A 57,671-nucleotide genomic window follows, 5' to 3' on the forward strand; every position below is an offset into this window, starting at 1 on the left:
GGTGTACTCGATCTCGAAGCCGTTGGGCAGCGCCCGCATCGTCCGCATGTCGAAGTGGTTGCTGCCGTTCGGGGCGATCTTCTGCAGGCCGTAGCTGAGCTTGCCGTCCTGCCCCCAGTTGCCGCCGCCGTGCAGGCCACCGGTGTAAATGGCGCCGTCGGGGCCGACGCTCACCTCGGACACCCCCGCCTCCAGGCCCTGGGTCATCCTGAACAGCGCCCCCTGGTATTCGCCGTCGACCTTCTCCAGGTAGGCGCGCTGGAGCCCGCCGTAGGTCACGTCGCCGATGAGCATCTGCCCGGCGAAGGGGCCCTGCGTCACCATGACCGGGGTGCTCGGCGAATTGCCGATCTCGTTCTGCGGCATCCACAGGACCGGCTGGACCACCGGGTTGTCGTCGAACGGCCCGGGCGGGTTCATGTAGTGGTTGAAGAAGCGTCCCTGCTTGACGTGCACGAGCTTCGACGACGGCAGCCAGCCACCCTGGTTGTCGGTGACGAAGAGGTCGCCCTCGGGCCCCCAGCCGATGCCGTGCGGGGTGCGCAGGCCGCCGGCCACGTAGTCGACCGCGCCGGTGCTGCGGTTCACCCTGATGGTCGTTCCCCGGTTCGGTGCCGGTTGCGGGTCGGTCGTGGCCCCGCCGTAGTTGATGGACACCGAGAGGTTCAGGTAGAAGTACCCGTCCCGGTACAGCAGGCCGAACCCGAACTCGTGGAAGTTGTTGCCGAACGGCCAGGTGGCCACGGTGCGGTACTGGTCGGTCACGCCGTCGCCGTTGGTGTCGTTCAGTTCGGTGAGCTTCGCCTTCTCCGCGACGTAGACCTTCCCGTCGACGATCTTGATCCCCATCGGCTCCTGGAGCCCCGTCGCCACCCGTTGCCGGGTCACCTGGCCGGCGCTGGTGCTGCCGGTGACGTTGCCCAGGATCCACACCTCGCCCACGCTGGTCAGGGAGCCACCCCAGGTGGACACGGCCAGCCGGCCGTCGGGGAACCAGTCGAACCCGGTGACCTGTGGCTGGAAACCACTCGGGCGCAGGTCGGTCAGGGTGTAGTTCGGGTGCACCGACGTGAGCGGCAGCCCGTCGCCGGGGGAGTCGCCACTGGCCTCGCATTCCTTGCGGCCGGGTGCGGTCACCCGGACGACGCCGGCGTCGGTGCTCAGCGCCGAGTTCGGGACGTTCACGAACGTGCTGGAGCCCGGCGTCTGCCACTGCAACGTGAGCTGCTGGCCGCCCGTACGCTCGAAGTGCTCGATGCGCAGGGAGTGGTATCCGGCGGTCAGGTCGACCGCGCCGTCCTTGGCCTCCGGGCCGTGCGCGCCGTCGTGGTCGACGATCAGGGTGTCGTCGATCAGCAGACGCGACCCGTCGTCGCTGATGAGTCGGAAGGTGTAGCGTCCGGCCTGGGTGATGGTGACGTTGCCGAGGGCGTGGACCAGGAAGTGGTCCTCGATGCCGAAGTCCGCCGCGCTCGTCCAGTTGATCGTCGGCATGAGCTTGTCGACGTTCGGGGTCTGGCCGGCCTTCAGGGTGCAGAGCTTGTCCAGCGGCACCTGGAGGTCGAAGACGCGCAGGGTGACGCCGGGTTCCTGCGGGGGCGGAGCGGCAGCCGCGCCCGGCGGGGACAGCCACAGGCCGGCGACCGCCATGACGGCGGTGAGGGCGCTCGCGATGGGCACGCGTGCTCGTCGGGACGGTCCGAGCATTCTCTCCTCCAGGGGAGCGGGACAACGACGTACGTCGTCGCGCGGCGCTCGGGCTCAGCGGCGGGGCCCGGACATCGAACGGACATCGTTGTCATGTCCTGATGGTTGGCCTGGCACGCCGCTGCCTGGTGAGGCAACACTAGGATCCTTAAATCTAAATGTCTAGATGTTTGTGCGAGATCGTCTGAACTTTCGTCCGCACGGGCAAAAGTCGGCGCGACTCGGATCTGTACGCGGTCCTCGCCGACGACTGAGCCCCGGCCCGGTCGCACCTCACCGTCCCCGCCGGGCCTGGGAGCGGTAGGCTGTCGGAGCGGGTATGCGACGGCCGACGATGTGCCCCGACCACCCGCCTTCCTTCCGGCTCGCAGCTGCCAGTGAACATGTTGCGCGCCGCCCTGTGAAATCTTGGAGTACGTCTTGGCAGACATGACGCCGCCCGCCCTGAATCCCTTCGAATCAGAGGGGGACGGGGACACCGACCGCGAACGCGGACGAGCGGTGGACGTGAGCGCGGACGCGATGACCCGCATGCGCACCCCGTTCGTCCCGGCGGACAGCGACTGCGGCACCGCTGACGAGAGGCGGGCGTCGCGTTCCTGACGCGCCGCGCCGGAGCCGTCGAGGGTGACGACTTCGGGTGTATCCGCAACAGGATCGGCGTCCGGCCCTTAGCTGATCGTTAACTAACGGTCCAACTGGTTCACCAGGTGGGGCCGGACTGGGCAGACTGGGACGATGTCCGCCGCTGAGTCGCCCGCCCGCCGCCGTCGTACCCAGGCATTCGTCGCGGTGCTCGCCGCGCTCGCCGCGGCGGTCGCCCTCGGCGCCTGGTCCCTGCGGGACCGGGTTGCCGGTGGACACGGCCTGTCGGAGCAGGGCGCCGTGACCGCCTTCGGTGCCGCCCCGGCGGATCGCGCCCCCGCCTGCGCCGGTCGACCGGCCCGGGCGCCCCGCGAGCTGCGGGGCATGTGGATCACGACGGTGAACAACATCGACTGGCCGAGCCGGCGGGGACTGCCGGCCGAGACGGCGCGGGCCGAGTTCCGGGGCTGGCTGGACCTGGCGGTGCGGCGCAACCACAACGCGGTCTTCGTGCACGTGCGCCCGAGCGGGGACGCGTTCTGGCCGTCGGCGTACGCGCCGTGGTCGGAGTGGCTGACCGGGCGACGCGACGGCCGCGACCCGGGCTGGGACCCGATGGAGTTCATGGTCGCCGAGGCGCACGCCCGCAACCTGGAGTTCCACGCCTGGTTCAACCCGTACCGGGGCGGGCAGCCGGCCACGGTCGGCGGGCCGGGCCCGAGGCTGGACCGGCTCGCTCCGACGCACCCGCTGCGGCGGCACCGCGACTGGGTGGTGACCTACCCCAGCGCCGACCGGCCCGGCAGCCGCCTCTACTTCAACCCCGGCATCCCCGAGGCACGCACGTTCGTCGAGGACGCGATGCTGGAGGCGGTCCAGCGCTACGACGTCGACGGCGTGCACTTCGACGACTTCTTCTACCCGTACCCGGAGGCCGGGCAGGACTTCCCGGACGAGGCGACGTTCGCCCGGTACGGCCGGGGGTTCGCGGACAAGCAGGCCTGGCGCCGGGACAACGTGAACACGCTGGTGCGCGAGATGAGCGAGCGGATCAAGGCGATCAAGCCGTGGGTCAAGTTCGGCATCAGCCCGTTCGGCATCTGGCGCAACGACCGCACCGACCCGGCCGGCTCGGCGACCGCCGGCTTGCAGAGCTACGACGACATCCACGCCGACACCCGACTCTGGGTACGGCGGCAGTGGCTGGACTACGTCGTGCCGCAGCTCTACTGGCACATCGGGTTCGGCAAGGCCGACTACGCCAAGCTGCTGCCGTGGTGGGCGGCCACGGTACGCGGCACGAGGGTGCAGCTCTACATCGGCCAGGCCGACTACCGGGTGGGTGAACGCGGCGCCTGGCGCGACCCGACCGAGCTGACCCGCCAGCTCGCCCTCAACCGCCGGTACGGCGTCGACGGCAGCGTGCACTTCAGCGCCAAGCAGGTACGCGCCGACCGGCTCGGGGCCGTCAGCCGCTACAGCGCGGCCCACCACGCCGGCCCGGCGCTGGTGCCCACGATGGCGCACCTTCCGTCGACGCCGCCCGCCGCCCCCACGGTCACCGGCGCGCACCGCGCGAACGCCGACGGCGTGACGCTGACCTGGCGCGGGGACGGCGCCACGAGCTTCGCCGTCTACCGCGTCGACGGCGACGCGGCCCGGCTCGTGGGCACGGCCCGGGGCGCCGGCTGGGTGGACCGCACCGCCCCGGTCGACCGCCCGCTGTCCTACTGCGTGTCCGGCCTGGACCGCAGCGGCAACGAGGGCCCGCTGAGCGCGCCGATGTCCGTCGTGGCGCGGTAGGAGGGGCCCAGGCCATCCGGCTGCCCCCGGTGGCGGGAATGCCCGGTTGCGCGGGTTACCCTGCCGCGGTGGCGGTCGGCGAGGACGGGGAGCGGCTGGCGGCGTCGCTGGCCGACCGGCTCGACACGGTCATCTTCACCGACCTGACCACGGACCAGGTCACCGCCCGGCTGATCGACGCGGTGGTCGACTGGGCGGGGGCGCGGGGCTGGCGGGTCTACCGGCGGGCGTCCAGCGTGTTACCGCTGCCGCCGCCGATGTCCGCGCAGCAGTCGGTGCTCGACGTGGCCTGTGCCCGCCCGGACGGTCCGCCGGTCGTCGTCGAGGTCGACCACGGTACGCGCCGCCGTACCTGGGAGAAGCTGCTCGCCGAGGCCGACGCGGGGCGGGTACCGCTCTGGGTGCGCTGGGGCGCCGGCCGGTTCACCGCGCCGCCCGCGCCGATCCTGATGGTGACCTGCGAGGTGAGCAGCCGTACGGACCCGACCGGCCGGGGCCGGGTGCACAGCCGTTCGCCGCGGGCCGACATACCGCCGCCGACGCACTCGGCCGCGCGGGTCGCGACGGCGGACGCCGTCGAGTTGCCGCTGCCGCCACCCGGGGCCTGAGCCGGGGCCTGTGCCGCGGGCCGGCCGCCCGCGTCGCGGCGGGCCTGCGCAGCCGGGGGCGCTCGACGGCGCGACGCGCGATCGGGGCGGAGTCGTCGTGCCGCGCCAGAACCTGATCATGAACGAGACGCCGAGCTGCTGAGCGCGGTAGGTGCGGATACTCAGCGCGGGACCGGTGTGACAGCTCAGGCGTCCGCGACCGGGCCGGTCGAGGATTCACCCATGACCGAGACGCTGCGTCGATATTGCGAACCGTCACCCCTCGCGTCACCACGCCTGACGGCCGGCGAACGCTGGCGCCGGGCCCGTCTGACCATCTTCGTCCGGGTGCTCGGGGCGGCGGTACGGCTGGCCGGACGCCACCCCGCCTCGTGGCGCTGGTCGGCCCGGCACCACCACCCGATGCTGGACCGGCTCGCGGCGGCGAACGCGCGCGCGGGTTGTGCGCTCGCCGCGCTGGACGTGCCGGCGTACCGCGCCTTCCTGCGCGCCCGGCCGGTCGGAGCCGGCCGTCGGCGGCGGGACTTCCCGGAGACCGACAAGGTGAGCTACGTCGTGCCCTTCCCCGCCGGGCGGCGCTGCCGGGACGGGCGACTGCCGGACCGGGGCGTGGTGGTCGACGAGTCGGCCGGCTCGTCGGGCCGGCCCTTCAACTGGCCCCGGGGCGAGCGGGAGTTGCGCGCCGTGCACCGCGACATCGTCGGCTACACGAGCCTGGTCTTCCCGATGCGCCGCCCGTTCGTCATCAACGCCTACTCGATGGGCGCCTGGGCGACCGGGACGACGACCGGCGCCGCCATGGCGCGGATCGCGGTGGTCAAGAACACCGGCCCGGACCTCGGCAAGATCGTCGACACGCTCCGCGAGTTCGGTCCGGACTTCGACTACCTGGTGACCGCGTACCCGCCGTTCCTGAAGCACCTGCGCGACCGGCTCGACGCCGAGGGCTTCGACTGGTCGCGCCACCGCATCTACGCCAGCTGCGGGGGAGAGGGGATGACGGAGGCGCTGCGCGGCTACCTGGAGGAGCGGTTCCGCAAGGTCCGGTCCGCGTACGGCGCCTCGGACCTGACCATCGGCCTCGGCGCGGAGACCCGGTTCACGGTGTGGCTGCGTCGCCGCCTGCGCGACGACGCCGAGCTGCGGGCGGCGCTGCTCGGCGCCGACGAGCAGCGGCTGCCCATGGTGTTCCAGTACAACCCGTTGGCCACCTACCTGGAGACCAACGAGCGCCGGGAGCTGCTCTGCACGATGACCGGCCCCGACGTCCTCCAGCCACGGCTGCGCTACAACGTCGGCGACGAGGCGCTGCTCGTGCCCTACCGGCGGATCCTCGACCTGGTCCGCGCCGACCCGGACCGCTGGGCCGCGTGCCGCGCGGCGCTGGCGAGCGAGCGGATGACCCTGCCGGTGCTGCTGCTGTTCGGCCGGCGCGACTCGACGGTGTCCTACCTGGGCGCCAACCTCTACCCGCAGGACGTGGAGTACGGCCTCTACACCGGCAACCCGTACGCCGCCGAGATCAGCCGGTTCTGCCTCGCGCTGGTCGAGGACGCCGCGCTGGAGACCCGGCCGGTGATCCACCTCGAACTGCGACGCCCGCTGCCGGAGGCCGAGCGCGAGGCGCTGGCCGCCGCCTGCCGCGACGGCGTACGCGGACACCTGGCGGCCGTCTCCCGCGACTTCGCGCAGTCGCTGACCGAGGACCCGGCCGCCGGCGACCTCCGCGTCGAGCTGCACGAACCGGGAGTCGGCCCGTTCGCCGGACAACAGAAGATCAAAAACGTCTACCTGGTGGGCTGAGTGATGCGTACCCGTGACTTCTCCCGCGCCCCGGCGCGCGCCCAGGCCGGCGCCATGTTCTTCGGCGCCACCCGCTACCGGAGCCCGCTGGCGATCCTGCGGCTCCTGCCGGCGTGGCTGCGGATGGTCCGCGACATGCGCCGCATGTCCGGCTACCGCTGGCACCGGGTGTACTGGGAGTTCCCGTTCACCCTCGGCACCGTCGCCTTCTTCAGCGACCGCGAGGCCCTGATGCGCTTCGCCCGGTCCCGGCACCACCGCAAGCTGATGGTCTGGCTCACCGACGGCGACCGCCACGCGACCGCGGGCTTCATCCGGCTGTTCACCGCCGAGGCCGACGGCTACTCCAACGGGCTGTGGCGGGCCGAGTCCAACGAGATGGGGCACATCCCGACGTTCACGCCGCTGGGCTCGGAGACGGTGGGTCCGGCGGTGCGGCGATGAGCGTCCGGCACGGTCTGCGACGGGTCGTCGACCGGCGCGGCCTGCGCGAGTTCCTGTCGCTCACCGACCGGGTGTACGCCGGCGAGCCGCGCTTCGTGCCGCCGTCACGCCAGCAGGTGCGGCGGTGGTGGCGCGACGGCGTGCCGATGTACGTGCTGCGCGAGGGCGCCACCGGCGCGGTCGTCGGCCGCACCACACTGCACACCGACGCCGCCCTCGACGCCAAGCTGGGTCGCCGGTGCCAACTCTTCGGGCTCACCGAGTTCACCGACGCGGCGGCGCAGCCGCTGTTCGAGGCGATCGCCAGCGCCGCCCGCGCCGCCGGCGACCGCGACGCGCTCTTCGGGCCGGTCGCGTTGCTGCCCAACCAGGCGGGCGGGGTCATCACCTCCGGGTACGCCGACCGGGGCTTCATCGACAGCGCCTGGAACCCGCCCCGGTACGTGAGCGCCTACGAGTCGTACGGGTTCCGGCGGCGGTTCGAGTCGGACACCTGGATCTGCCCGGTCCCCGCCGGGGACGACGTCCCGGCCGGCACCGACCCGGACGGCGCGGAGTTGACGGTGCACCGCGGCGACGTCCGCCGGCTCGCCGATCAGCTCGAACTGCTGCGCGGGATGCTGAACGCGTCCTTCGCCCAGCTCGGCTACTACACCGAGATCTCCGCCGCGCAGCTGCGCCGGCAGACCGACGGGCTGGCGTACCTGCTGGACGAGTCACTGCTGCTCTACCTCACCAGGGCCGGGCGGCCGGTCGCGTTCGTGCTGTGCGTGCCCGACATCAGCGAGTTCGTGGTGCGGGTACGCGGCGACCTCAACCTGGTCAACCAGGTCCGGCTGCTGGCGACCCGACGCCGCTACCGGCGGGAGGCCGTGCTGATCGTCAAGGGCGTGCTGCCCGAGCACCAGGGGCGCGGATACCAGCGCCTGCTCTCCGCCGAGCTGCGGCGCAACCTGCACGCCGGGGGATACACGACGCTGCGCAGCACCTACGTCGGCCGGGACAATCCGGCCTCCGCCGCGCAGTACCTCGCACTCGGCGGCCGGCCGCTGCACGGCTACACCTTCTACGAGAAGGCGCTGTAGATGGACCTCGCGGCGTTCCGCGCGCTGGAGCCGCTCTGCTGGCGGGCGCCGAGCGCGCACAACACCCAGCCGTGGCGGCTCGACCACCGCGGCGGCGAGGTCCGGGTGGGCTGGGACCCGGCGTACGCGCTGCCGGCGTCCGACCCCTCCGGGCGGGACCTGCGGCTGTCCCTGGGCGCCTTCGTCGAGACGTGCCTGATCGTCGCGGCCGACGCCGGGCTGCGGATGCGGTTCGTCGCCGACCACTGCGCCGACGACCGCCGGGTGGGCTGGCTGCGGCCCGGCCCGCACCGCTACGACACCCCGTTCGACGCGGCGCAGGTGCTCACCCGCCGTACCCACCGGGGCCGGTTCTCCGCCGGTCCGGACGCCACGGCGGTGGCGGCCGTCGACGCCGTCGCCCGGGCCTCGGGCGGCGCGGTGCGCGTGGTGCCCGACGCCGACCTGCTGGCCCGCCTGCTGCGGGTCGCCGACCGGTGGACGTACGCGGACCCGGCGGTGGTCCGCGAGTTGCGGTCGTGGCTGCGGCTCACGCCGGCGCACCCGGCCTACCACGCCGACGGACTCACCGACCGCTGCCTCGGGCTGTCCGGGCGCGAGGCGACCGCCCTGCGGGGGGCGCTGGCGGCGTACCCGGTGCTACGCCGGCTGGGCCTGCCCCGGCTCCTCGCGGCGGCGTCCGGCAACCCGCTGGCGCTCGGCGGCGCCGTGCTCGTCCTGGTCGGACCGCCCGGAACGGACGACGCGGGGCAGGTCGAGTTCGGCCGGGTCCTCACGCGTACCTGGCTGACCCTGCACGCGGCCGGCCTGGCGGCGCACCCGCTGAGCCAACTCGTCGACGCGCCCGCCGCCCGCGACGCCCTGGGGACGCTGCTGGGCGTGGCGCCGCAGCGCCTGCTCCACGTGACCCGCGTCGGCCGGCCGGTGGGCCCGGCGCCACCCTCGGCGCGCCGGACCGGCGGCGTCGGGCAGGGCGTCCGCTGACCCCTGGCGCCGGCGGCACCGCACGGTGGCACGTGTTCCCGGACGGAGGAGGGCCGGCGCGCGGCGGCGCGTCCGGGGTCACGACGTCGGGCTGGTCGCGGGCGACCGGAGCTCCGACGGGTGGGCCGCCGGCTCCGCACCGGCGCGGCGGATCGGGGTGAACAGCCCGCCGACCGCGACCAGCAGACATCCCGCGCCGGCGACGAGGGCGACGGCGCTGACGCCGTACCGGCTCGCGGCCCACGTCAGCACCGCCGCGCCGGCCGGGCCGAGCGAGTAGTGCGTGCTCCAGAACGCCGAGGTGACCCGACCGAGCAGGTGATCGGGCGTGATCTCCTGACGCAGCGACATCGAGCAGATCCCGCCCACGCTGACGCCGCACAGGTACACCGCCATCAGCACGGTCACGCCCCGCACGTCCCCGACGAGGCCGATGCCGACGATGGCGAGACCGCACATGGCGTGCGCGCCGATCCAGGTCATGCCGAAGCCACGGCGGCGGCGCAGGGGCGCCACCAGCAGCGCTCCGACGATCGTGCCCAGCGCCGCCAGGCCCAGCACCGTGCCGACGGTGCGGTCGGAGCCGCCGAGGTCGTGCTTGACGTGGTAGACGAGGACGTCGGTGAGCCCGTACGTCAGGAAGATGAAGACCGACAGCAGCACGGTCAGCGAGCGGAGCACGGGCTGCCGCCAGAGGAACCGCGCGCCGGCGAGGAACTCGGCCAGCCGGCTCTGCCGCCCCGCCGTGCCGTCGACCGCCGGTCCCTCGTCGGGCCGCCGCAGCCGCACCAGCCAGAGGCCGGCGGCCGACAGGGCGAAGCTGGCCGCGTTGACGGCGATGGCCGCCGTGGCGCCGAACCGGGCCGACACCACGCCGGCGAGCAGCGGCCCCAGCACGGCAGCCGCCGCGTACGTGGCCTGGAGACGCCCGTTGGCCTCGGTGATCCTGGGCCGGTCGACGAGGTTGCGCACGGCGGTCACCGCGGCGACCTGGAACACCATGCCGGCCGCCTCGCAGATCGGCAGCACGACGAAGAGCAGCCACACCTGCGGGCCACCGAGCCAGGCCAGGGGAACGAGGCCGTAGAGCACCAGCCGGAGCAGGTCGGCGGTGATCATCAGTTTCCGCCTGTCGTACCGGTCGACCAGGACGCCGCCGAAGATCCCCGCGCCGACGGACGCGGCGCCGGCCACGGCCGTGAGCAGGCCCATCCGGGCGACCGACCCGGTCGCGTGGAGCACGAGCAGCGGCACCGCGAGGTAGGCGAACGAGTCACCGGCGGCGGAGAGCGACTGCGCGGCCCAGTAGGCGCCGAAGTCGCGGTCACGCCACAGCGGACGCCGGACCGGGTCGGTGCGTCGGCTCATGCGGCGAGGGTAATCCGATGCCCCCTGCGAGCGGTGTCCCTGGCACGCGAACGGGCGTCTTCCAGCCGGGAATCAGGGTGAGGCCGGCCGCGGACCCTGACGCCCTCGACCGGCTGATCCGCGTGCCCAACCCGGTCGCGCCGGGCTCCACGGTGGTGACGGTGACCGGCATGCCCAGCCCACCCGTCGACGGTGCTGCGCGCCGGCGACGTGCTGGCCGGGCTGAGCGCGGGCTGAGGCGACCGATCCGCGCGGTGCGTGGGGCGGTTATGTAGGCTCGCATCGATCTTCGCGGGAGGCCAGTCAGTGATCGAACTACACGTCGAGCCGGAGCTGCTGGAGAAGGCGTCGCGGGTGTGCGACGACCTGCGGGACGATCTGCGGCGCGACGTGTCCGACGTCGGAGACGAGACGCGGGCCGCGGTATCCGGCCTGCCCGGCTGGCAGACCCGGGCGGCGCTGGAGCAGCTGCGCTGGTCGTGGTCGGACGACCTGACCAGGTTGGACCGCTATCTGTCCCAGGTGGGCGACGCCCTGCAGGGTTGCGCGATGGACTACCGCTACAGCGACGAGGCCAACGCCGCCCGTTTCGACATCCACGGGCGGTGACCGCACGGTGGTGACGTACGCGGACCTGCGCGAGGCGCGCGTCGCCCCGCTCCGGGACGCCGCGCAGGCCTGGACGGACCTGTCCCGGGCCTGCGCGAAGCTGGAGCAGCGGTGTGGCGCCGAGCTGACCGGGCCGCTGCGCGTCTCCGGCTGGCAGGGTCCGGCCGCCAGTGCCGCGTTGGGCCGGCTGGGCGAACTCGATGACGAGTTCGAGGTCGCGAGCCTGCAGACGCGGACCGCCGCGAGCGTGTTGCGGGAAGCGGCGGAGGAGTTCGGCGACCTGCAGCGGCGGTTGGAGTCGGCCGTCGGCGCCGCCCGGTCCCTCGGACTGGCCGTGGACGAGGTCGGGCGGGTGTCCGCGCCGGCGATGGCGGCAGGGGACAGGCACGATCCGGACGCGGAGACGATCCACCGTCGGCATGTCCAGAACGCCGCGATCTACACCGATCTCATCACGCGGATCGTCACCGAGGCCACCGAGGCCGACAGCCGGATCGCCCGCGCCCTGACCCAGCTGAAGGCCAGCGCGCCGGGACAGTTCGCCTGGGAGTACAACCGGGTCAACGACGGCGCTCTCGCCGCCGCGGCGGCGCTCGAGCTGAGCGAGGGCAGCATCCCGGCGCCGGGCAGCAGTCCCGCCGACGTGCACGCCTGGTGGAGCGGCCTGTCCGACGACGAGCGGCAGGTCTACCTCACCGCCTACCCGGAGCGGATCGGCGCCCTCGACGGACTGCCCGCCACCGACCGCGACGCGGCGAACCAACTGGCGCTGCGCACGTTCGTCGGTGACGACGCCGGCCGGCACCGCGACCGGGACGACCCGCAGCACGCCACCGCGCTCATGCTGCTGGACAAGCTGGAACGCACGGAGAACGCGGCGCCGAACGAGCGGCTCTACCTGCTCTCGGTCGATCCGACGGGTGACGGCAAGGCGGCGGTCGCGATCGGCAACCCGGACACCGCCGCCCACACCGCGGTCCTCGTACCCGGCGTCGGCACCGAACTCGACGACATCCGCGGCCTGATCGGCCGGGCCAGCGACCTGCGGGAGGCCTCGGTCGAGCTCGCCCCCGCCGGCGCCGACGTCTCCGTCGTGGCCTGGCTCGGCTACGACACCCCGTCGGTGAACCTCGACATCGTCAGCGCCGTGTTCGGAGCCAAGTCCGAGGCCGGCGCCCGCGCGCTCGACGGCTTCGTCGACGGGCTCCGCGCCTCCCACGACGACAGTCCCTCCCACGTCACCGCCATCGGTCACAGCTACGGGTCGACCGTCCTCGGCGAGGCTGCCAGCACCGGCGACGGCCTCGCCGCGGACGACCTGATCGCCGTCGGCAGTCCCGGCATGCGCGTCGAGAACGCCGGCGAGTTCACCATCGACCCGAGACACGTGTGGGCCGGCGCCGCGGCCGACGACACCGTCGTCGCCCGACCGGAAGAGACGATCGGCTGGCTCGACGGCGTACCCGTCGTCGGGGAGTGGTTGGTCGACGGCCTCGTCGGCATCCACGGCCCCGCCCCGCACGACCCGGAGTTCGGCGGCAATGTCCTGCACGTCGACACCTCCGGCCACAGCGGATACTGGGCGCAGAACAGCCAGATGCTGCGCTCCCAGGCGGCCGTCATCGTCGGCGACTACGAGGCAGCCGCCCTCGACCACGGAAGAGCCCCGTGACCCGTCGTCACCGCACGCCCTGGTGGCACGCCGTGGCGGTGGCGGCCGTACTGGTGCCGGCTGCCGCCTGCGCGGGCGGTGACCCCGGCACATCGTCAGGAAAGGACGACCCGTTGCAGACCAAGGCAGCCGCCGAGGTGAGCACCCTGGCCGAGGCTCGTGCCCAGGCCGTCGCCACCACCGCCGGCGTCGCTCTGGACGCCTGGCGGACCAACACCTCGCCCTGTCAGGGCCAGCGGGGCGAGATCGCCGACGACGGACGGTGGACGTTGAGCGGCTTCGCCGGGCTTCCGGTCCCGCCCGCCGACCAGATCACCACGCTGCGGCGCATCCGGGACATGTGGCGGCAGCAGGGCTACGAGATCACCGAGGACCGCACCTTCGCCGACGGCACCCGGGGCGCCGTCTCGATGCGTGACCCCAACACCGGGATCACGATCAGCCTCACCACCACCGCGAGCCGGGACCGCGTCGCCCTGATCCTGGCGAGCGACTGCTACCGGCCCGCGGCCGGCGAGGACCCCGCCAACGCCTAGGCCAGCTCCCGGCGCGTCCGAAGGCGGCCCGGGCACGCCCAGCCACCGGAGTTCAGTGCACGGCGGCCTTCCAGTAGCCGCCGAAGTAGACGCGCTCCTTGGCGATGCCGCGTCCGGCGTACAGGTGCCGGCGGACGGTGGTGACCATGGTGGACTCGCCCGCGACGAAGGCGTACGGCGTGCCGGCCGGCAACGCCAGGTCCCGCAGCGTACGGATCACCACGTCGCTGCCGCCCGCCGGCGCACCGCCCCGGTGCAGCCAGGTCAGCGTGACGCCGGGCGGCGTGCGTACCTCGATCTCGTGTTCCGCCGAACCCACCTCGATCAGCGCGATCGCCCGCGCCTGCGGTGGCAGCGCCTCGACGGCGGCGGTGATCGCCGGCATGGCCGTCTCGTCGCCGACGAACAGCTGCCAGTCGGTGTCGGCGGGCGGCGCGTACGCGGCGCCGTCGCTGAGCACACCGAGGCGGTCCCCGGGGGCTGCCCTGAGCGCCCAGGCGGAGGCCGGTCCGCCGTCGCCGTGCAGCACGAAGTCGATGTCCAGCTCGCGCCGTCCGGCGTCCAGGCGCCGGACCGTGTAGTTGCGGACGACCGGCCGCCGCTCGGCCGGCATGGCCTGGAGGGCGGGCCACCACTGCGCGGAGTCCGGTAGGTGCAGTTCGGCGTCGGGCGTGGGGGCGAGGAAGATCCGTACCAGCTGGTCCGGCCCGTCGTAGCCGAAGCGGTCGATCTCGGCGCCGGTCAGGGTGACGCGCCGCAGGTGAGGGGTGAGCGGCCGGTTGGCGACGACCTCGGCGAGCATCGGGCGCTTGATCACTCCGGTCTCGGCCGTAGCGGTGCCGACACTCATGCTGCGCTCCTTCGGGGATTGTGAGCCCCCTCCCGGGTTCACGCCGAGTTAGGTTAGCCTTCCCTGAATTCTACTGCGCCTGCGCCCTCTGTAAATCGACAAGCGTGCATGCGTTGGCCGAGGTCGTGCGGGGCCATCGTTGCCGGTCGTCGCAGGTGGGGCGGCGTGCGATGGGCCCTCGTCGATCGAGTCGCTGGAGATCAAGAGCTCTCCGAGCGTGTGTTAGGTTAGCCTCCCCTTACCTGACATCGAGGTGTAGTTCCATGCGCGCAAACCGCTTCCGCACCGGGGTCGTCGCCCTGGCCGCCACCATGGCGCTCGCCGCCTGCGGCGGATCGTCGAACGCCGGGGAGGTCGCCGACAGCGGCAGCTCCGCGGCGTTCCCGGTCACGATCACGCACGCGCTCGGCACGACGACGATCAAGGAGAAGCCGCAGCGGGTGGCGACGGTCGCCTGGGCGAACCACGAGGTTCCGCTGGCGCTCGGCGTCGTTCCCATCGGGATGGCGAAGGCCAACTTCGGCGACGACGACAATGACGGCGTCCTGCCGTGGGTCTCCGAGAAGCTCAAGGAACTCGGCGGAACGACACCCGTGCTGTTCGACGAGAACGACGGCATCAACTTCGAGGCGGTCGCGGACACCAGGCCCGACGTCATCCTCGCCGCGTACTCGGGCCTGACCCAGCAGGACTACGACACCCTGAGCAAGATCGCCCCGGTGGTCGCCTACCCGAAGGCGCCCTGGGCCACGGCCTGGCGCGACACCATCAAGCTGGAGAGCCAGGCCCTCGGCCTGGCGAAGGAGGGCGACGCGCTGATCGCCGACTTCGAGAAGCGCATGGGCGAGGCCGCCGCGAAGCACCCGCAGTTGGCGGGCAAGTCGGCGATGTTCATGACGCACGTGGACCCGACCGACCTGAGCAAGATCGGCTTCTACACGACGCACGACACCCGGGCCCAGTTCTTCAACGACCTCGGGATGAAGGTCCCGGCCGGCATCGCGAAGCTCTCCGCCGGCACCGACAAGTTCACGCTCAACCAGAGTGCCGAGCAGATCCAGGTCTTCGACGACGTCGACGTCATCGTCGCCTACGGCGACGACAAGCTACTCGCCGCCGCGCAGGCCGACCCGCTGCTGTCGAAGATCCCCGCGATCAAGCGCGGCTCGGTGGTCATGCTCTCCGGCGCCACGCCGCTGGGCACCGCGGCGAACCCCACCCCGCTGGCCATCCCGTTCGTGCTGGACGACTACGTGGCGATGCTCGCCAAGGCCGCCGACCGGGTGTCATGACCGCACTCGAATCGCGTGCCCTGCCGGACGTCGCGGTGCTGCGGCGTCCGACACGGGTACGCCTGCTGTGGTTCCTCGTCGCGACGGCGGTGCTGCTGGCGCTCATGGTCGCGTCGGTCGCGCTCGGCTCCCGCGACGTCGGCTGGTCCGACATCGTCGCCGCCTTGCAGGGCGCGGACGCGACCATGGAGCAGGCCGCCGTCACCAAGCGGATCCCACGGACCCTGCTCGCGGTGCTCGTCGGCGCGGCGCTCGGCCTGGCCGGTGCGGTGATGCAGGGCGTCACCCGCAACCCGCTGGCCGACCCCGGCATCCTGGGCGTGAACATGGGCGCGTCGCTCGCCGTGGTCACCGCGATGGTCACGTTCGGCCTCTCCTCGGCGACCGGCTACCTCTGGGCGGCCATCCTCGGCGCGGGCCTCGCGGCGGTCTTCGTCTACGCCGTCGGCTCCCTGGGCCGCGGCGGCGCGACGCCGCTCAAGCTCGCCCTCGCCGGCGCGGCGACCTCCGCCGCGCTCGCGTCGCTGATCAGCGCCTTCGTGCTGCCCCGCAACGACGTCGCCGGCGGCTTCCGCTCGTGGCAGATCGGCGGGGTCGGCGGCGCCACGTACGACACCATCCGGCAGGCCCTGCCGTTCCTCGCCGTGGGTGTCGCGGTCTGCGTCCTGTCGGCCCGGGCGCTGAACTCGCTCGCGCTCGGCGACGAACTCGCGGCGGGGCTCGGCGAGCGGGTCGCGGTCGTACGGGCCGTCGCGGCGCTCGGCGCCGTCCTGCTGTGCGGCGCCGCCACGGCCGTCGCCGGACCCATCGGCTTCGTCGGCCTGGTCGTGCCGCACGTGTGCCGCCTGCTCGTCGGGCTCGACCACCGGTGGCTGCTGCCGTTCTCGGCGCTCCTCGGCGCGTCGTTGCTCACCGCCGCCGACGTCGTCGGCCGGGTGGTGGCGCGCCCGGCGGAGATCGACGTGGGCATCGTGACGGCGCTGATCGGCGCCCCGTTCTTCATCCACATCGTCCGCCGGCAGAAGGTACGCGAGCTGTGAGCACCACGACCCTCGACGCCGTCACCCACGGCCGGGTCCGCCGTACGCTGCGCAGGCGGGCCGTGCTCGTCGTGCTCGCCGTCCTCGTCGTCGCCGCGTTCGCCGTCTCGCTGATGGCGGGGCGCACCTTCTACCCGCCGGCGGACGTGCTGGCGGTGATCGCCGGCGACGACGTCCCGGGGGCCTCCTTCACGGTGGGCACCCTGCGCCTGCCCCGGGCGGTCCTCGCGATCCTCGCCGGGGCCTGCTTTGGGCTCGGCGGACTCACCTTCCAGACGATGCTGCGCAACCCGCTCGCCAGCCCCGACATCATCGGCATCAGCTCCGGGGCGAGCGCCGCGGCGGCCTTCGCGATCGTCACGCTGCACCTCGGGGAGGCGGGGGTGTCCGCCTTCGCGATCGTCGTCGGGCTGGCGGTCGCGCTGGTCGTCTACACCCTGTCGTTCAAGGACGGCGTCGCCGGGACCCGCCTCGTGCTGATCGGCATCGGCATCGCCGCGATGCTCGACAGCGTCACCGCGTACGTCCTCACCCAGGCCGCCGAGTGGGACCTCCAGGAGGCGATGCGCTGGCTGACCGGCAGCCTCAACGGCGCCACCTGGGCGGAGGCCGTGCCGGTCGCCGTCGCCGTGGCCGTGCTGGCGCCGGTGCTGCTGGGCCAGGCGCGCAACCTCGCCATGATGCAACTGGGCGACGACGCCGCCGCGGCGCTCGGGGTACGCCTCGAACGCACCCGGATCCTGGTCATCGTCGCGGCCGTCGGCCTCATCGCCTTCGCCACCGCCGCGACCGGGCCGATCGCCTTCGTCGCCTTCCTCTCCGGGCCGATCGCCGCCCGGATCGTCGGCCCGGCCGGTTCCCTGTTGCTGCCCTCCGCCCTCGTCGGCGCCCTGCTGGTGCTCGTCGCGGACTTCGCCGGCCAGTACGCCTTCGACACGCGCTACCCCGTCGGTGTCGTGACCGGCGTGCTCGGCGCCCCGTACCTCATCTACCTGCTCATCCGCACCAACCGCGCGGGAGGCTCGTTGTGACCACCACCCACACGCTCGCGGTCGAGGGCCTGACGCTCGGCTACGCCGACCGCGTCGTCATCTCCTCGCTCGACCTCGTCGTGCCGCCCGGCAGGATCACGGCGATCGTCGGGGCCAACGCGTGCGGCAAGTCGACCCTGCTGCGGTCGATGTCGCGGCTGCTGGCGCCCCGGGCCGGCCACGTCCTGCTCGACGGCAGGCAGGTGCACCGGCTGCCGGCCAAGCAACTGGCCCGTACCCTCGGCCTGCTTCCCCAGTCGCCGACGGCGCCCGACGGGATCACCGTGGCCGACCTCGTCGGTCGTGGCCGCAACCCGCACCAGCGGATGCTGTCGCGCTGGAGCCGGGAGGACGACGCCGCCGTCGCGGCGGCCCTGGACGCGACGCGGACGGCCGACCTCGCCGACCGTTCCGTCGACGAGCTCTCCGGCGGCCAGCGGCAGCGGGTGTGGATCGCGATGGCCCTGGCCCAGCAGACGGACCTGCTGCTGCTCGACGAACCCACGACGTTCCTCGACGTCAACCACCAGGTCGAGGTGCTCGACCTGCTCACCGACCTCAACCTGACGCGCGGCACGACGATCGTCATGGTGCTGCACGACCTCAACCTCGCCGCCCGGTACGCCGACCACCTCGTCGTGCTGGCCGCCGGGAGACTGCACGCCGCCGGCGAACCGGCGCGGGTGCTGACGCGGGAGTGCGTCCGCGCCGTGTTCGGCCTCGACAGCCAGGTGATCATCGATCCGACGTCGGGAAAGCCGCTGATGCTGCCGATCGGCCGCCACCACGTGACGACGCGCCCGGACCTCGGCGCGGAAGTGGGCGGCTGACGGGTCGCCGAGCCCCCGTTCGCCGGAGCTATTAGGTGAGGCTAACCTGGCCCTCGATCGCAGGGAGGGCGCAGCTCGTGCACACATCCGAGAAGGTCAGTGGAGGGGCGGTCCTGCGCCGCGCCCTGCGCCGCCAGCGCGGTCGCGTGGTGGCCGGCACCGCACTGCTCTGCACCCACCAGGCCACCGAGGCCCTCGTCCCGGTCGCGATCGGCGTGATCATCGACCGCGCGGTCGCCACCGGGGACGTACGGGCGCTGCTGCTCTCCCTCGCCGGTCTCGCCGTCCTCTTCACCGTCCTCGCCTTCGCCTACCGCACCGGCGCCCGCCTGGGGTACGCGGCCCTGGAGCAGGAGGCCCACCTCCTGCGCGTCGAGATCGCCCGCAGCGCCCTCGACCCGCGCGGGAACCGCTCGGGCATGCGCGACGGCGAGCTGCTCTCCGTCGCCGCCTCCGACGCCGAGTTGTCCGCGCTCGTCGTACGGGTCGCGGGGCTCTGCGCCGCCGCGCTCACCGCCATCGCGGTCGCGGCCGTCGCGCTGCTCGTCGTCGACGTCCCCCTCGGGCTGGGCGTGCTCGTCGGCGTGCCGCTGGTGGTCGTCGCCCTGCAACGGATGGCGCCGCTGCTCAGCCGGCGCAGCGCCGCGCAGCAGGAGGCCCTCGCCGCCACCACCTCGCTCGCCGTCGACCTCGTCACGGGCCTGCGCGTGCTGCGCGGCATCGGCGCCCAGGACCACGCCGCACGCCGGTACGCGGCCGCGAGCCGCCACGCCCTCGACGTCACCCTGCGCGCCGCCACCACCAAGGGCCTGCACCTCGGGCTCACCACCACCGTCAACGGCCTCTTCCTCGCGGCGGTCGCCGGCGTCGCCGGCTGGCTCGCGCTCCAGGGCCGGCTCACCATCGGTGAACTCGTCGCCGTCGTCGGGTTGGCCCAGTTCATCGCCGAGCCCGTGCAGACGCTGGGCTGGTCCGTGCAGCTGTTCGCCATGGCCCGCGCCTCCGCCGGGCGGGTCGCCCGGGTGCTGGGTGCCGAGCCGCTCACCCGCCCCGGCTCCGCCGCTCCGCCCGCCCCGGCCCCGGCGCGGCTCGCCCTCGACACGATCGGGCACGCGGGGCTCGACGGGCTGTGCCTGCGGGTCGACGCCGGTGAGGTCCTCGGCGTGCTCGCCTACGACCCGGGTGACGCCGAGGCGCTGGTGGCGCTGCTCTCCGGCCGCGTGCCCCGCGAGGAGTACCGGGGCACGCTGTACGTCGACGGCACGCCCGCCGAGGAGCTGCACATCGACGCCGTACGCGGCATCCTCCTGGTCGAGCCGCACGACGTGGCGTTGTTCGAGGGGACGCTGCGTGCCAACCTCGCCGCCGGCGCCGACGCCGACGAGGCGGTCCTGCGCGCCGCCGTACGCGCCGCGGCGGCCGAGGACGTGCTCGCCGCGCACCCGCACGGCATCGACCGCCTGCTCACCGAGCGGGGCGCCAACCTGTCCGGCGGCCAGCGGCAGCGGGTCGGGCTGGCCCGGGCGCTCGTCGCCGACCCGCCGGTGCTGGTGCTGCACAACCCCACCACGGCGGTCGACGCGGTGACCGAGGCGCACCTCGCCGAGGGGCTGGCCGCGGCCCGCGCGGCGGCGGCCCGCGGCACGGTGCTGATCACCAACAGTCCGGCCCTGCTGCGCAGCACGCACCGGGTGGCCGTCATCGACCGTGGACGGGTCGTCGCCGAGGGCCCGCACGAGCAGCTGCTGGCCGGTGACGCCCGCTACCGGGAGGAGGTCCTGCGATGACCGACGAGTCCGCAGTCGGCGCCGCGTCGAGGCAGCTGCTGCCCACGGCCACCGCCCGGCAGACCTGGGCGGCGCTTCGGGCCGAGTTCGCCCGGCTGCCCGGCCTCAGCGCCGCCGCCACCACCCTGTTGGTCGCCGCCGCCGCGACCGGGCTGGTCGCCCCATGGGTGCTCGGCCGCCTCGTCGACGACGTCATCGCCGGCTCCGACACGCCCCGGATCGTGGCCTGGGCGGGCGTGATCGCGGGCGCCGCCGTGCTCGCCGGCGTCCTCACCGCGATCGGCGCCGCGCTCACCGCACGCCTCGGCGAGACCGTGCTGGCGCGGCTGCGGGAGCGGGTCCTCGACCGCGCCCTGCACCTGCCGTCGGCCACGCTGGAGCGGGCCGGCACCGGGGACCTGGTGGCCCGCGCCGGCGACGACGTGGCCGTGGTGACGAACGTGATCGCCACCAGCGGCCCCGCCTTCCTCGGCGCGCTGCTGTCCATCGTGCTGACCGCGTTGGGGCTCTTCGCCCTGGACTGGCGCCTCGGTCTTGCCGGGCTGGCAGCGGCCCCCGCCTACGCGTTGGCGCTGCGCTGGTACCTGAGGCGCTCGGTGCCGTACTACGCGCGCGAACGGGTCGCGACGGGCGAGCGGACCCAGGCCATGGCCGGGGCGCTGCGCGGCTCGGCGACCGTGCGCGCCTACCGGCTGGAGGACGCGCACGTCGGCGGGATCGCCGATCGCTCCGTCGCCGCCCGCAACCTGTCGTTGGAGATCTTCAACCTGCACACCCGGTTCGGGCTGCGGATCAACCGGTCGGAGTTCGTCGGCCTCGCCGCCGTCCTGCTCGCCGGTTTCCTGCTGGTGCGCGACGACCTGGCCACCGTGGGCGCGGCGACGACCGCGGCCCTCTACTTCCACCGCCTGTTCAACCCGATCGGCCTGCTGCTGCTCCAGTCCGACTCCGTGCTCCAGGCCGGGGCGAGCCTCGCCCGGCTCGTCGGCGTCACCGCGCTGCCCGCCGCCGCCTCGCCCGTCGGCTCCTCGCCTGACGACGGCTCCGTGCCCGCCGCCGCGCCCGGCTCCGCGTCCGCCGGCTCCGCGTCGCCAGGCGGCTCCGCGCCCGACAGTTCAGCGTCCGTCGGCCCCGCGCCCGACATCGCGCCGCCCGACGGGTCCGGGGCAGGCCGGCCCCGACGGTCCGCAGGGCGGGCCGGCTCGGCACCTGCGGCGCTGGAGGTGGTCGTCGAGCGGCACCGCTACGACGACGGGCCCGTCGTGCTGCGCGACGTCGCCCTCAGCCTGGCGCCCGGCGAGCGCGTCGCGCTCGTCGGGGCGAGCGGGGCGGGCAAGAGCACGCTCGCCGGCATCGCCGCCGGGATCATCGCGCCGACCCGGGGCGCGGTCAGCCTGCGCGGCGTGCCGCTGAGGGACCTGGACGAGCACCGCGTCCGTCGCGAGATCGCCCTGATCAGCCAGGAGGTGCACGTCTTCGCCGGAACGCTCGGCGACGACCTGCGCCTGGCCGACCCCGAGGCCACCGACGCCGAGGTGACCGCCGCCCTCGACCTCGTCGGCGTCACCGACTGGCTGCGTACGCTGCCGGACGGGCTGGACACGTGCGTGGGGGAGGGCGGACGGCAGCTCACCGCCGCCCAGGCCCAGCAGCTCGCCCTGGCCCGTCTCGTCCTCGCCGACCCCGCCGTCGCGGTCCTCGACGAGGCCACCGCGGAGGCCGGCAGCGCCGGCGCGCGCGACCTCGAGCGCGCCGCCACGGCGGCCACCGAGGGCCGCACCACGCTGATCGTCGCGCACCGCCTCAGCCAGGCGGCCACCGCGGACCGCATCGTCGTCCTGGAACACGGGCGCGTCGTCGAGCACGGTACGCACGAGCAGTTGCTGGCGGCCGGGGGCGGGTACAGCCGGTTGTGGCAGTCGTGGCGCACGCCCGTTCCCGTACTCCCGAAGGAGCGCGACGGCGAGGAGGGCGCCGCCCGTCGGGCGCGGCTGGACGCGGCGCCGGACCGGGGTGTCGGCGCTACCCACGCCCCGGCGTGAGTCGGGCGAGGTGACCGTCGATCTCCCTACGGGCGTCGGCGAGATCCAGACCCCGCGTAGCCGGCGACGGCTCAAAGGCGACGGGCCGGGCGCCGCCCGCGTGACGTCGCCCGCCGACGCGGGGCAGGATGGGGTACGTGGACATCGAGCCGGTCGACTCGGCGCCCGGGCAGGCGTTCCCGCGGGCGCTCCTGCGGCAGCGCTGGGACGATCTGACGTTCCTGCACTGGGCGGTCGCGCCGGAACTCGTCGCGCCGCTGCTGCCCGCGGGCACGCGCCCCGACACCCTCGACGGGGTCAGTCACGTCGGGCTGATCGGCTTCCGGATGGTGGGGCTGGGCCTCGGGCGCGGGCCGGGTGTGCCGTACCTCGGCAGCTTCTGGGAGACCAACGTCCGGCTCTACTCGGTCGACGACACCGGCCGGCGGGCGGTGGTGTTCCGCTCGCTGGACGCGTCGCGGCTGGTTCCCGTGCTGGTGGCCCGGGCGACGCTGCGGCTGCCGTACATGTGGTCGGCGATGCGGCTGGAGCGCGACGGCGACCGCTTCACCTACCGGTGCCGGCGCCGGTGGCCCGGCCCGGCCGGTGCGACCAGCCGGATGGTGGTGCGGGTGGGGGAGCCGATCGCCGACCCGACCCCGCTGGAGCACTTCGTGACCGCCCGTTGGGGGCTGCACACCCGGGCGTACGGGCGGACGCTGCACCTGCCGAACTGGCATCCGCGCTGGCCGCTGCACCGCGCGGAACTGCTGCACCTCGACGACGAGCTGGTCGCGGCCGCCGGGTTGCCGGCACCCGTCGGGGCGCCGGTCAGCGTGCTGTATTCCCCCGGCGTCCCGGTGCGCTTCGGTCCACCGGTCAGCCTGCGCCGGGCGCGGTCTGCCTAAGTCAGGCAGTCAGCCGGAACCGCTGACCCTCGGCTGCTGATGGTCGGTCAGCCGGAACCCGACGCCGCGCACCGCGTCGATGGCCACCCCGGTGCCGAGGTCGTGGAGCTTGCGCCGCAGCCGCTTGACCAGGGACTGCACGTCCGCCCTGCGCTCGCGCCCCTCGTCGCGCCAGACCGAGCGGTGCAGCTCGGCGTAGCTCCAGACCCGGATCGGCTCGGTGGTCAGGCAGGACAGCAGGTCGTGTTCGAGCCGCGTGAGGCCGACCTCGCGGCCCCGGCTGCGGGCCGTCGACCGGGCCGAGTCGATCAGCAGCGCGTCGTCGTCCGTCGCGCCCGGCGTGTCGGCCGGAGCCGGCGAGGACGGCTGGGCCGGCAGCCGCGGCGGGACCGCGATCAGCCTGCGCAGCTCGTCGAGGTCGGCCACCAGCAGCAGCGGCGCGACGCCCTCCAGGCGTTCGGCCAGTCGTATCCGCTCGGCCGGCGACGGTGTCACCGCGATCACCAGCGGAAAGGGTTCGTCGGCCGGATCTGGACCGTCCGGCACCGTGCCTTCGTCGTGTGCCCCCACAGCACCCACCCGGAAACTATGGACAGCCTCTGCCCATCTTCGTCATGGCCCTGACAGATGTCGGCAAGCGCCCCATTCGCCGGCCAACACCTAGTGACAAATTGCTTACGGCAAGTTCTTGATCGTCCATTCTTGTCGATCATAGTGTCCAGACGGGCAGCCGGCGTGACCCGCGCGGTGCCTTGGGGGGCATGGAGGGGCCGGATCCCGATCATCCGAACGGAGCCGGGCCCCTGCGCCCTCCACCATGGCTCGTTCCACTCTGGGTCGTTCTGGAGGAGGCACCACCGAATGTTCACACGTCCACCCACGAGGCGCTTGGCCAGATCCCTGGTCAGCGCCGGTGCGGCGATGATCCTCGCCGCGACAGGCCTGGCCGCGACCGGGTCAGGCGCACAGGCCTCCCCGTCCGACAAGATCCGGCCGGAGCTCACGAAGGAGCTCCAGGGCAAGACCGAGGGCGACTTCTGGATCCGCTTCAAGGACCGGGCCGACCTCGGCGAGGCCGCGGCGATCAAGGACTGGGCCAAGCGCGGGACCGCCGTCGCCGACGCGCTGAAGAAGACCGCCGCCAACAGCCAGTCCAAGATCCGCGCCGAGCTCGACGGCTCCGGAACGAAGTACGAGACCTTCTGGGCGACCAACGCGATCAAGGTCAGCGGCGGTTCCCTGACGATGGCGCAGAGCTTCGCCGCGCACGCCGAGGTCGAGGGCCTGTACGCCCCGGTCGCCTACGAGGTGCCCGAGGTCACCAAGGGCACCGACGAGAAGACGGTCAACGCCCTCGAGTGGGGCATCGCGAACATCAACGCCGACGACGTCTGGTCCCAGTACGGCGTCAAGGGCGCCGGCATCACGGTGGCCAACATCGACACCGGCGTCCAGTTCAACCACCCCGCGCTGGTGAACTCCTACCGGGGCAACAACGGCGACGGCACGTTCGACCACAACTACAACTGGTTCCGCGCCGCCGGCTCCTGCGCCGCGCCCTGCGACACCAACGGCCACGGCACGCACACGATGGGCACGATGGCCGGCGCCGACGGAGCCAACCAGATCGGTGTCGCCCCCGAGGTGAAGTGGATCGCGGCCAACGGCTGCTGCCCCAGCGACGCGGCCCTGGTCACGTCCGGGCAGTGGATGCTCGAGCCGACGGACCTCAACGGCCAGAACCCGGACGCCAGCAAGCGGCCGAACATCATCAACAACTCGTGGGGAACCACGCTGCCCTCCAACGACCCGTTCATGGAGGACGTGACGCTGGCGTGGACCGCGTCGGGCATCTTCGGCGTCTGGTCCAACGGCAACAGCGGTTCGGCGTGCCAGACCAGCGGCTCACCGGGCAGCCTGGTCAGCAACTACTCGGCGGGCGCCTACGACGTCAACAACAACATCGCCAGCTTCTCGTCCCGGGGCGCCGGCCAGAACGGCGAGATCAAGCCCAACATCGCGGCGCCCGGCGTGAACGTCCGGTCGAGCATTCCGGGCAGCGGCTACGCCAGCTACAACGGCACCTCGATGGCCGCCCCGCACCTCGCCGGCGCGATCGCGCTGCTGTGGTCCGCCGCGCCGGCGCTCGTCGGCGACGTCACCGCCACCCGCGCGCTGCTCGACAACTCGGCGATCGACAAGGCCGACGCGCAGTGCGGCGGCACCGCCGACGACAACAACGTGTTCGGCGAGGGCCGGCTGGACGCGCTCGCCCTGCTCAACGGCGCCCCGATCGGCGACAGCGGCACGCTGGCCGGCAAGGTCACCGACGCGACCACCGGCGCCCCGATCGCGGGCGCCACGGTGAGCCTGACCGGCGCCGCCGACCGCGAGCTGACCACCGGTGCGGACGGCACCTACTCGTCGCTGCTGCCGGTCGGCGACTACCAGGTCGCCGTGGCGGCGTTCGGCTACCAGGCGAAGACCGTTCCGGCGGCGGTCGCCCGCAACGCGACCACGACGCTCGACGTGGCGCTGACCGCGGTGCCGAGCGTCACCGTCAGCGGAACCGTCACCGACGGGTCCGGGCACGGTTGGCCGCTCTACGCGAAGGTCACCGTGGAGGGTCAGTCGGGCGTGTCCGACTACACCACGCCCGTCAACGGCCGCTACAGCCTCAAGCTGCCGGCCGGCACCACCTACAACCTGAAGGTCGAGTCGCAGTACCCGGGCTACCAGACGGTGAACAAGCAGGTCGTGGTCGGCGCGGGCAACGCCACGGCCAACGTGGCAGTGCCGGTGCAGACCAACGCCTGCACCACGGCGCCGGGCTACCGGTTCGGCTCCGACGGTGAGTACGAGACCTTCGACGGCAGCACCGTGCCGGCCGGCTGGTCCGTGGTGGACCACGCGGGCAGCGGCCAGGTCTGGAAGTTCACCGACGACGGCGCCCGGGGCAACCTGACCGGGGGCACCGGCAACTTCGCGATCATCGACAGCGACGAGTACGGCTCCGGCGGCAAGCAGGACACCTCGCTGGTCAGCCCGGTCGTCGACCTTACCGGCGTCACGGCACCGGTCATCCGGTTCAACCAGGACTACAACTGGCTGGGCAGCGACCGTGCGGACGTCGACCTCAGCCTCGACGGCGGGACGACGTGGACCAACGTGCTCCGGCAGGCCGCCGACGTCCGCGGCCCGAAGGTCACCGAGATCGCCGTCCCGCAGGCCGCCGGCCAGGCCCAGGCCCGGGTCCGGTTCCGCTACTACGACGCCTCGTACGAGTGGTGGTGGTCGGTCGACAACGTGCTGATCGGCAGCCAGCTCACCTGCGAACCGATCGACGGCGGCCTGGTGCTCGGCCACGTGCGTGACAGGAACGACAACGGCTACGTCAACGGCGCCACCGTCACCAGCGACGACCGGCCGACGGAGAAGGCCACCACCGTGGCGACGCCGGACGACCCGGGGCTCGCGGACGGCTTCTACTGGCTGTTCTCGACGCTGACGGACACCCACAGGTTCACCGCCCGGGCCGGCAGCTACGTCAGCCAGAGCAAGCAGGTCGACGTCCAGGCGGACTGGGCCACCGCGGCGAACTTCCAGCTCGCGGCCGGCCGACTGTCGGTCACGCCGGCCCAGGTCACCGGCACGGCCCGGATGCCCAGCGGCAAGGTCACCAAGTCGTTCACGGTGACCAACACCGGCGGGGCCCCGGTCGCCGTCGAGTTCAGTGAGCGGGCCGGCGGGTTCGAGCTGCTGCGGGCCGACGGGTCCCGGATGAGCAAGCAGGAGGTGCTCGGCTCCCAGGGCGCGCCGGTGCAGCGGCTCGAGGTCCCGACCTCGTTCGCGGCGAAGACGTCCGGCAAGTCGACGGCGGCGGCGTCGCCCGAGGCCGGCCCGCAGGCCGCGCCCTGGACCGACATCGCCAACTATCCGGCCGTGGTGATGGACAACCGGGTGGTCAACCTCGGCGGCAAGGTGTACTCCATCGCCGGCGGCACCGGCTCGGCGTCCTCGGCGAAGAACTACGCCTACGACCCGGTCGCGCAGACCTGGACCGCGATCGCCGATCTGCCCGGTGCGCGTACCGCCATGACGGTGGGCGTCCTGGACGGAAAGATCATCGCGACCGGCGGTTGGGCGGCGGCCGGCCCGGACGGCACCACCTGGTCGTACGACCCGGCGGCCAACACCTGGACGGAGAAGGCCGACAACCCCGCGCCGCGCTCCGCGGCGGGCCAGGCGGTCGCGGGCGGCAAGCTGTACGCCATCGGCGGCTGCACCACGGCGTCCTGCACGCCGATGTCGAACGACGTCGTGCGCTACGACCCGGCCGACGACAGCTGGGAGACCCTGGCCGACTACCCGAAGTCGGTGGCCTTCCTCTCCTGCGGCGGGATCGACGGCATCGTCTACTGCACCGGGGGCAACGACGGCTCCGCCGCGCAGAAGGCGAGCTACGCCTACGACCCGGGCGCCAACACCTGGACGGCCATCGCGGACGCGCCGGCCGACAACTGGGCCAGCTCGTTCGCCGTGGCCAACGGCAAGTTCCTGGTCGTCGGCGGCTCGCAGGGCGGTGCCATCACCAACGTCGGCTTCGCCTACGACCCGGCCACCTCCTCGTGGTCGAGCCTGCCGAACGCCAACACCGCCCGCTACCGTGGCGGCGCGGCGTGCGGCTTCTACAAGGTCGGTGGCTCCTCCGGCGGCTTCACCGCGACGCGGGACAGCGAGGCGCTGCCCGGCTTCGAGGAGTGCGCCGCCAGCACCGCCGACGTCAGCTGGATGACGATCGACAAGACGGCGGCCACCCTGGCGCCGGGCCAGGCCGTCACGGTCAACGTCGGCATGTCCGCGAACGTGGACCAGCCCGGCACCTACACCGCCTCGGTCGCCATCAAGGAGAACACCCCCTACACGGTGGAGCCGGTCGCGGTCACGCTGAACGTGCTGCAGCCGACGACCTGGGGCAAGCTGATGGGTACGGTCACCGGGACGAGCTGCCAGGGCGCCAGCTCGCCGATCCCCGGTGCCACCGTGCAGGTCGACTCGTGGGCGATGTCCTGGACGTTCTCCACGGACGCCGAGGGCAGGTACGCCTACTGGATGGACCGTCGGAACAACCCGTTGACGATGATCGTCGCCAAGGACGGCTGGAAGCCCCAGACCCGCCAGACGAGGATCAACACCGCCACCCCCACGGTGGAGGACTTCGCGTTGTCGCCCGTACGCTGCTGACCCCGACCGTCGGCTGACAGGTCCGGCCCGCCTGGTTTCCGACCAGGCGGGCCGGACCGCGTCGGCTGTCGAGGAGGGTCCCGGCCCTCAGACCGGGGCGAGGCGGAAGCCGACCCCGCGGACCGCGTGGATCGACGCCGAGGCGTCCAGCCGGGCGAGTTTGTGCCGCACCCGGCGGACCACCGAGTGCATGTCGGAGCCCCGCCCGAGGTGCACGTTGCCCCAGACCTCCAGGTGCAGCCGCTCGTAGGTCCAGACCTGCCCCGGCGCGCCGACCAGGCAGCGCAGGAAGTCGTGCTCCAGCCGGGTCAGCTCGACCTCGCGGTCCAGCCAGCGCAGCACCCGTCGGTCGGAGTCGACGCTCAGGTCGGCCGGCGGCGGTGTCGCGGGTCCCGCCACGGGCCCGGCCGGCGCGGTGGGCGCCGTCGGGGCCGCCGGCGCCACCGGGGGCGTCCCGGCGACGCCGAGGAACGTACGCGCCTGAGCGACGCTCGAGACGATGAGGAACGCCTCGGTCCCGCCGAGCAGACGCGCGAGCCGCCTGCGTTCGGCCGGCGAGGAGGCGATGCCGATGACCAGCGGAGCCACCCCCCTCATTCCCACCCCTTCCGGTGCCCCACCACGGCGGGACGGATCTCGCCACGACGCCGATCGATGGGTCCACTGACCCTAGTGACGTCGCGTCTCGCTGCGGTTAAAAACAGTGACATGTAGGCGTCCATAAATTGCTTGCATTTCCCGGTCGGAGTAGGGGCAGGGCCCTTCGTGCCGACTTGCCCCATTACCTGGGGGCGTGCGAGGGCGTCCGACGACCGGCAGCGCCCGACCCGCCCGCCCGTACGCGCTGAGCCGACCCGTGCCGGGCCCGTCCGCGGCGGCCGGCCCTGCGCCGCCACGTCGAACCGGGCGCGGGCCGACGCGGCCCGGGGGCCACGGCGACCGGGTCAGGTGCGGGCGGGCGACCAGCCGGCGGGAACGAGCCGGGCGGCGTCGCCGCCCTCGCCCGCGAAGAGGAGCCCGTCCCGGTCCGCCGCCACGATCCGATCGACGTAGACGCCCCGGCCCTGGCTGGAGGAGTCGGTCGTGCTGCTGAAGCGCAGGTGGGTCGCCCGTACGGGCAGCTCGACCGAGACCTGCCACCAGACCCGGCCGCCGAAGCCGGTGACCGTGCCGTCGCTGCTCCAGCGCCGGTCTGAGTGGCGCAGCACCATCGGCGCAGGCGCCCAGGTCGTACCCCCGTCGGTGGAGACCTCCACGCGGGCGCTGTCGTAGCGGGGCTCGGTGTCGTACCAGAGCAGGAAACTGGCCGTGCCGCCCCGCGCCGCCCGACGCAGCGGGGCGGTGAGGGTGGCCGTGGCGAGGTCGCGCGGGTCGGCGCGCCAGGCCTCGCGGGAGCGGGGCCGCACCGGCACCGCCTCGGCGAGGTCGCGCGCGACGGCGCGCCGGGCGACGTTGTTGCTGCCCCAGCCGCGATCGGGGTGCACCCGGTTGCTGAGCAGGATGACGAACGAGTGGGAGAGGGGGTCGACGACGATCGACGTCCCGGTGAAGCCGGTGTGTCCGAACGCCACCGGGGAGGAGAGCCCCGCCATGTACCAGTGCTTGTCGAGTTCGAAGCCCAGCCCGCGGTCGCTCTCGGGATAGGCCTGCTCCAGCGGGGCGTTGTGGTTGACCAGCATGGCGCGCACCGTGTCGGGGCGCAGGATCCGTCGCCCGCGGTACTCGCCGCCGTTGAGCAGGGTCTGGCAGAGCACGGCCAGGTCCGCCGCCGTGGAGAAGACCCCCGCGTGCCCGGCCACACCGCCGAGCGACCACGCGTTCTCGTCGTGCACCTCGCCGTGCACCATGCCCCGCCCGGCGTACGGCTGGTACTCCGTGGCGGCGGTCCGCGAGCGCCGCTGCGGCTCCGGGTTGTAGCCCGTGTCGGTCATGCCCAGCGGCGCCGTGACGTCGTCGGCGACGAGCGCGTCCAACGGCCGGCCGCTCACCCGCTCCACCAGCACGCCGAGCGCGATCAGCCCGAGGTCTGAGTACACGTAGCGGGTACCGGGCCGCACGCCGGCCGTGAGCGGCGTGGCGAGCGCGGCGGCGAACCGTTCGGCCGGCGTGGCGTACCTGCTCCACAGTGGCGCGAAGGCGGGCAGCCCCGAGGTGTGGGTGAGCAGCATCCGTACGGTGACGGTCTCCTTCCCGCCGGCCGCGAACTCGGGGACGTACCGGGCGACCGGCGCGTCGAGGTCCACGCGTCCCCGCTCGACCTGCTGCATGGTCACGACGGCGGTGAACAGCTTCGACACCGAGGCCAGGTCGAAGATGGTGTCGGGCCGCATCGGGATCTGCTCGTCGGCGGGGAGTTCCACCCCGACCAGCCCGGGCGGCGGGCCGACGGCCGCGTACCTCACGGCGGAACCCACCGCGGCGTGCTGCACGACCACGCCGTCCTTGGCCGCCAGGACCACGGCGCCGGCGTACGCGGGATGGCTGGGGTGGTCCGGCGTCGGGGCGAGGTACGCCGCCAGGTCGGCGGGCATGCGGTCCACGTGTTCCGGCAGCAGGCCGACCTCGCGGGCGTGCCCGGGGCGCAGCGTGTCGTGCCGGAAGTGGATGTCGGCGGGCGTGACGCTCGGCGGTGCCGAACCGGCCGGCGGCGGTGCGGCCCCGGCGGCCGTGGGGGCGAGGGTCGCGCCCGACACGGCCACGGCCAGGCCGAGCGCGAGGGGGCGCAACGCGAGCGGGCGCAGCGACGACATGGGTTGCCTCCTACCAGCTCGTGCCGTGGCCGTAGGGGTGCAGCACGGTGCCCGAGCCGTCGGCCGTGGCGATGGTGACGGGCAGCCGGCCACGGGGGGAAAGCTCGCCGTGCAGCGCGCGGACGAGGGCGTCCATCGCGGCCCGCGTGTACGAGTAGGTCGCCAGGTAGGTGCTCACGCCCGGCAGGTACGCGATGTCGTAGGGATCCCGGACCGCGACCACCACCACGGGCCTGCCCGCGCCGAGCAGGGCGGCGACCAGCCGCTGCTGGGTGCCGCGTGGATCGGTGACGACGGTGTCCCACGCCTTGTTGGTCAGCACGACGGTGAGATCGTGCTCGGCGGCCAGGGTGGCCGTCTCGGTGATCACCTTGTCCGACGGCAGGGTCACGGGGCGGGCGGTCACCCGGGCGTCCCGGGCGGTGAATCCGCCGGCCACGGTCTCCACCGGCGCGAAGGCGGCGCTGTTCCAGCCCGTGACCAGCACCGAGCGCCGCCCGGGGCGAAGCGGGAGCAGCCCGGCGTCGTTGCGCACGGCGGTGAGGGTCGGGTCGGTGACCCGCGCCACGGCGGCGAGGTGCGCGGGCGCCCCGACCGTGCGTACGGCCTGCTCGACGTCGACCAGGGGTGAACGGGCCAGGCCCTGCCGGTACTTCAGCGCGAGGATGCGCCGGACCGACTCGTCGATGCGCCGCTCGGTCAGCTCGCCGGTGGCGACGGCCCGCAGCACCGCGTCCCGCGCCAGCCGCAGGTCCGGCGGCATCAGGAGCTGGTCGGCGCCGGCCTTGAGCGCCAGCACGGGCACCCGGTCGTCGCCGTACTTGCGCCGCACGGCGGCCATGTTCAGCGCGTCGGTGACGACGACTCCCCGGAAGCCGAGTTCGCCGCGCAGTACGCCGGTGAGGATCGTCGGGGACAGCGTGGCCGGGTCGCCGGAGGGATCGAGCGCGGGTACCACGATGTGCGCCGTCATGATCGATTCGACACCCGCGTCGATGGCCCGCCGGAACGGTGGCGCGTCGATGCGGTCCCACTCCTGGCGGGTGTGGTCGATGACGGGCAGGTCGGTGTGGCTGTCGGTGGCCGTGTCGCCGTGCCCGGGGAAGTGCTTCGCCACCGCCGTCGCGCCGGCGCCGTCCTGGAACCCGGCGACCTGGGCGGCGGTCAGGTCGGCCACCAGGGTGGGGTCGGCGCCGAAGGAGCGTACGCCGATCACCGGGTTGCCGGGGTCGACGTTGACGTCGGCGATCGGCGCGTACGGCTGGTGGATGCCGACCGCACGCAGCTCGCGCCCGGTGATCTCCGCGGCCTCGCGTGCGGCCCGGGGCGAGCGCCCGGCCCCCAGGGCCATCGACCCGGGGAACTGCGCGGCGGGGGCGGGCATCCGCAGCACCACGCCCTGCTCCTGGTCGGTGGAGATGAGCAGGGGTACGCGGCCCTTCGTGCCGTCGCCGACGGCGGCCCGCTGCAGTCCGTTGGAGAGGGTCGCGATCTGGCGCGGGCTGTCCAGGTTGTGCGACCACGAGAAGTAGCAGACGCCGCCGAGGTGGAACTGGTCGACGACCTCCGCCGGCGTCTCGACGCCGAACGCCGCGCGGTTGGCGGCGCGGTCGGCGGCCGTGGGCTCGGTGGCGTCACCGCCGTAGACGTAGGTGGCGAAGAGCTGACCGACCTTCTGCGGCAGGCTCATGTGCCGCAGGGTCGAGGTGACCCAGCCGTGCTCGCCGCCGGGCGGGCGCTCGGGTGTGGGGGAGGCCTGGACGGGCGGCGGGGCGAGGGTGGTCGACAGGGTGGCCACCAGGGCGGTCGCGGTAACGAGTTGGGCCTTCATCGACGACGACCTCTCAGTCCGGATGGCTGAAACTTAGCTACGCATCGATGAATCGTCAAGAAGGTTTGCTACAGGGCGTCGGGGGCCGACGCCGTCCGTCGGAAGAACCGGCGGGGTGCGGACGGGGCCCGGCATCATCGGGCCGATGACGTCCGGCAGCGTGCGGAACCGGTCGCCGAGGCGGAACCCGAAGGGCGCGGGCGGTGTCATGAAGGCGTCCCCACCGGAGGTATCCCTGAACGACGAAGACTTGGTCATCCGCGCCCGGGCGGGCGACCTGACGGCGTACGAGCTCCTGGTCGCCCGGCACAGCACCGCCGCACACCGCACGGCGGTGCTGCTCGGCGCGGGTCCGGACGCGGAGGACGTCATCCAGGAGGCGTTCGTGAAGGGCCATCGCAAGATCTCCCGCTACCGGGGCGAGTCGTCGTTCCGGGCCTGGCTGTTGGCGATCGTGGCCAACGAGACCCGCAACCTGCACCGGTCGCGCAGCCGGCGCGACGGTCTCGCCCTGCGCGCGGCCGCGGCGGACCCACGTACGGACGTCGGCGAGGACGCCGCCGTCGAGACCGTCCTCGCCGGGGAGCGGCGCGCCGCGTTGGTCCGGGCCCTGCGCCTGCTGCCGGTCAAGGACCGCGAGGTGATCGTGTGCCGGTTCTTCCTCGATCTGAGCGAGGACGAGACCGTGGCGATGCTGGGCTGGCCGCGCGGCACGGTGAAGTCGCGCACCTCCCGGGCGCTGGCGAAGCTTCGCGGCCTGCTCGACGTCGCGGAGGTGCGCCGTGGATGACCTCGAACGCGAACTGAGGGACCTGTCCGCCTGGCTCCAGACGCCCGAGCCGCCGGACGTGACCGCCCGGGTGCGCGCCCGCCTCGCCGCGCCCGGACCGAGGCGACGCCCGTGGCGCGACCTGCTCGCCGCGCCCGTGCCGAGGCGACGTCGGTGGCGCCACCTGCTCGCCGGGGCGCTCGCCGTCGCGGTCGTGGCGATGCTGCCGCCGGGCCGCGCCGCCGTCGCCGACGCCGCCGCCGGGCTGCTGCGCTTCGCCGGCATCACCGTCGCCGCCAGCCCCGAGCCGACGCCTCCCACGGGCGCCGCCTCGCCACTGCCGGCGCAGCGGCCCGTACCCGTGGCCGAGGCGCAGCGCGGGGTGCGCTTTCCCCTCCGTACGCCGAAGGTGCTGGGCCCGCCCGAGCGGGTGCTGGTCGCCGACCCGGACGGCGAGGGCTTCCACCGCGTGGCGACGCTGCTCTACCGTGCGGGCGCGCTGCGCCTCGACGCCTTCGACGGCCGTCTCGACCTGGTCTTCCACAAGGAGACCACCGCGCCGGGAGCCAGCTGGGTGCAGGTCAACGGCGACTTCGCCGTCTGGATCGACGCCCCGCACGCCGTGTCCTACGTGGACCGCGACGGCACCGTCCGGGTCCAGACCGCGCGTCTCGCCGCGTCGACCCTGATCTGGCAGGAGGCCGGCGTCAGCTACCGGCTCGAAGGCGACCTCACCAGGCCCGAGGCGCTCGAGATCGCCCGCTCGCTGGGTTAGGGCGCGTTTCAGAAGTGGTGCCGGCCGTCGAGGAGCCGGCGCAGCGGTCACGGTTCATGAAACGGACCGTAGGAGTAATCGTGCCGGTGCCGGCCCGGGTGCGGACCCGGCGCGCCGATCCCGTGGCCCGCCCGGGGGAACCTCGGGGAACCGGCCGGTGTCCTGACTGTGCACGCACGAGTGGGACGTCGGGAGGCATGGGATGGGTGCAGGACGCGGGGTGTCGCTGGCATTGGTGCTGCTGTTGGCGGGGTGTACGACGGCGGGGCGGCCGGCCGCGCCGGCCGCCTCCCCGGACCGCGCGGCGCCGACGGGCGCGGCGTCGGCTGCGCCCCCCGGCTGCGGCTCGCGGGTGGAGACGGGGCCGCTGCCCGACTGGGCGGACGCCGGGTTCAGCGGGAGCACCCGGATGCCGCACGTCTTCGGCGCTAGCGGCGGGATCGTCGCGATCCTGTTCGGACACCCGCTTACGAGGGCCAGGAGGAACGGGACGAACAACAAGATCCTCTGGGTCGCCCGCCCCACCACGACACCCCCCGCCGTGGCCCCGGCGGATCCCCTGCGGATCACCGCCACCCTGGACGGCACCGGAATCCGGGTGACGCGGGAGGTCGCCGGCGGCCCGGGCCCGTCGATCGTGGACATGCCGCAGGCCGGCTGCTGGCACCTCGAACTGCGTTGGTCGGGGCGCTCCGACGTGATGGACCTCGTCTACGAGGACGGCTGACCCCGGCGGGTCGGCCCGGGGCGGGGCAGCGCACCCGCCCGCCGGGCCGCCGCCCGGTCACCGGGGTTCGACGAGGCACATCCCGCCGGGCGCGGGGCGGTCCATCGTGGCCAACGCCTGCGGCACCTCCGCGAGGCCGATGGTGCGGGTGATCAGCTCGGCGGGGCGCAGCACACCGGCGGTGACCAGCCGGAGCAGCTCCGGATAGGCGTGCGCGGGCATGCCGTGACTGCCCCGCAGCTCCAGCTCGTGGGCGATCACCCGATCCATCGGCAGGGCCGGGCGGCCCTGGGCGGCGGGCAGGAGCCCGACCTGCACGTGTCGCCCGCGCCGCCGCAGGCTCTCGATCGAGGCGGCGCAGGTGGCGTGGCTGCCGAGCGCGTCGAGGGACAGGTGGGCCCCGCCGCCGGTCGCCTCGCGGACCGCCGCCGCGACCGCGCCGGGCCCGGTCAGGACGGCGCCGTCCACGCACACCGACGCCCCGAAGCCCGCGGCCAGTTCGAGCGCGCCGGGGGCGACGTCGACCGCCACCACCCGGGCCCCGCAGGCCACCGCGATCATCACGGCGGAGAGCCCCACCCCGCCGCAGCCGTGCACCGCGACCCACTCGCCGGCCGCGACCCGCCCCTGGCCGACCACGGCCCGGAAGGCCGTGGCGAAGCGGCACCCGAGCGCCGCCGCGGCCGGGTAGTCCAGCTCGTCCGGCAGCCGGACGAGGTTGACGTCGGCGTCGTGCACCGCCACGTACCGGGCGAACGAGCCCCAGTGGGTGAAGCCCGGCTGCGTCTGCCGCTCGCAGACCTGCTGGTCGCCGGCGAGGCAGGCCGGGCACCGCCCGCACGCGCAGACGAAGGGCGCGGTGACCCGGTCGCCGGGCCGCCATCCGCGTACGCCGGCACCGACCGCCGCGACGACGCCGGCGAACTCGTGGCCGGGGACGTGTGGCAGACGGATGTCGGGGTCGTGTCCCTGCCAGCCGTGCCAGTCGCTGCGGCACAACCCCGTCGCCTCGACGCGCACGACCGCGCCCCCGGGCGGCGGCACCGGCTCCGGGACGTCGCGGACCTCGGGGCGGGCACCGAACTCGTCGAAGATGACGGCACGCATGCGCCGCATCCTCACACGTCACGACCCGCGGGCGTGACGCCGCGGGCGGGCGGACCGCAACGCGGAGCACGGCGGGAAAGCGACCGGGGCGGGCGGCGTCGCCACCGCCCGCCCCGGGTCGTCCTCGCCGTGACGCGGTACGCGTGGACGGGCTCCGGTCAGGGGGCGCAGCCGGTGAGCTCGGGGCTGGCCGGGGTGCCGGTGGCGGGTCCGAAGAACAGCAACGCGCAGGCGCTGAAGAAGGCGGGGTTCTCCTCGGGGATCCAGTGGCCGGTGTCGGGGGCGACGACGGTACGGACGTCGGCGGCCACCTGCTGGTAGGAGGCGGCGACGGCCGGCCCGAAGACGGCCTGGGCCCCCATGGCCAGCACGGGCATGGTCAGGCGCTTCGCCTGCGCCTGGGCCTGGTTGTCGGCGGCGTCGGCCTTCAGCGCCCGGTAGTACTCGTATCCCGCCGTCCGCTTCGCCGGGTCGGAATACGCGCGGTAGTAGACGCTGCGGTCGATCGCCTCCGGATGCTGCGTGCGGTCGAAGAGCATTCCGAGATAGGTCGGGACGTCCTCGTTGTCCATGATGCGCTCGGGGATGGGCGCGGGTGAGGCGTTGAAGAGGAAGTGCCAGCTGACGCCGTAGAAGTTCTCCAGCCCGAAGCCCGGCAGCGGGCTTTCGACGACGCCGATCCGGGTGACCTCCGTGGGAAAGTCGCGGGCGTAGTTGTAGGCGACCATCGCACCGAGGTCGTGACCGATCAGGGCCACCCGGGTGAAGCCGAGCTGGTTGACCGCCTGGCGGATCCGCCGCGCCGTGGTCGCCTTGTCGTAGCCGCCGGCCGGGACGGTGGAGGCACCCAGCCCGGGCAGGTCGAACGTGATCACGGTGTGCTGCCGGGCGAGGGTGGGCAGCACCTCGTGCCACGCCCACGACGTCTGCGGCCACCCGTGCAGCAGCACCAGCGGCGAGCCGCTGCCGGTCATGGTGTAGCGCAGGGTCGCGCCGTCGACCGTGACGTTGCCCTGGCGTACGGCCTGCACGCCCACTGTCGCCGGAGCGGCGGGCTCCGGGGCGGGTGCGACGGCGGCAGCCCCGGCGCCGGCCCCGCCCACGAGCGCCACACCGAGGGCCGCCGCGACGGCGATCCGCCCGAGGCGACGACGCGAACCACGGCCGGGATCCTGTTCTGTGGCAGAACTCGACGCAGACAAATTCATGGGCACTTCGCTTTCCGTGAGTTGGCGACCAGATCGGACGGTCGGATCATCAAACAAAGCGGAAACGGCGGCTTTCACCAGCGCGCCTGGGAGGCCGATCGAACGGCTGCGGAAAGGTTACAACGGATGTCAAGGCGTCGATCGATTGTGGCGTTCCGGCAAAATGCCTCGGCCCGCGCCGCCGACACAAACGTCGATACCCGCCCCCGCCCGCGACACGCCGCGGTGGCGACCGTGCCGGCGGGGCACGTCCGGGGGAGCGGTGAAGGGTTACGGCGGCTTTGCCGACGCTTCGCGGCGCGTGGCAGGATATCGACCATGACAAGCGACGAGCAGGTGAAAGCCAGCCACCGCAACACCCCGACGAGCGACGAATTTCGCGCTTTCATCGCCTCCGGTTGGGCCAGTCCGGATGCGGCTCCTGTCCCGCGCGCGGAGGTCGCCGACCACGCGGCCCGTCGCCGGGCGGCCTTGTCACGGCGGTTCCCGGGCGAGCGCCTCATCATCCCCGCCGGCGGCCTCAAGGTGCGCAGCAACGACACCGACTACACCTTCCGTCCGCACACGGCCTTCGCCTGGCTGACCGGCCTCGGGTTCGACACCGAGCCCGACAGCGTCCTGGTGCTGGACCCGAAGCCCGACGGCCACGAGGCCATCCTGTTCTTCCGGCCGCTGGCCCCGCGCGACAGCGAGGAGTTCTTCGCCGACTCCCGGTTCGGCGAGTTCTGGGTCGGGCCCCGCCCCACCATGCGCGAGCTGGAGCAGCGGCTCGGCCTCGGCACCCGGCACATCGACTCGCTCCCGGACGTCCTGGCCAAGGACGCCGGCGCGACCGTGGTGCGGGTCGTGCGGGGGGCCGACGGCGAGCTGGCCCGGCTCGTCGACGAGACCCGGGCCCAGGCGGAGACGCCCGCGTCGGTCACGCAGCAGCACGAGGCGGACGAGGAGCTGGCCCGCCACCTGTCGGGGATGCGACTGTGCAAGGACGAGTGGGAGGTGGGCGAGATGCGCAAGGCGATCGCCGCCACCCACCGGGGCTTCGAGGCGATCATCGCCGGGCTGCCCGAGGCCGTCGGCAAGGAGCGCGGTGAGCGGTGGGTCGAGGGCCTCTTCGGCCTGTACGCCCGCCACGACGGCAACGGGATCGGCTACGAGACGATCTGTGCCTCCGGCGACCACGCCAACACGATCCACTGGACGAAGAACACCGGGCCGGTCCGCGAGGGCGACCTCATCCTGGTGGACGCCGGCGTCGAGGTCGACTCCCTCTACACGGCCGACATCACGCGTACCCTGCCGGTGACCGGCCGCTTCACCGACGTGCAGCGCAAGATCTACGAAGCGGTCCTGGAGGCGCAGGAGGCCGGCCTGGCGGCGGTGAAGCCGGGCAACAAGTTCAGCGACATCCACGCCGCCGCGAACGTGGTCATCGCCCGACGGCTGCACGAGTGGGGCCTGCTGCCGCAGGGGGTGACCCTGGAGCAGACCCTGGACCGCGAGCGGGGCGGCTGGCACCGGCGCTGGATGGTCCACGGCACGTCCCACCACCTCGGCATGGACGTGCACGACTGCCAGATGCTGCTGCGTCAGGACTACATGGACGGCGAGCTGAAGCCCGGGATGATCCTCACCGTCGAGCCCGGCCTCTACTTCAAGGCCGACGACCTGCTGGCGCCGGAGGAGTTCCGCGGCATCGGCGTGCGTATCGAGGACAACGTGCTGGTCACCGAGGACGGTCACGAGAACCTGTCGGCGGCCATGCCGCGTACCGCCGACGACGTCGAGGCCTGGATCGCCCGGGTGCGCTCAGGCGCGACTGCCTGAGCCACCGCGCACTGCCGGCCGGCACGCGCGGGCGCCGAGCGCCCGCGCGTGCCGGCCTTTCGTACCCGGAGCGCTCAGCCGCCGTGGAAGGTGCAGCCGATCCGCGCGCCGTCGGCCATGCTGACCACGCCGACGCCCGGATCGGTGCTGCCGCGCACGAGGCAGCCGGCGTATCCGTCCTCGTCGACGATGTCCCGGTCGGCCAGGTAGACCCCCCAGTTGAGGTAGAGCTCCCGCACCCCGCCGGCGCCGTCGGGGAACGGTTCGGCGGCGGGCCGGACCCGGCGTTGCAGCACGAACGGGCCGTCGACCGCGGCGTCGAGCCGGGCCCGCCACTCGTGGTCGCTCACCGTCCAGCCGGCCAGCACGCCGTTGCCGCCGTGCAGCAGCGTCGGCTTGAGGATCAGCTCGTCCCGCCGGGCCCGGGCGTACGCGAGCAGGTCGACTTCGGCCCCCTCGGGATCGGTGCCGCGCGGGCGTACGTGCCGGGTCCACGGCAGGAGCCGGTCGAGGCAGGCCTGCTCGTCGGCGTCGAACAGGCCCCGGTGCCGGTCGTCGGAGAGCATGGCCAGGGTGCCCTTGTTGCCGTACAACTCGGCGTCCAGGCGGCTGAGCAGGCCGACCTTCTCCTGCTCCACGGCGACCAGCAGCGGCTCCACCTGGGCTGTCACCGCCGGGTCGGCCAGGTCCTCGGGCAGGAAGTACCGCAGCACCACGTCGACGGCGCGGCCCGCCACCGTGGGCCGGCCCTGCGGGTACGTGAACTGGCCGAGGTGGCAGCCGATCGCCTCGATCCCGTGCCCGGTGAGCATCTCGGCGAGCACCTCGAGCCGGCTCCCGACGATCGGGAAGTTCTCGATCGTGTCGACCACGGCGACGACGGGCGGCCGGTCGGCGGGGATCACCGCGGCGCACTCGGCGTACATCGTCCGCACGATGCAGCCCAGCGTGTCCCGGTACTCCAGCCGGTGCGCGTCGGCGAACTGCCGCAGCGGCGGGTACGCCAGCATCGCCCGGTTGATGTCGGCACTCTCGAAGCCGCCGAGCGCGCTGGTGATGTTGAACTCGAGCAGACGGAAGCCCGCGCCGTCGTGGTAGAGGTCGGCGCGGCCCAGCGGGACCAGCGAGCCGGCACGGGCGCCGCGTGTGATCAGCGCCGTCTGGCGCGGATCCATCCCGACGGCCCGCGCCAGCGCGGTGAGGTCGCCGTCGAACACCCGCTCCGGCAGGGCGCGCAGCAGGTCGTAGACCGTGCGCAGGTCCCGGGCGACGGCTCGGCTCTCGGCCGCACCGAGGAAGGCGGGGCCACTCATGAACCGGTCCCGGTAGGGCTCGAGGGTGGCCGATTCCCGGGCGGCGGCGGTCGGGTCCTCCGCCGACGCGTGGCGGGCGAGGTGCTCGACGTACGCGCGGCCCAGGGGTGACCTGTCCACTGCGGGCGGCCGGGTGGTCGTCATGGTGTGTCCTCTCGGGGCGGGTGGTGCGTCCGGTTCCGCTCGGGCGGCGGTGCGGCGGTGACGGGCATCAGCCGCGGATCGGGCTCCGCCGACGGCGTGGGTCGACGTTGACTCGGGTGCCCTTCGCATCCGCCGATCCACCGCCGCCGACAATCGGGCGGACCGTCCGGAAATGCCGGCAGGTGGTGCTGACGAAGATGGTCGCAAATGGTCGTGGCGGAGTCGACGCCGCAGTGCCGCCGATGCGGCCACGGGCGCTTGCGCGACCACCGGGGACGGTGCCGGTCGCGAAAAGAGCAGGATGGACGAACTGCCCGAAGCCGCACCGAAGCGCCGTGCCGCGACGGGTCGGCATTGCGGCACCCGCTATCGGGAAAGGGATCTGTGACGATCAGCACTCCAGCGTGGACTGTCGCGAGAGTGACCCATCAGTCAGGTCCACGCGGCGTGACCATCTGATAGCTTCGATGCCGGCGGATCGCTGCGGCTGACGGGAGTCGCAGAGGCCCCATTGTTTGTCGTGCATGTAGACGGGGGCTTCTTCGGTTATTACGTCGAGACTTCTGAGATCAAGCTATATGTCCGGTTGTTGCTCGACGACGCGACAGTTCCGGCCCGACGGAAACCGCCGAACGACTCCCGGTCACGAGGCGTGCCGACACACTCCGGCCTATTCGTCTGCCGACGACCCACCGACTGCGACGCCGCGAGGCCGTCCCGCGCCGCGGTGGCGTCGCGCGGGCCGACCGGGCGTGCGGGCCCGGGGCCGACCCGCCGCGACGGCACCGGGACGCCGGCCCCACGCACCCGGTCACGTGCCGCCGGCGCGAGGTTCCGCCGGGCCGGCGCACATCGACATGGTGAGGACGACGCACATGAGAACCTACGACCCGGGCACCGCGAGCCCCGCGACCCGCACCCGCCGCGCCCCCGCCCGGCGGCCGCGGACCGGCTGGCTCCGGCGCCCTGGAGGCACGCCTTGAGTCTCGCACCGGACGTGACCGACGCCGATGTCGGCGTCGTCGAGCCCGCCACCGTCGCCGTCGTCGGCACCGGGGCGATCGGCCAGGACCTGATCAGCAAGATCCACCGATCCCCGCTGCTCGACTGCCGCCTGGTGGCCGGGCGCAACCCGGCCTCGGCGGGCCTGCGGCACGCCGAGCGGTTCGGCTACCCCGTCACAGCCGCCGGGATCGACGCCGTACTGGCGGCGGAGACCGCGTTCGACGTGGTGTTCGACGCCACCAACGCGGCCTCCCACCTGCGCCACTGGTCGCTGCTGGAGCCGCTGGGCACGCTGGTGGTCGACCTGACGCCCAGCCGGGTGGGCCAGATGGTGGTGCCGACCGTGACCGGGGTGGAAGCGACGGCCGGGCGCAACGTCAACCTCATCAGCTGCGGCGGCCAGGCGTCCATCCCGGTCGCGCACGCGCTCGCGGCCCGCTTCCCGGTGAGCTACATCGAGGTCGTCTCGACGGTGGCCAGCGACGTCGCCGGCCGCGGCACGCGGTTGAACCTCGACGAGTACGTGGCGACCACCCGGCACGCCGTCACGACGTTCTCGGGCGTGCCCGACGTCAAGGCGATCCTCAACATCAGCCCGGCGGTGCCCCCGGCGACCTTCCGGACGGCCGTGCACGCGCGGATCCCCGGCGCCGACGTCGAAGCGGTGCGCGCGGCGGTGGAACCGGTGGCCGAGCAGGTGCGCTCGTTCGCCCCCGGCTACGTCGTGACCGCCTGCACCGTGGTCGACGACCGGGTGACGGTCGCCCTCCAGGTCACCGCCCACAGCGACGTCCTGCCCCGGTACGCCGGCAACCTCGACATCATCAACTCGGCCGCCATCCTGGTCGCCGAGCAGCACGCGGCCCGGCGGGGCCGGGCGGCCCGGACGGAGGCGCTCCGATGAGCGACGTCGTGATCCACGACCCGACGCTGCGCGACGGCCAGCACGCCGTACGCCACCAACTCGGGGCCGTCGCCCTGCGCCGGTACGCCGAGGCGGCGGACGCGGCGCGCATCCCGGTGGTGGAGGTCGGCCACGGCAACGGTCTGGGCGCGTCGTCGTTGCAGGTCGGGCAGGCCGCGGTGAGCGACGACGAGATGCTCTCGACGGTCCGCGAGGCGCTGCGACACAGCCGGATGGGCGTGTTCATGCTGCCGGGCTGGGGCACCTCCGACGACCTGCGGCGCGCGATCGGCCACGGCGCCGACGTCGTACGCATCGGTGTGCACGCCACCGAGACGTCGCTCGCCGAGCGGCACCTCGACGTCCTACGCGAAGCCGGCGCCGAGGCGCACTGCGTGCTGATGATGAGCCACATGGCGTCCCCGGGCGAGCTGGCCGAGCACGCCGCGCGGGCCGTCGGCTACGGCGCGCAGGCGGTCGGGATCATGGACTCGGCGGGTCACTTCCTGCCTGCCGACGTCACCGAGCGGATCGGTGCGATCGCCGCGGCGGTCGACACGCCGGTGATCTTCCACGGCCACGACAACCTCGGCATGGCCGTGGCCAACTCGGTGGCCGCGGCGCAGGCCGGCGCCGGGATCATCGACGGTTGCGCGCGGGGCTTCGGGGCCGGGGCGGGCAACACCCAGCTCGAGGTGCTCGTGCCGGTGCTGGAGCGCAGCGGCTTCGCCACGGGCATCGACCTGTACGCGCTCCTCGACGCCGCCGACCTGGCGGAGCGCGAACTCATGCCCGCGCCTCCGGTGACCGCCTCGATGTCCATCGTGAGTGGTCTGGCCGGGGTGTTCTCCGGGTTCAAGCACCGGGTGGTCGAGCTGTCCGGCCGCGCCGGCGTCGACGCGCGCGACGTGTTCTTCGAGCTCGGCCGGCGGCAGGCCATCGCCGGCCAGGAGGACCTGATCGTCGACGTGGTGGCGGAGTTGAGCGCGCGCAGGGCCACCACGTGACCGGCCGCGCACCGCGGCCCTCAGCAGCGAGGAAAGGCGACATGGGAGTTTCGGACGCAGTGTCCAGTGCGAACGGGTCGGCGGGTGTGCCCGTGGCCCGCATGACGTTCGACGAGTTCATGGCCGTGGGCCCCGGCGGCCTGTTCAAGGCCGACGTGCCCGTGGTGATCGCGCTGCCGCCCGACGTGCAGGGGCTCGGCCGCGACGGCGTGGCGAGCCGGCTGGCCGAGATGACCGTCACCCTGTTCACCGAGCCGGGCGACAAGAACCACCCGGGGCGTTGGGAGACCCGCGACATCAAGCTGCGCGACTTCTTCGCCGACGAGCGCCACCTCACCACCGCGGGCACGTGGCACCGGGTGGTGTCGAACATCCGCAACAGCCCGGCGGACGTGAACGCCGTCATCGGCTTCGACGCGGAGAAGTTCTTCGGCTACGGCGACTCGCTGTACGCGGCGAACCTGTGGATCAGCCACCGCGGCGTGTTCACCAAGAACCACTTCGACGAGTTCGAGAACTTCAACATCGCGCTGGAGGGCCGCAAGCGTTTCATCATCGCCCCGCCCGGCTCCCGTGAGTACTACCCGCGCTCCGTGCTGCGCGGGTTCGGGGACAAGTCCCAGGTGTTCGACCTGGACAACGTCGACCTGGCGCGTTTCCCGCGGCTGGCGCCCAAGCTCGCCCAGCGTCGCGACTTCGTCCTCGAACCGGGTCACATGCTCTACCTGCCGCTCGGCTGGTGGCACCAGGCCGAGTCGCTGGACGAAATGAACATCAACGTCAATTTCTGGCTGAAGTCGAAGAAGATCCTCCGCAGGCCGCACGCGCTCGGCGTCGCGCTCTACACGTACGCCTACCGGAGGGTCAAGGGTGTCTACAGCTACAAGCCCACCGAGGTGAACTCCTGATGAGCGAGCGCAAGACCATCACCCCCACCCACCGCTACCGCAACAACGACAAGCTCATCGGTGTGGGGAACACCTTCTGGAACATGTCCGAGGAGCACGGGGTCGCCGGCATCGTCGGCGACCTCTCCGACGGCGTGTTCCGGATGGCCGACGGCCACGAGTTCGTCAACTTCACCGTCTGCTCCTACCTGGACCTGGACACCCACCCGAAGGTGATCGACGGGGCCGTCGCCGCGCTGCGCCGCTTCGGGGTGCTGGACCACTGCATCCCGCGTACCCGGGTGCAGACGTCGGTGCTGCTGGAGCTGGAGGAGTCGCTGGGCGAGCTGTTCGACGCGATGGTGATCAGCGCGATCTCCACGGCGGCGGCCAGCACCGGCCTGCTGCCGCTGATCGCGTCGGGGCACCTCGGCAACGGCACCCGCCCGCTGATGGTCTTCGACAAGAACGCGCACGTCTCGATGGCCAACGCCAAGCCGAACTGCGCCGACGAGACCGAGGTCGTCACCTGCCGGCACCACGACCTCGACTACCTCGAGGACATGTGCCGCACCTACGAGCGCGTCTGCTACGTCGTGGACGGCTCGGACAGCCTCGGCGGCTACGCGCCCGTCGAGGAGCTGGCCGTGTTGCAGGACAAGTACAACATGCTGGTCTTCTACGACGACTCGCACTCGCTGTCGGCGTACGGCGAGCGCGGCATCGGCTACGTCCGCTCGCACTGCCCGGTGCGCGACGACCGGACCATCACCGTCGCGACCCTGAGCAAGGGCTTCGGGGCGGGCGGCACGGCCATCCTGCTCGACGGCTTCCCGCAGGAGACGCGGCGCATCGTCGAGCGCTTCGCGGGGCCGCTGGGCTACTCGCAGAAGATGAACGCCGCCGCGGTGGGTGCCGCGCTCGCCTCGGCCGAGATCCACCGCACCGAGGAGCTGACCCGGTTGCAGGGGCGGCTGCGGTCCAACATCGCGCTGTTCGACTCGCTGCTCGCCACCGAGCAGTCCGGCAGCACGTACCCGATCCGGGTGGTGCCGATGAGCGACGAGACCGTCGTCGAGGCGGCCCAGCGGGTCTTCGCGGCCGGGTTCTACACCTCGCCCGTGTTCTTCCCGATCGTCGCCCGCGGCACCGCCGGCCTGCGGGTCATGCTGCGCGCGGGCCAGACCGAGGAACAGATCACCAGGCTGTGCTCCGTGCTCGTCGAGGCGGGCGCCCGCCCGGCCGCCGCGCGGCCCGAGCCGGTGACCCCGTGACCGGCGCCGCGCGGGCCATTCCGCGCAGCATCCTCTACACCCCGGCGCTGTCGCTGGACCGGGTCGTCAAGGCGTGGTCCTACGACGCGGACGTGCACCTGATCGACCTGGAGGACTCCGTACCGGCGGCCGAGAAGCCGGCCGCCCGCACCGTCTGCCGGGCCGCCCTGGAGAAGGCACCCCGGCCGGAGAACGTCGCCGTCCGCATCAACCAGCTGGGCAGCGTCGCGGCGGTGCAGGACCTGGTGGCCCTCACGGAGTCCCCGGTGCGACCCGGCATCGTCATGATGACGATGGTGACGTCGGCGGCCGAGGTGGCCCTGGTGCGTCAGATCCTGGCCTCCGCCGGGGCGCATCCGGACATCTACGTGACGGTGGAGACCGTGGAGGCGGTCGCGGAGATCGACGCGATCGCCGGGGCCAGTGACGGGCTGGTACTCGGCTCAGCCGATCTGGCCGCGACGCTCGGGGTCGAGATCACCTGGGAGGCGATGCTCGCCGCCCGGCAGGCGATGGCGCTGGCCTGCGCGCGGCACGGCACCGCCTGCATCGACACCGCCAACTTCCGGCTCGCCGAGCCGGCCGTCCTGGCGCAGGAGACCGCCCGGGTGCGGGCGCTCGGCTTCCACGGCAAGGCGACGGTGCATCCGGGCGAGCTCGACGAGATCAACCGGGTGCTGCGTCCCCAGGCCGACGACCTGCGCCTGGCCCGCAGGGTGGCCGAGGCCGTACGGGCGGCCAACGGCGGGATCGCCGTGCTGGACGGCAACATGGTCGGCCCGCCGTTCGCCCGGATGGCCCGCGCCACCGTGGCGCGCGAGGACGCCTGGGCCGCCCGCTTCGACACCGGCGGGGCCGCCGGATGACCGGGCCGGTGACGGTCGACGCCGCGCAGATGGCGGGCACGTCCCAGCTGGTGCGGGTGATCGACGCCCTCGGCGAGATGTTCGTGGACCTGGCGGCCGGCCGGACCGACTCCCCGGCACGTACCGTCATCGAACACGGCCCTCAGCGGGTCCTGCTGGTCAGCCCGGCGGTCTGGGAGCGGCGTGGGGTGGGCAGCGTCAAGATCACCACGCTGACCCCCGACAACCCCGCACGCGGTCTGCCGCTGATCCACGGGGTCGTCGCCCTGACCGACCTGACCACCGGGCAGATCACGGCCCTGCTGGACGGCGCCGAGCTGACCGCCGTCCGCACCGGTGCGGTCGCCGCCCTGGCGACCCGCTGGTGCGCCGCCGAGGACGCCGAGGACCTCGCCGTCATCGGCGCGGGGGTGCAGGCGCGGGCCCTGGTGCGCGCGGTGGCGGCGGTGCGCCGGATCCGCAGCGTACGGGTGTTCTCGCGCACCCGGCAGCGGGCCGAGCAGTTCGCCGACTGGGTCCGCGACGCGGTGCCCCACCCGGTGCACGCGAGCGTCTGCGACAGCGCCAAGGCCGCCGTCGCCGACGCGGCGATCATCTGCACGGCGACGTCCACCAGCGACAACACCCCGCTGGTCGAGGCGGACTGGGTGGCGCCCGGGGTGCACGTCAACGTCATCGGCGGCACCCACCCGGACGCGATCGAACTCGACCCGGCCCTCCTGGCCGACGCCCTGGCGGTCGTCGAGGACCGGAGCGCGGCGCTGGAGGGCGCCGGCGAGGTGCGGGCCGCCCTGGCCGCCGGTCTGATCGGCGTGGACGACCTGCACGAGCTGGGCACGCTGGTCGGTGGCGGGGTCCGCGCCGACGGGCGGACCTCCGTCCTGCGTACGGTCGGGATGGCCATCGAGGACACCGCCGCCGCCGTGGCGCTGCACGAGGGGGCGACGCCCGTGGCGTAGGTCAGGAGGCGCTCTCCCGGCAGCGGACCATGAAGGAACGCTCGAAGACGATGACCGTCTCGCCGGTGGACTTCGTGCCCGTCGTCTCCACCGTGACGATGCCCTGACCGGGCCGGGAGCGGCTCAGGCGCTTGTCGAGGATGCGGCTGGTGGCGTACAACGTGTCCCCGACGAACACCGGCTCGCGCAGGCGGACCCTGTCCCAACCGAGGTTCGCCACCGCCCGCGCCGACAGGGCCTGCACGGTCATGCCGCCGACCAGGCACAGGGTGATCCCGCTGTTGACGAGCACCCGCCCGTACTCGCTGCCGGCGCCGTAGTGCTCGTCGAAGTGCAGCGGGTGCTGGTTCATGGTGAGCAGGGTCAGCCAGGTGTTGTCGGTCTCGGAGATGGTGCGGCCCGGCCAGTGCCGGATCACCATGCCGGGCTCGAAGTCCTCGTAGTCCCCGCCGTGCTCCTCGCGGTACTCGTTGCCCTGCACATGACGCAGTGTCATCGACAGCTCTCCCCGTGTCGGGTGTGGACGAACCGGCGCCGGTCCCCGTCAGAGGTGAATGTTAGTCTATGTCGATCTTCGTTTCGGAAGACACCGGCCCGCGGCGAGCACGTTCCCGGCGGTCGGCCCGACGTACGACTGCGGGGAGCGTCAGATGACCGTGCGCGAGGACGTCCGTGGTGCGGCGTCGACCGGACACCCCTGGTTCGGCTCCCACCAGCTCAGGCCGGCCGCGCCGGCGGAGACGATCCGCGAGATGCTGCGTCACGAGCTGCGCGACACGGGCTGGCCCTACCAGCGGCTGCTGCCCGCGGCGCCCATCGCCGTCCCGCGTAGGTCGTACGCCCAGCTCTTCCAGGTGGCCGCCGCGCTGGTCGGCCTGCTCCGCCGCACCGCCCTGGAGACGGCCCCCACCACCGAGGGCCGGCTGGCGGCCTACCGCATGCCGCAGAGCGAGCACCAGCTCTTCGTCCGGGACCCGTTCGTCGAGGAGCGCTACCCGGACTCCGTCGTCCGGCCGGACGTCGTCATCGGACCGCAGGGGCCGCAGTTCCTGGAGTTCAACGTCAGCGGCGCGCTCGGCGGCGTGGTGGAGACGCACTGCCGCCTCGAGGTGTGGCGCAGGCTGCACGCCGACGCCGAGGGCCGGACCCCGTTCACCTCCCCGGACCCGTTCGCCGTACGCGCGGAGATGTACCGGTCGCTCAGCGCCGAGCTGGCGGCGGCGCCACGGATCGCCATCGTCGGCAGCGCCCGGGTCTACGGCGTGCGGTCGCGCTACTTCCAGCTTGAGGCCGACTACCTCAACAACCACGGCCTGACCGCGCGGTTCTTCGAGCCGGAGGAGCTGCCGCAGGCGTGGGACTGCCCGCCCCACCTGCGCTATCCGGTCGGGCTGCGCAACTTCACCATCCCGGACTGGCTCGACGCCGGCCTCGACACCAGCTACGTGCAGGACGCGCTCGACAACGGCTGCCTGCTCGTGGGCACCCAGACGTCGACCTTCATGCACAGCAAGCTCACCATGGGGCTGCTGTCGGAGGGCCGGCCGTGGATGAGCGCCGCCGAGCGCCGCCTCGTCGACCAGTACGTGCCGTGGACGCGGATCCTCTCGGACCGCAGGACCGCCCGCGCGGGCCGCGAGGTCGAGCTGCTCCCGTTCGTCCTGGCCAACCGCGACCTGCTGGTGCTCAAGGCGGGCCTGGGCGAGAGCGGCAAGCAGGTGGTCATCGGCGGCGAGGTCGACCAGGCGACGTGGGAGTCGGCGGTCACCGAGGCCGCCGCCGACGGCACCAGCGTGGTGCAGGACTTCGTGGTGCCCCGCACGTGCCGGGTCGCGTTGGTCGCCGACGGCGCCGACGAACCGCACGACGCCGAGGTCGCCCCGGTGATCGGGCCGCTGCTGTTCGGCGGGCGCCCGGCGGGCCTGTTCTGTCGCTACTACGGCGACGGCTCCGCCGGCATCGTCAGTGCCCGGGGCCGCGAGAGCAGCTCCGACAACTGCATGGTGGCGGTCTGATCCACAGGGGCCGGTCGTCGGTCGAGCGGCCGCGACGATAGGGGTTCGCGCGCCGGATGAGGTGTTGTCGCGACCCGGCCCCCGTGTCACGATCGCTGCCACCGGATGCCCGTGCCGTGCGACCCGACGGTCGTACGGGCGCCCTGCCGCCGTCGAAGGAAGGGACCTGCCATGCCTGCCGATGCCGAGGTGTCCGCGCGGCCGGCCGGGTGGGACCCCGACCGGGCGGTACCCGCGCTGATCTGGGACGCCACGGGACGGGCCGGTGACCGGACGGCCGTCGTCGGCGCGGACGCGACACTGACCTACGCGCAGCTGCGGCACGCCGTCGCCGGCCTCGCCGACGTGTTGCGTGGCCACGGCGTGACGGCCCCGGTGGCCGTCCTGGCGCCGCGCGGCGCGGCCCAACTGGTGGCGTGCCTGGCGGCGTTGCACGCCGGGGCCGGCTACGCCTGCGTGGAGGCCAACCAGCCCCCGGCCCGGATCGAGAGCCAGCTGCGCGGTTGCGGGGCAGCCGTCGTGGTGACGGATCGCGACGACCCGCCGGTGCCCGGGCAGGTGGTGCTCCCCGTGGACCTGACCGGCTGGATCGCCGCCGGGGCGGCGGCGGAGCACGCCGGGGCGCTGCGCGGTCCGCTGCCGGTGGCCGCCGACCAGCTCGCCTACACCGTGTTCACCTCCGGCTCCACCGGCGTACCCAAGGTCGTCGAGATCCCGCACGCGGCCCTGGCCAACTACGCGGCCTTCGTGGCCCGGCTGGCCGCCGCGCAGCGCGACCACGGCGGGCAGCTGCGCTTCGCCTCGGTGACCAGCCTCGCGACGGATCTCGGCCACACGGCGGTCTTCCCGGCCCTCGTCGGCGGCGACACCGTCCACCTGGTGCCGACGGAGACCGCGACGGATCCCGACGACTTCGCCGACTACCAGGACGAGCACGGCATCGACGTCCTGAAGATCACCCCGTCGCACCTGGCGGCGCTGCTCGACGAGGCGCAGGAGCGGGTCCTGCCCCGCCGCCTGCTGGTCGTCGGCGGCGAGGTGTGCCGCTGGGAGCTGGTGGACCAGGTCCGCGAGCTGTCGGACGTGCGGATGGTCAACCACTACGGCCCGACCGAGACCACCGTCGGCGCGCTCACCTTCGAGGTGCCGACCGACCCGGCCGCGCGCCCGGGCACCGCCACCGTGCCGATCGGCCGGCCGATCGACAACGTTCGCGTCGCCGTCGTCGACGACGACCTGCGCCCGGTCGCCCCGGGCGTCGAGGGGGAGCTGCTGATCTTCGGGGCGGGGCTCGCCCGCGGCTACCGCGACGACACCGCGCTGACCGACCAGCAGTTCCCGACCGGGCATCCCGACGGCCGGTGCTACCGCACGGGCGACCTGGTGACCCGGCACGCCGACGGTCTGGTGGAGTTCCACGGCCGCCGGGACGGCCAGGTCAAGATCCGGGGCCACCGCGTCGAGCTGGGCGAGGTGGAACAGGCGGTACGCCGCTGCGCCGGGGTGCGCCGGGCGGCGGTGGTGCCGGTCGGCGGGGCCGCCGGGCGCCTGGTGGCGTACGTCGTGCCCAGCGAGCTGCCCGGGCCCACCGCCCGCGAGCTGCGCGACCAGCTCCGCGAGACGCTGCCCGACTACCTGCTGCCCGGCGCCGTGGTGTGCCTCGACGAGCTGCCCCGTACGCCGAGCGGGAAGCTGGACGTGCGGGCGTTGCCGGCGCCCGGCAGGCCCGGCGCGCGCCCGTAGCTGTCGATCCGGCCGCCTCGCCCCGCCCTCGTACCCCCGGGGCGCGGGAAGCCGACCACCAGCCCCGGGCGCACGTCACCAGCGCCCGCGGCGGCGGCCCGCGTCCGTCGGCCTCAGTCGGCGAACGGGTCGAGCCCGAGCGCGACCCTCCCGATGAACGGGTAGCCGTCCAGCGACCCGAACGGCTGCATGAAGCCGCCCGCGCGGGCGTCGCGGTAGAGCCGGGACAGGGGGTGCCGGCTGCTGAAGGACGCCCCGCCGCAGATCGTCATGGCCCGGTCGACCGTGCTCACCGCCGTCCGGTTCGCGTGCAGCTTCGCAAGCTGCCAGCCGCGTACGACGTCCCGGACGGCGCCCTCGGACCGCTGCGCCGGGTCGGCGGCGAACAGGGCGTCCACGAGGCGACCGGAGCGCTCCAGCACGCCCCGGGTGGCCGCCAGGTCGAGCTCCATCGTGGCGATCTCCCGCTGCACGGACGGGTGGTGCGCCGGCGCCGTGCGCCCGGGCTGCCGGGGGGCCCTGGTGGCGTGCTCGACGGCGAGCTGCCAGGCCGCCTCGGCGATGCCGAGCGAGGCGCCCAGCAGGGGAAAGTTGATCGCGCAGGAGCGGACCAGGTCCTCCGACGTCGGCGGACCGAACGGTCCGCCGATCGTGACGCGGTCGGCGGGGACGACGCAGTCCTCCAGCAGGATCGAGTGGCTGCCGGAGCCCCGCATGCCCATCGCGTCCCAGTCGCCGAGCACGGTCAGCCCGGGCGTACCGGCCAGGATGACGGCCTCGGCGTGCCGCCAGCCGCCCTCGGGGTCGGCGACCCGGACCGCGACGTTGAACGAGTCCGCGACGGCCGAGTTGGTGACGAACGTCTTGCGCCCGGTGATGACGTACTCGTCGCCCTTGCGGACGGCCTCGGTGAGCGCGGCGTTCCAGGACGCGCCAGGCTCGGTGGAGGCGCCGGCCATGATCAGGTCGGAGCCGCCCAACGCCTCCAGGATCGCGTCGAGCTGCTCCGCCCGGGCCCGGTCGCCGGCCGCCTCCGCCCGCTCCCAGCGGCGGACCTGGGCCCACACCGAGGCCATGTGCATGTTCGCGCAGATGGCGGTCGACCCGCAGCCCCGGGCCAGCCGGGAGACGGCCACCAGCACGTCGTGCAGGGAGTCGACCCCCAGCCCGCCGTGGCGGGTCGGGGCGCACGCGGCGAGGACCCCGCTGTCGCGCAGGTCGGCGAAGTTGTCGGCGACGAACGTGTTGTCCCGGTCGTGCCGGGCCGCGCGTTCGGTGAGGGCGTCGAGGTGCCCCTCGGCGAGGGCCACCAGCTCCCGGCCGGCGGCGGTCGTGGCGGTGAGTTCCCCGAACACCTACAGCATCCTCAGGATGGAGAGGAACTCCTCGGCCCGCTCGGCGTGGGGCTGCTGCGGGCCGTCGAACCGGGCGCCGGTCTCCGTCGGCACCGGCGTCGGCAGCACCCTCGGGAACAGCGGGCCACCGATGGGATCACCGGGCCGCAGGCCGTGGTCCCACAGCAGCGGCAGGACGGCGTGCTGCGGCTGGAAGGTGACGCCGTCGCCCACCCACCGGGAGACGAACGCCCGGCGCTGCCGCTCGGGCCCGGTGCCGGTGGCGCCGTGCAGGGCGGCCGGGTGGAACAGGACGATGTCGCCGGGCGTCAGGTCCCAGCTCAGGACGTCCTGGTCGGCGACGTCGGGCACCGCCTCGAGTTCCTCCCGCCGCCCGAGGTGGGTGGCGCCCGGGGTGATCGGCACGTAGCGCCGGTTCCAGCGGTGCGAGCCGCGTACCACCTGGAGCGCGGCGGTGTCGGGAGTGCACGGGTCGAGGGGGATCCACATCGCGCACACCTGGTCGCCGGCGATGGGCCAGGAGCTGACGTCCTCGTGGAACGGCGTCGGCGCGCCCGACCCGGCCGGCTTGGCGAAGATCTGGTCGTAGAAGGCGGTGATCGCGGTGGAGCCGAACAGCTGTTGGGCGATGCGCGCGGCGGGGGAGAAGAACATGAAGTCGCGGAAGCCGTCGTGGGTCTTCCACATGAAGGCGTCGCCGGCGAAACCGCCGCCTCCCAGCAGCGCGGTGGCCTGCGCCAGCACGGTCGGGTTGGCGAGCAGGTACTCCACGCCTTCGGTGATCCGGCCGAGCCACTTCTCGTCGATCATGCCGGACAGCCGGACCACGCCGTCGGTGTGGAAGGCGTCGATCTCGGCGGGGGTCAGGTCACGCGGCGGTGCCTCGGGAGGGCTGATGTCCATGTGTGGTCCTCGGTCAGGGAAGACGTCGCCAGTGGGCGCCGAAGAGGGTCTCCTCGTCGGGCAGGCTGGGCGGCAGGGGATGGGAGACGTAGGTGTAGTTGAGGAAGTCGCGCCAGGTCACGTTCTCCGACCGGGAGCAGCCGCCCCAGCTGCCACTGGCGATGACCTGGGTGAACGCCATGCCGTTGTCGAAGCTGCCGCTGTTGCCCACGGCGGTCGACTGGTTGACCATGACCCGTCCGGCGCGCGCCCGCTCGGCGAGCCGGACGACCCGGTCGGGGCGTTCGGTGTGGATGCCGCAGCTGTGGCCCTGTCCGATCCGGGCCAGCAGCGTCTCCACCGCGACCAGCGCGTCGTCGAAGTCGGTGAACGTCGTCACGGTGAAGACCGGCGCCAGCTTCTCGCCGAGCATCGGGTCGTCGAGCGCCGGGACGCCGCCGGGGGCCAGAGGAGGCAGCTCGGCCACCAGGGCGGTGGTCTTGGTCGGCTCGGCCAGGTCGATCCCGGCGGCGGCGGCGAGCGCCGCGGCGGGCCGCCCGACCGCGTCGCGGTTGAGCTGCCGCCCGTCCGGCCAGAGCAGCGTACGCAGCCGCGCCATCTCGGCCGGGTCGCACAGGTGGGCGCCCTGCCGGGCCAGCTGGTCGCGGAAGGCGGCGGCGATCCCGGCGTCCACCAGCACGTTGCTCTCCGACGAGCAGGAGGTGCCGTTGTTGAAGCTGCCGCCGAGCACGATCAGCTCCGCCGCGGCGGCGACGTCCGCCGAGGCGTCCACGATCACCGCCGGGTTGCCGACGCCCGCGCTGATCGCCGGGGTGCCGCTGCGGTACGCCCGGCGTACGGTGCCGGGGCCGCCGGCGGCGATCACCAGGTCGGCGGCGGCCATCAGGGCCTCGGTGGTCTGCCGGTCGGTGACCGGCAGGCACTGGACGAGGTCGGGCGGGGCACCCACCGACGCCAGGCTCTGACGCAGCAGGTCGACGGTGCGGGCCGCGGAGTGCCGGGCCCGGGGGTTGGGGGTGATGACCACCGCGTTGCGGGTCTTGAGCATCGGCAGGGCGTTGCCGACCACCCCGGAGCAGGGCGCCGTGGCGGGACTGGCCACCGCGATCACCCCGATCGGCTTGGCCAGCTTGCGCAGGCCCCGCTCCGGCAGGTCCTCGACGATCCCGGTGGTGACGACCCCGTGCAGGTCACGCAGCGTGCCGAGGACCCGGCGCCGGTAGAGCGTGAACAGGTGCTCCGGGTCGCCGAGACCGGTCTCCCGGTAGGCGAGGTCGGCCAGCGACCGGGCGGTGTCCTCCTGGTAGGCGGCCCAGCCGGCGGCCGCGACCAGGTCGTCGATGCGCTCCTGCGGCCAGAACTCGACCTCCGCCTGGGCCCGCCGGGCGCGGGCCATGGTGGCGTCGATGTCGGGCGCGGCCTCCCCGGTGGACGACGCCGCACCGGACGCCGGCCCCTCCTGGCGGATCGCGGCCGGCCCGCCCGGCGGGGCGGTCAGCGTCGCGGCGGCGTCGGCCGCGTCGAGGTCAGCGCTGGACATCGGCGTGCTCCCGGTTCGAGGGGCGTGCCGAGCGCAGTCGACCGATGGTCTCCTCCAGCATCTCGTCGGTCACGGTGAGGGAGAGCCGCAGGTAACCGGGGGCACCCATCACCGAGGCCGGCAGCACCAGGAGGCCGTGCTCCTCCAGCAGGGCGGCGTGCGTCCAGTCGTCCGCGTCCGGCACCCGGGCCAGCAGGTAGAACGTCCCCTCGCTGGGTTGGACCTCGTACCCGGCCTCGCGTAGGGCGTCGACCAGCAGGTCACGACGCTGCTCGATCGGCTTGACCTGCACGGCGTGCTGTTCCAGCTCGGGCAGGGCGAACAGCAGCGAGTTGTTCGGGAACGCCCAGCCGGTGGTCAGGCGCGCCACGGTCAGCGCCCGACGCAGCACCGCCGGGTCGGGCGTGGTCGGCGGGATCGCCACGTAGCCGACGCGCTCGCCGGGCAGCAGCAGCGTCTTGGTGTAGGTGTGCACCAGGAAGGTGTACGGGTAGTGCGTCGCCGGGCTGGGACACGGCTGACCGCCGAACACGATGCGCCGGTACGCCTCGTCGGACAGCAGGTAGATCGGCCGGCCGTTGCGGGCGGACGCCTCCCGCAGCACCTCGGCGAGGGCGGCGAACTCGTCGTCGGTGTAGACCGCGCCCGTCGGGTTGTTCGGGCTGTTGACGATGACGGCGCTGGTGCGGGGGGTGATCGCCGCCGCGACGAGGTCCGCGTCGAGCCGCCAGGAGCCCGGCGTCAGGGCCACCGGACGGGGGACCGCCCCGACCGAGGCGATGATCGGCTCGTAGTAGAACCAGGCGGGGTCGAGGTAGATCACCTCGTCGCCGGGGTCGCAGACGCTGCGCAGGCAGATGGTCAGCCCGGCGAACGCCCCGTTGGTCAGGGCGACGTCGTCGGCGGTGAACGGCAGGCCGAGCTCCCGGCTGAGGGTGGCCGCCACCGACTCCTGGGCCGGCGGATGGTCGCGGGTGTAGGCGAACCAGTCGGTGTGCTGCGGGGTCAGGTGCCGTTGCAGGACCTCGACCAGGGCCGGCGCGGGAAACTCGTGCGGGTCGCCGAAGGCGAGGTCGATCACGCCCGGGCCGCCGCGCAGCCGCGTGTAGGACGACTGCTCGAGGTAGGCCCCCAACCGCCGGCCGTACGCGTCGGTCGCGTCGGTCATCTGCCGACTTATCCGGTGCTCCATCCTGCTCCGATCTCCACCCTGGTCCGTGGCCGGCGGGGTCGCCGGGTTCACACCTTGGCGGGTTGTGCGTCGGGGACTCTTGCGGGCAGTTGACGCACGGACCGCGCGGAGAAGGTGGCGACGGTCACCAGACCGAGCACCCCGCCCGCGATGACCAGCGTCTGCGGTACGCCGATCCGCTCCGCCACCGGGCCGACGACGGCCAGGCAGAGCGGGCCCAGCACGAACGAGCCCATGGCGTCGTACGAGCTGATCCGCGACAGCGCCTCGTTGGGCACGTGGTTCTGCAGGGCGGTGTCCCACAGCACCTCGAAGATGTCGACGCAGACGCCGTTGACCAGCATCGACGCCGCGATCAGCCAGACCGGCGCGCCGGCGGCGATCAGCGCGAACGGTGGGAGGAAGCCGAAGGTCGCCAGCACCGCGACCCGCATCGGCCGGCGGGGGCGGATCCGCATCGCCACGAGGCTGCCGCCGACCAGGCCGACGGCCTGCGCGGTGACGATCGCCGACCAGGCGGTGGCGCCGCCCAGCTGTTCCTTGGCCGTCAGCGGGCCGAGTACGTAGATCGCCGAGAAGCAACCGTTGACGAACGCGAACTGCACGACCACCAGCCACACCCAGGACCGGGAGGTGAACTCCCGCCAGCCCTCGCGCAGGTCGGCGAGGAGGGTGCTGGTGGCGGCCCGCCCGGGGTGGGCGACCCGGACGCCGGCGAGCAGCAGCGCCGAGCCGAGGAAGGTGGCCGCGGGCACCGCCAGCGCCCAGCCGGAGCCGAAGGCCGCCACGAGCACTCCGGCCAGGGCCGCGCCGCCGATGGTGGTGCTGTTGCGCGACAGCCGAAGCAACGCGTTGGCCGACTGGAGTTGCTCCGGGGCCACCACCTGCGGCACGACGCCGCGGGAGGCCGGCAGGAACAGCGCGGCGGCGGCGCCGTTGACGGCGGACAACGCGACGACGACCGGCAGCGAGGGCCGGCCGGTGACGAACACCACGGTCAGGACCGCCTGCGCGGCGAAGGCCAGCAGGTCGGAGCCGACCATCAGGCGGAAGCGGTTCATCCGGTCGGCGAGGACGCCGCCGTACAGCAGCAGCGCGACCTGCGCCAGCGACCGGGCGGCGAGCACGAGGCCGAGGTCGGTGGCGGAGCCGCCGGGTGCGTCGAGGACGGCGAAGGCGAGCGCCACCGGGATCACGGCGCTGCCCAGCAGTGACAGCGTGCGGGCCAGGAACAGCATCCGGTACGACCGGTCGGCCAGGATCCGCAGGTCGTCGCGCACTGGCATCACCTCCGGTCGGACGGGTCGCGTGCCGGTCACCGGCGGCGTCACAGCGTGCCCATCATGTGGCAGGGAGGCGGGTTGCC

Annotated in this window: 45 protein-coding genes (1 of these 45 only partly in view); 29 read left to right on the forward strand and 16 right to left on the reverse strand. The window is 73.4% G+C overall.

What is annotated here, in order from left to right:
• A protein-coding gene (locus tag ACTMS2_RS23735; RefSeq protein WP_441177408.1) for a galactose-binding domain-containing protein crosses the window boundary here: on the reverse strand, positions 1 to 1,650 show its start. Its footprint begins 1,749 nt before the window's first position; only the first 1,650 of its 3,399 coding nucleotides appear in the window; it begins with the start codon at positions 1,648 to 1,650; its stop codon lies off the left edge, out of view.
• A 795-nt stretch (positions 1,651 to 2,445) separates the two neighbouring features.
• On the opposite strand from ACTMS2_RS23735, the gene ACTMS2_RS23740 reads away from it, so the two are divergent.
• The 6 genes from ACTMS2_RS23740 to ACTMS2_RS23765 all read left to right on the forward strand — a co-directional run bounded on the left by ACTMS2_RS23740 (position 2,446) and on the right by ACTMS2_RS23765 (position 9,019).
• Positions 2,446 to 4,095: a glycoside hydrolase family 10 protein gene (locus ACTMS2_RS23740; RefSeq protein WP_441177358.1), complete on the forward strand. Its 1,650-nt coding sequence runs from the start codon at positions 2,446 to 2,448 to the stop codon at positions 4,093 to 4,095.
• A gap of 38 nt (positions 4,096 to 4,133) precedes the next feature.
• Complete coding sequence (locus tag ACTMS2_RS23745) at positions 4,134 to 4,703, forward strand: hypothetical protein (protein WP_441177359.1); 570 nt, start codon at positions 4,134 to 4,136, stop codon at positions 4,701 to 4,703.
• 222 nt (positions 4,704 to 4,925) lie between these two features.
• Complete coding sequence (locus ACTMS2_RS23750) at positions 4,926 to 6,506, forward strand: phenylacetate--CoA ligase family protein (protein WP_441177360.1); 1,581 nt, start codon at positions 4,926 to 4,928, stop codon at positions 6,504 to 6,506.
• 3 nt (positions 6,507 to 6,509) lie between these two features.
• Positions 6,510 to 6,950, forward strand: coding sequence for a DUF4188 domain-containing protein (locus ACTMS2_RS23755; RefSeq protein ID WP_089003444.1), 441 nt, complete (start codon positions 6,510 to 6,512; stop codon positions 6,948 to 6,950).
• The gene (locus ACTMS2_RS23760) at positions 6,947 to 8,035 is read left to right on the forward strand and encodes a hypothetical protein (protein ID WP_441177361.1); all 1,089 of its coding nucleotides are present in this window, start codon (positions 6,947 to 6,949) and stop codon (positions 8,033 to 8,035) included. The genes ACTMS2_RS23755 and ACTMS2_RS23760 overlap by 4 nt, the downstream gene beginning before the upstream one ends.
• On the forward strand, positions 8,036 to 9,019 hold the full coding sequence (locus ACTMS2_RS23765; protein WP_441177362.1) for a nitroreductase: 984 nt from the start codon (positions 8,036 to 8,038) through the stop codon (positions 9,017 to 9,019). It abuts the gene before it with no gap.
• Between the two features lie 78 nt (positions 9,020 to 9,097).
• Here ACTMS2_RS23765 and ACTMS2_RS23770 read toward each other — a convergent pair whose 3' ends face one another.
• On the reverse strand, positions 9,098 to 10,387 hold the full coding sequence (locus ACTMS2_RS23770) for an MFS transporter (RefSeq protein ID WP_441177363.1): 1,290 nt from the start codon (positions 10,385 to 10,387) through the stop codon (positions 9,098 to 9,100).
• A 306-nt stretch (positions 10,388 to 10,693) separates the two neighbouring features.
• Between ACTMS2_RS23770 and ACTMS2_RS23775 the strand changes: the two genes are divergently transcribed.
• From ACTMS2_RS23775 to ACTMS2_RS23785, 3 genes are read left to right on the forward strand one after another with little or no spacing between them, the layout of a single operon-like run.
• Positions 10,694 to 10,996, forward strand: coding sequence for a type VII secretion target (locus ACTMS2_RS23775; RefSeq protein WP_101410182.1), 303 nt, complete (start codon positions 10,694 to 10,696; stop codon positions 10,994 to 10,996).
• A 7-nt stretch (positions 10,997 to 11,003) separates the two neighbouring features.
• Positions 11,004 to 12,668, forward strand: a complete 1,665-nt coding sequence (locus ACTMS2_RS23780; RefSeq protein WP_441177364.1) for an alpha/beta hydrolase — start codon at positions 11,004 to 11,006, stop codon at positions 12,666 to 12,668.
• The gene (locus ACTMS2_RS23785; protein WP_441177365.1) at positions 12,665 to 13,204 is read left to right on the forward strand and encodes a hypothetical protein; all 540 of its coding nucleotides are present in this window, start codon (positions 12,665 to 12,667) and stop codon (positions 13,202 to 13,204) included. Before ACTMS2_RS23780 ends, ACTMS2_RS23785 begins: the two co-directional genes overlap by 4 nt.
• Positions 13,205 to 13,256: 52 nt before the next feature.
• On the opposite strand, the gene ACTMS2_RS23790 is transcribed toward ACTMS2_RS23785, so the two are convergent.
• Complete coding sequence (locus tag ACTMS2_RS23790) at positions 13,257 to 14,054, reverse strand: siderophore-interacting protein (protein ID WP_441177366.1); 798 nt, start codon at positions 14,052 to 14,054, stop codon at positions 13,257 to 13,259.
• A 263-nt stretch (positions 14,055 to 14,317) separates the two neighbouring features.
• Here ACTMS2_RS23790 and ACTMS2_RS23795 point away from each other — a divergent pair, with 263 nt between their 5' ends.
• The 7 genes from ACTMS2_RS23795 to ACTMS2_RS23825 all read left to right on the forward strand — a co-directional run bounded on the left by ACTMS2_RS23795 (position 14,318) and on the right by ACTMS2_RS23825 (position 22,963).
• Positions 14,318 to 15,346, forward strand: a complete 1,029-nt coding sequence (locus tag ACTMS2_RS23795) for an iron-siderophore ABC transporter substrate-binding protein (RefSeq protein ID WP_441177367.1) — start codon at positions 14,318 to 14,320, stop codon at positions 15,344 to 15,346.
• Complete coding sequence (locus ACTMS2_RS23800; protein WP_441177368.1) at positions 15,343 to 16,386, forward strand: FecCD family ABC transporter permease; 1,044 nt, start codon at positions 15,343 to 15,345, stop codon at positions 16,384 to 16,386. Before ACTMS2_RS23795 ends, ACTMS2_RS23800 begins: the two co-directional genes overlap by 4 nt.
• On the forward strand, positions 16,383 to 17,417 hold the full coding sequence (locus tag ACTMS2_RS23805) for a FecCD family ABC transporter permease (RefSeq protein ID WP_441177369.1): 1,035 nt from the start codon (positions 16,383 to 16,385) through the stop codon (positions 17,415 to 17,417). Before ACTMS2_RS23800 ends, ACTMS2_RS23805 begins: the two co-directional genes overlap by 4 nt.
• Positions 17,414 to 18,247: an ABC transporter ATP-binding protein gene (locus ACTMS2_RS23810; RefSeq protein WP_441177370.1), complete on the forward strand. Its 834-nt coding sequence runs from the start codon at positions 17,414 to 17,416 to the stop codon at positions 18,245 to 18,247. The genes ACTMS2_RS23805 and ACTMS2_RS23810 overlap by 4 nt, the downstream gene beginning before the upstream one ends.
• A gap of 77 nt (positions 18,248 to 18,324) precedes the next feature.
• Positions 18,325 to 20,034 carry an ABC transporter transmembrane domain-containing protein gene (locus ACTMS2_RS23815; protein WP_441177371.1) on the forward strand — a complete coding sequence of 570 codons (1,710 nt, stop codon included), beginning with the start codon at positions 18,325 to 18,327 and terminating at the stop codon, positions 20,032 to 20,034.
• Positions 20,031 to 22,076, forward strand: a complete 2,046-nt coding sequence (locus ACTMS2_RS23820; protein WP_441177372.1) for an ABC transporter ATP-binding protein — start codon at positions 20,031 to 20,033, stop codon at positions 22,074 to 22,076. The genes ACTMS2_RS23815 and ACTMS2_RS23820 overlap by 4 nt, the downstream gene beginning before the upstream one ends.
• Positions 22,077 to 22,213: 137 nt before the next feature.
• Positions 22,214 to 22,963: a YqjF family protein gene (locus ACTMS2_RS23825; protein ID WP_441177373.1), complete on the forward strand. Its 750-nt coding sequence runs from the start codon at positions 22,214 to 22,216 to the stop codon at positions 22,961 to 22,963.
• A 9-nt stretch (positions 22,964 to 22,972) separates the two neighbouring features.
• On the opposite strand, the gene ACTMS2_RS23830 is transcribed toward ACTMS2_RS23825, so the two are convergent.
• Positions 22,973 to 23,467: a winged helix-turn-helix domain-containing protein gene (locus ACTMS2_RS23830; protein ID WP_441177374.1), complete on the reverse strand. Its 495-nt coding sequence runs from the start codon at positions 23,465 to 23,467 to the stop codon at positions 22,973 to 22,975.
• Between the two features lie 384 nt (positions 23,468 to 23,851).
• Between ACTMS2_RS23830 and ACTMS2_RS23835 the strand changes: the two genes are divergently transcribed.
• Positions 23,852 to 28,207, forward strand: coding sequence for a S8 family serine peptidase (locus ACTMS2_RS23835; RefSeq protein WP_441177375.1), 4,356 nt, complete (start codon positions 23,852 to 23,854; stop codon positions 28,205 to 28,207).
• An 87-nt stretch (positions 28,208 to 28,294) separates the two neighbouring features.
• On the opposite strand, the gene ACTMS2_RS23840 is transcribed toward ACTMS2_RS23835, so the two are convergent.
• The 3 genes from ACTMS2_RS23840 to ACTMS2_RS23850 all read right to left on the reverse strand — a co-directional run bounded on the left by ACTMS2_RS23840 (position 28,295) and on the right by ACTMS2_RS23850 (position 32,788).
• Positions 28,295 to 28,804, reverse strand: coding sequence for a winged helix-turn-helix domain-containing protein (locus ACTMS2_RS23840; RefSeq protein ID WP_441177376.1), 510 nt, complete (start codon positions 28,802 to 28,804; stop codon positions 28,295 to 28,297).
• Between the two features lie 347 nt (positions 28,805 to 29,151).
• A complete protein-coding gene (locus ACTMS2_RS23845) occupies positions 29,152 to 30,957 on the reverse strand; it encodes a serine hydrolase (protein WP_441177377.1) in 1,806 nt (601 codons plus the stop codon).
• A 10-nt stretch (positions 30,958 to 30,967) separates the two neighbouring features.
• Positions 30,968 to 32,788: a glycoside hydrolase family 3 protein gene (locus ACTMS2_RS23850; protein WP_441177378.1), complete on the reverse strand. Its 1,821-nt coding sequence runs from the start codon at positions 32,786 to 32,788 to the stop codon at positions 30,968 to 30,970.
• Between the two features lie 250 nt (positions 32,789 to 33,038).
• Here ACTMS2_RS23850 and ACTMS2_RS23855 point away from each other — a divergent pair, with 250 nt between their 5' ends.
• From ACTMS2_RS23855 to ACTMS2_RS23865, 3 genes are all read left to right on the forward strand, one after another.
• Entirely contained in the window at positions 33,039 to 33,578 is a 540-nt protein-coding gene (locus tag ACTMS2_RS23855) for an RNA polymerase sigma factor (protein ID WP_441177379.1), read from the forward strand.
• On the forward strand, positions 33,571 to 34,332 hold the full coding sequence (locus ACTMS2_RS23860) for a hypothetical protein (RefSeq protein ID WP_441177380.1): 762 nt from the start codon (positions 33,571 to 33,573) through the stop codon (positions 34,330 to 34,332). Before ACTMS2_RS23855 ends, ACTMS2_RS23860 begins: the two co-directional genes overlap by 8 nt.
• Before the next feature lie 202 nt (positions 34,333 to 34,534).
• Positions 34,535 to 35,059, forward strand: coding sequence for a hypothetical protein (locus ACTMS2_RS23865; RefSeq protein WP_441177381.1), 525 nt, complete (start codon positions 34,535 to 34,537; stop codon positions 35,057 to 35,059).
• Between the two features lie 57 nt (positions 35,060 to 35,116).
• Here the strand turns inward: ACTMS2_RS23865 and ACTMS2_RS23870 are convergent, their stop codons facing one another.
• Positions 35,117 to 36,166 (reverse strand): zinc-dependent alcohol dehydrogenase family protein, encoded by a 1,050-nt coding sequence (locus ACTMS2_RS23870; protein ID WP_441177382.1) that lies wholly within the window; start codon positions 36,164 to 36,166, stop codon positions 35,117 to 35,119.
• A 158-nt stretch (positions 36,167 to 36,324) separates the two neighbouring features.
• A complete protein-coding gene (locus tag ACTMS2_RS23875; RefSeq protein ID WP_441177383.1) occupies positions 36,325 to 37,269 on the reverse strand; it encodes an alpha/beta fold hydrolase in 945 nt (314 codons plus the stop codon).
• Positions 37,270 to 37,692: 423 nt separating this feature from the next.
• Between ACTMS2_RS23875 and ACTMS2_RS23880 the strand changes: the two genes are divergently transcribed.
• Positions 37,693 to 39,198 (forward strand): aminopeptidase P family protein, encoded by a 1,506-nt coding sequence (locus tag ACTMS2_RS23880; protein ID WP_441177384.1) that lies wholly within the window; start codon positions 37,693 to 37,695, stop codon positions 39,196 to 39,198.
• Positions 39,199 to 39,272: 74 nt separating this feature from the next.
• Here the strand turns inward: ACTMS2_RS23880 and ACTMS2_RS23885 are convergent, their stop codons facing one another.
• The gene (locus tag ACTMS2_RS23885) at positions 39,273 to 40,655 is read right to left on the reverse strand and encodes a hypothetical protein (protein ID WP_441177385.1); all 1,383 of its coding nucleotides are present in this window, start codon (positions 40,653 to 40,655) and stop codon (positions 39,273 to 39,275) included.
• A gap of 979 nt (positions 40,656 to 41,634) precedes the next feature.
• On the opposite strand from ACTMS2_RS23885, the gene ACTMS2_RS23890 reads away from it, so the two are divergent.
• The 6 genes from ACTMS2_RS23890 to ACTMS2_RS23915 all read left to right on the forward strand — a co-directional run bounded on the left by ACTMS2_RS23890 (position 41,635) and on the right by ACTMS2_RS23915 (position 47,557).
• A complete protein-coding gene (locus tag ACTMS2_RS23890) occupies positions 41,635 to 42,564 on the forward strand; it encodes an acetaldehyde dehydrogenase (acetylating) (protein WP_441177386.1) in 930 nt (309 codons plus the stop codon).
• Positions 42,561 to 43,571, forward strand: coding sequence for a 4-hydroxy-2-oxovalerate aldolase (gene dmpG, locus ACTMS2_RS23895; protein WP_363904065.1), 1,011 nt, complete (start codon positions 42,561 to 42,563; stop codon positions 43,569 to 43,571). Before ACTMS2_RS23890 ends, dmpG begins: the two co-directional genes overlap by 4 nt.
• A gap of 101 nt (positions 43,572 to 43,672) precedes the next feature.
• Positions 43,673 to 44,479: a cupin-like domain-containing protein gene (locus tag ACTMS2_RS23900; protein WP_089000153.1), complete on the forward strand. Its 807-nt coding sequence runs from the start codon at positions 43,673 to 43,675 to the stop codon at positions 44,477 to 44,479.
• On the forward strand, positions 44,479 to 45,732 hold the full coding sequence (locus ACTMS2_RS23905) for an 8-amino-7-oxononanoate synthase family protein (protein WP_441177387.1): 1,254 nt from the start codon (positions 44,479 to 44,481) through the stop codon (positions 45,730 to 45,732). Before ACTMS2_RS23900 ends, ACTMS2_RS23905 begins: the two co-directional genes overlap by 1 nt.
• The gene (locus ACTMS2_RS23910) at positions 45,729 to 46,598 is read left to right on the forward strand and encodes an HpcH/HpaI aldolase/citrate lyase family protein (protein WP_441177388.1); all 870 of its coding nucleotides are present in this window, start codon (positions 45,729 to 45,731) and stop codon (positions 46,596 to 46,598) included. The genes ACTMS2_RS23905 and ACTMS2_RS23910 overlap by 4 nt, the downstream gene beginning before the upstream one ends.
• Positions 46,595 to 47,557, forward strand: a complete 963-nt coding sequence (locus tag ACTMS2_RS23915) for an ornithine cyclodeaminase family protein (protein ID WP_441177389.1) — start codon at positions 46,595 to 46,597, stop codon at positions 47,555 to 47,557. Before ACTMS2_RS23910 ends, ACTMS2_RS23915 begins: the two co-directional genes overlap by 4 nt.
• Before the next feature lies 1 nt (position 47,558).
• Here ACTMS2_RS23915 and ACTMS2_RS23920 read toward each other — a convergent pair whose 3' ends face one another.
• On the reverse strand, positions 47,559 to 48,053 hold the full coding sequence (locus ACTMS2_RS23920; protein WP_441177390.1) for a MaoC family dehydratase: 495 nt from the start codon (positions 48,051 to 48,053) through the stop codon (positions 47,559 to 47,561).
• A gap of 154 nt (positions 48,054 to 48,207) precedes the next feature.
• Here ACTMS2_RS23920 and ACTMS2_RS23925 point away from each other — a divergent pair, with 154 nt between their 5' ends.
• Complete coding sequence (locus tag ACTMS2_RS23925; protein WP_441177391.1) at positions 48,208 to 49,572, forward strand: hypothetical protein; 1,365 nt, start codon at positions 48,208 to 48,210, stop codon at positions 49,570 to 49,572.
• 171 nt (positions 49,573 to 49,743) lie between these two features.
• Positions 49,744 to 51,315, forward strand: a complete 1,572-nt coding sequence (locus ACTMS2_RS23930; RefSeq protein ID WP_441177392.1) for an amino acid adenylation domain-containing protein — start codon at positions 49,744 to 49,746, stop codon at positions 51,313 to 51,315.
• Positions 51,316 to 51,428: 113 nt separating this feature from the next.
• On the opposite strand, the gene ACTMS2_RS23935 is transcribed toward ACTMS2_RS23930, so the two are convergent.
• The 5 genes from ACTMS2_RS23935 to ACTMS2_RS23955 all read right to left on the reverse strand — a co-directional run bounded on the left by ACTMS2_RS23935 (position 51,429) and on the right by ACTMS2_RS23955 (position 57,585).
• On the reverse strand, positions 51,429 to 52,670 hold the full coding sequence (locus ACTMS2_RS23935; RefSeq protein WP_441177393.1) for an acyl-CoA dehydrogenase family protein: 1,242 nt from the start codon (positions 52,668 to 52,670) through the stop codon (positions 51,429 to 51,431).
• Complete coding sequence (locus ACTMS2_RS23940; protein WP_441177394.1) at positions 52,671 to 53,573, reverse strand: phytanoyl-CoA dioxygenase family protein; 903 nt, start codon at positions 53,571 to 53,573, stop codon at positions 52,671 to 52,673.
• A gap of 13 nt (positions 53,574 to 53,586) precedes the next feature.
• Positions 53,587 to 55,113: an aldehyde dehydrogenase family protein gene (locus ACTMS2_RS23945; protein WP_441177395.1), complete on the reverse strand. Its 1,527-nt coding sequence runs from the start codon at positions 55,111 to 55,113 to the stop codon at positions 53,587 to 53,589.
• Complete coding sequence (locus ACTMS2_RS23950; protein ID WP_441177396.1) at positions 55,100 to 56,281, reverse strand: aminotransferase class I/II-fold pyridoxal phosphate-dependent enzyme; 1,182 nt, start codon at positions 56,279 to 56,281, stop codon at positions 55,100 to 55,102. The genes ACTMS2_RS23945 and ACTMS2_RS23950 overlap by 14 nt, the downstream gene beginning before the upstream one ends.
• Before the next feature lie 71 nt (positions 56,282 to 56,352).
• Positions 56,353 to 57,585 (reverse strand): MFS transporter, encoded by a 1,233-nt coding sequence (locus ACTMS2_RS23955; RefSeq protein ID WP_441177397.1) that lies wholly within the window; start codon positions 57,583 to 57,585, stop codon positions 56,353 to 56,355.
• Between the last annotated feature and the right edge of the window lie 86 nt (positions 57,586 to 57,671).

It is taken from the genome of Micromonospora sp. SD12 (assembly GCF_052068495.1).
Lineage (GTDB): Bacteria > Actinomycetota > Actinomycetes > Mycobacteriales > Micromonosporaceae > Micromonospora > Micromonospora echinofusca.

Coding starts and splice junctions, on each gene's coding strand:
- ACTMS2_RS23740 (WP_441177358.1), top strand. CDS start 2,446: ATGTCCGCCGCTGAGTCGCCCGCCCGCCGCCGTCGTACCCAGGCATTC.
- ACTMS2_RS23745 (WP_441177359.1), top strand. CDS start 4,134: ATGCCCGGTTGCGCGGGTTACCCTGCCGCGGTGGCGGTCGGCGAGGAC.
- ACTMS2_RS23750 (WP_441177360.1), top strand. CDS start 4,926: ATGACCGAGACGCTGCGTCGATATTGCGAACCGTCACCCCTCGCGTCA.
- ACTMS2_RS23755 (WP_089003444.1), top strand. CDS start 6,510: ATGCGTACCCGTGACTTCTCCCGCGCCCCGGCGCGCGCCCAGGCCGGC.
- ACTMS2_RS23760 (WP_441177361.1), top strand. CDS start 6,947: ATGAGCGTCCGGCACGGTCTGCGACGGGTCGTCGACCGGCGCGGCCTG.
- ACTMS2_RS23765 (WP_441177362.1), top strand. CDS start 8,036: ATGGACCTCGCGGCGTTCCGCGCGCTGGAGCCGCTCTGCTGGCGGGCG.
- ACTMS2_RS23770 (WP_441177363.1), bottom strand. CDS start 10,387: ATGAGCCGACGCACCGACCCGGTCCGGCGTCCGCTGTGGCGTGACCGC.
- ACTMS2_RS23790 (WP_441177366.1), bottom strand. CDS start 14,054: ATGAGTGTCGGCACCGCTACGGCCGAGACCGGAGTGATCAAGCGCCCG.
- ACTMS2_RS23795 (WP_441177367.1), top strand. CDS start 14,318: ATGCGCGCAAACCGCTTCCGCACCGGGGTCGTCGCCCTGGCCGCCACC.
- ACTMS2_RS23800 (WP_441177368.1), top strand. CDS start 15,343: ATGACCGCACTCGAATCGCGTGCCCTGCCGGACGTCGCGGTGCTGCGG.
- ACTMS2_RS23820 (WP_441177372.1), top strand. CDS start 20,031: ATGACCGACGAGTCCGCAGTCGGCGCCGCGTCGAGGCAGCTGCTGCCC.
- ACTMS2_RS23840 (WP_441177376.1), bottom strand. CDS start 28,804: ATGAGGGGGGTGGCTCCGCTGGTCATCGGCATCGCCTCCTCGCCGGCC.
- ACTMS2_RS23845 (WP_441177377.1), bottom strand. CDS start 30,957: ATGTCGTCGCTGCGCCCGCTCGCGTTGCGCCCCCTCGCGCTCGGCCTG.
- ACTMS2_RS23850 (WP_441177378.1), bottom strand. CDS start 32,788: ATGAAGGCCCAACTCGTTACCGCGACCGCCCTGGTGGCCACCCTGTCG.
- ACTMS2_RS23865 (WP_441177381.1), top strand. CDS start 34,535: ATGGGTGCAGGACGCGGGGTGTCGCTGGCATTGGTGCTGCTGTTGGCG.
- ACTMS2_RS23870 (WP_441177382.1), bottom strand. CDS start 36,166: ATGCGTGCCGTCATCTTCGACGAGTTCGGTGCCCGCCCCGAGGTCCGC.
- ACTMS2_RS23880 (WP_441177384.1), top strand. CDS start 37,693: ATGACAAGCGACGAGCAGGTGAAAGCCAGCCACCGCAACACCCCGACG.
- ACTMS2_RS23885 (WP_441177385.1), bottom strand. CDS start 40,655: ATGACGACCACCCGGCCGCCCGCAGTGGACAGGTCACCCCTGGGCCGC.
- dmpG (WP_363904065.1), top strand. CDS start 42,561: ATGAGCGACGTCGTGATCCACGACCCGACGCTGCGCGACGGCCAGCAC.
- ACTMS2_RS23900 (WP_089000153.1), top strand. CDS start 43,673: ATGACGTTCGACGAGTTCATGGCCGTGGGCCCCGGCGGCCTGTTCAAG.
- ACTMS2_RS23905 (WP_441177387.1), top strand. CDS start 44,479: ATGAGCGAGCGCAAGACCATCACCCCCACCCACCGCTACCGCAACAAC.
- ACTMS2_RS23915 (WP_441177389.1), top strand. CDS start 46,595: ATGACCGGGCCGGTGACGGTCGACGCCGCGCAGATGGCGGGCACGTCC.
- ACTMS2_RS23920 (WP_441177390.1), bottom strand. CDS start 48,053: ATGACACTGCGTCATGTGCAGGGCAACGAGTACCGCGAGGAGCACGGC.
- ACTMS2_RS23925 (WP_441177391.1), top strand. CDS start 48,208: ATGACCGTGCGCGAGGACGTCCGTGGTGCGGCGTCGACCGGACACCCC.
- ACTMS2_RS23930 (WP_441177392.1), top strand. CDS start 49,744: ATGCCTGCCGATGCCGAGGTGTCCGCGCGGCCGGCCGGGTGGGACCCC.
- ACTMS2_RS23940 (WP_441177394.1), bottom strand. CDS start 53,573: ATGGACATCAGCCCTCCCGAGGCACCGCCGCGTGACCTGACCCCCGCC.
- ACTMS2_RS23945 (WP_441177395.1), bottom strand. CDS start 55,113: ATGTCCAGCGCTGACCTCGACGCGGCCGACGCCGCCGCGACGCTGACC.
- ACTMS2_RS23950 (WP_441177396.1), bottom strand. CDS start 56,281: ATGACCGACGCGACCGACGCGTACGGCCGGCGGTTGGGGGCCTACCTC.